This window comes from Loktanella agnita, from assembly GCF_046640325.1.
GTDB classification, from domain to species: Bacteria; Pseudomonadota; Alphaproteobacteria; order Rhodobacterales; family Rhodobacteraceae; genus Yoonia; species Yoonia agnita.
On record NZ_JBJMBF010000003.1, the window covers coordinates 220,707 to 278,377 of the forward strand.

Annotated in this window: 51 protein-coding genes, 1 tRNA gene and 1 pseudogene (1 of these 53 only partly in view); 30 read left to right on the plus strand and 23 right to left on the minus strand. The window is 57.4% G+C overall.

Annotation, left to right across the window (positions count from 1 at the left end):
• Positions 1 to 122: 122 nt before the first annotated feature.
• The 5 genes from ACJ5NV_RS04810 to ACJ5NV_RS04830 form a co-directional block, all read right to left on the minus strand.
• Complete coding sequence (locus ACJ5NV_RS04810) at positions 123 to 485, minus strand: HesB/IscA family protein (protein WP_411642488.1); 363 nt, start codon at positions 483 to 485, stop codon at positions 123 to 125.
• A gap of 24 nt (positions 486 to 509) precedes the next feature.
• Complete coding sequence (locus tag ACJ5NV_RS04815) at positions 510 to 1,232, minus strand: DUF3307 domain-containing protein (RefSeq protein ID WP_411642489.1); 723 nt, start codon at positions 1,230 to 1,232, stop codon at positions 510 to 512.
• The gene (locus tag ACJ5NV_RS04820) at positions 1,232 to 1,888 is read right to left on the minus strand and encodes a hypothetical protein (RefSeq protein ID WP_411642490.1); all 657 of its coding nucleotides are present in this window, start codon (positions 1,886 to 1,888) and stop codon (positions 1,232 to 1,234) included. The genes ACJ5NV_RS04815 and ACJ5NV_RS04820 overlap by 1 nt, the downstream gene beginning before the upstream one ends.
• Positions 1,889 to 2,019: 131 nt before the next feature.
• On the minus strand, positions 2,020 to 3,231 hold the full coding sequence (locus tag ACJ5NV_RS04825; protein WP_411642491.1) for a glycerophosphodiester phosphodiesterase family protein: 1,212 nt from the start codon (positions 3,229 to 3,231) through the stop codon (positions 2,020 to 2,022).
• Between the two features lie 443 nt (positions 3,232 to 3,674).
• A complete protein-coding gene (locus ACJ5NV_RS04830) occupies positions 3,675 to 4,037 on the minus strand; it encodes an SUF system Fe-S cluster assembly protein (RefSeq protein ID WP_411642492.1) in 363 nt (120 codons plus the stop codon).
• A gap of 332 nt (positions 4,038 to 4,369) precedes the next feature.
• Between ACJ5NV_RS04830 and ACJ5NV_RS04835 the strand changes: the two genes are divergently transcribed.
• Entirely contained in the window at positions 4,370 to 5,407 is a 1,038-nt protein-coding gene (locus ACJ5NV_RS04835; RefSeq protein ID WP_411642493.1) for a hypothetical protein, read from the plus strand.
• 36 nt (positions 5,408 to 5,443) lie between these two features.
• On the opposite strand, the gene rimK is transcribed toward ACJ5NV_RS04835, so the two are convergent.
• Together rimK and ACJ5NV_RS04845 are read right to left on the minus strand one after the other, a co-directional pair.
• The gene (gene rimK, locus ACJ5NV_RS04840) at positions 5,444 to 6,844 is read right to left on the minus strand and encodes a 30S ribosomal protein S6--L-glutamate ligase (protein ID WP_411642494.1); all 1,401 of its coding nucleotides are present in this window, start codon (positions 6,842 to 6,844) and stop codon (positions 5,444 to 5,446) included.
• A gap of 83 nt (positions 6,845 to 6,927) precedes the next feature.
• Positions 6,928 to 7,809 carry a hypothetical protein gene (locus tag ACJ5NV_RS04845; RefSeq protein WP_411642495.1) on the minus strand — a complete coding sequence of 294 codons (882 nt, stop codon included), beginning with the start codon at positions 7,807 to 7,809 and terminating at the stop codon, positions 6,928 to 6,930.
• A gap of 189 nt (positions 7,810 to 7,998) precedes the next feature.
• Here ACJ5NV_RS04845 and tgt point away from each other — a divergent pair, with 189 nt between their 5' ends.
• From tgt to ACJ5NV_RS04865, 4 genes are all read left to right on the plus strand, one after another.
• Entirely contained in the window at positions 7,999 to 9,129 is a 1,131-nt protein-coding gene (gene tgt, locus ACJ5NV_RS04850) for a tRNA guanosine(34) transglycosylase Tgt (protein WP_411642496.1), read from the plus strand.
• 747 nt (positions 9,130 to 9,876) lie between these two features.
• On the plus strand, positions 9,877 to 12,282 hold the full coding sequence (gene lon / locus ACJ5NV_RS04855; RefSeq protein ID WP_411642497.1) for an endopeptidase La: 2,406 nt from the start codon (positions 9,877 to 9,879) through the stop codon (positions 12,280 to 12,282).
• Between the two features lie 194 nt (positions 12,283 to 12,476).
• Positions 12,477 to 12,773: an HU family DNA-binding protein gene (locus ACJ5NV_RS04860; RefSeq protein ID WP_411642498.1), complete on the plus strand. Its 297-nt coding sequence runs from the start codon at positions 12,477 to 12,479 to the stop codon at positions 12,771 to 12,773.
• Positions 12,774 to 12,786: 13 nt separating this feature from the next.
• Positions 12,787 to 12,861, plus strand: a tRNA-Val gene (locus tag ACJ5NV_RS04865).
• A gap of 96 nt (positions 12,862 to 12,957) precedes the next feature.
• Here the strand turns inward: ACJ5NV_RS04865 and ACJ5NV_RS04870 are convergent.
• On the minus strand, positions 12,958 to 13,497 hold the full coding sequence (locus ACJ5NV_RS04870; protein ID WP_411642569.1) for a site-specific integrase: 540 nt from the start codon (positions 13,495 to 13,497) through the stop codon (positions 12,958 to 12,960).
• Between the two features lie 74 nt (positions 13,498 to 13,571).
• Positions 13,572 to 14,737, minus strand: a protein-coding gene (locus tag ACJ5NV_RS04875; protein ID WP_411642499.1) for an IS3 family transposase whose coding sequence is annotated in 2 segments (ribosomal slippage) — positions 13,572 to 14,500 and positions 14,500 to 14,737 — 1,167 coding nt in all. Because the reading frame shifts where the segments join, the coding sequence is not laid out codon by codon here.
• A 359-nt stretch (positions 14,738 to 15,096) separates the two neighbouring features.
• Between ACJ5NV_RS04875 and ACJ5NV_RS04880 the strand changes: the two are divergent.
• The 6 genes and pseudogenes from ACJ5NV_RS04880 to ACJ5NV_RS04905 form a co-directional block, all read left to right on the plus strand.
• Positions 15,097 to 15,249 (plus strand): annotated as a pseudogene (locus tag ACJ5NV_RS04880) (hypothetical protein); the annotation flags it as partial.
• An 18-nt stretch (positions 15,250 to 15,267) separates the two neighbouring features.
• Entirely contained in the window at positions 15,268 to 15,429 is a 162-nt protein-coding gene (locus ACJ5NV_RS04885) for a hypothetical protein (RefSeq protein WP_411642574.1), read from the plus strand.
• Positions 15,430 to 15,973: 544 nt separating this feature from the next.
• Complete coding sequence (locus tag ACJ5NV_RS04890) at positions 15,974 to 16,636, plus strand: response regulator transcription factor (protein WP_411642500.1); 663 nt, start codon at positions 15,974 to 15,976, stop codon at positions 16,634 to 16,636.
• Positions 16,633 to 18,057, plus strand: a complete 1,425-nt coding sequence (locus tag ACJ5NV_RS04895) for a sensor histidine kinase (RefSeq protein WP_411642570.1) — start codon at positions 16,633 to 16,635, stop codon at positions 18,055 to 18,057. Before ACJ5NV_RS04890 ends, ACJ5NV_RS04895 begins: the two co-directional genes overlap by 4 nt.
• A 178-nt stretch (positions 18,058 to 18,235) precedes the next feature.
• Positions 18,236 to 20,566: an MJ1477/TM1410 family putative glycoside hydrolase gene (locus ACJ5NV_RS04900; protein WP_411642501.1), complete on the plus strand. Its 2,331-nt coding sequence runs from the start codon at positions 18,236 to 18,238 to the stop codon at positions 20,564 to 20,566.
• Between the two features lie 376 nt (positions 20,567 to 20,942).
• Complete coding sequence (locus ACJ5NV_RS04905; RefSeq protein ID WP_411642571.1) at positions 20,943 to 22,448, plus strand: MJ1477/TM1410 family putative glycoside hydrolase; 1,506 nt, start codon at positions 20,943 to 20,945, stop codon at positions 22,446 to 22,448.
• Positions 22,449 to 22,494: 46 nt separating this feature from the next.
• On the opposite strand, the gene ACJ5NV_RS04910 is transcribed toward ACJ5NV_RS04905, so the two are convergent.
• The 3 genes from ACJ5NV_RS04910 to ACJ5NV_RS04920 all read right to left on the minus strand — a co-directional run bounded on the left by ACJ5NV_RS04910 (position 22,495) and on the right by ACJ5NV_RS04920 (position 25,569).
• Positions 22,495 to 23,046, minus strand: a complete 552-nt coding sequence (locus tag ACJ5NV_RS04910) for a pseudouridine synthase (RefSeq protein WP_411642502.1) — start codon at positions 23,044 to 23,046, stop codon at positions 22,495 to 22,497.
• Positions 23,047 to 23,202: 156 nt separating this feature from the next.
• Positions 23,203 to 24,444 carry a saccharopine dehydrogenase NADP-binding domain-containing protein gene (locus tag ACJ5NV_RS04915; RefSeq protein ID WP_411642503.1) on the minus strand — a complete coding sequence of 414 codons (1,242 nt, stop codon included), beginning with the start codon at positions 24,442 to 24,444 and terminating at the stop codon, positions 23,203 to 23,205.
• Positions 24,445 to 24,474: 30 nt separating this feature from the next.
• Positions 24,475 to 25,569 carry a carboxynorspermidine decarboxylase gene (locus tag ACJ5NV_RS04920; protein WP_411642504.1) on the minus strand — a complete coding sequence of 365 codons (1,095 nt, stop codon included), beginning with the start codon at positions 25,567 to 25,569 and terminating at the stop codon, positions 24,475 to 24,477.
• A 480-nt stretch (positions 25,570 to 26,049) separates the two neighbouring features.
• Here ACJ5NV_RS04920 and ACJ5NV_RS04925 point away from each other — a divergent pair, with 480 nt between their 5' ends.
• The 3 genes from ACJ5NV_RS04925 to ACJ5NV_RS04935 all read left to right on the plus strand — a co-directional run bounded on the left by ACJ5NV_RS04925 (position 26,050) and on the right by ACJ5NV_RS04935 (position 30,010).
• On the plus strand, positions 26,050 to 27,222 hold the full coding sequence (locus ACJ5NV_RS04925) for a type III PLP-dependent enzyme (RefSeq protein ID WP_411642505.1): 1,173 nt from the start codon (positions 26,050 to 26,052) through the stop codon (positions 27,220 to 27,222).
• Positions 27,223 to 27,347: 125 nt separating this feature from the next.
• A complete protein-coding gene (locus tag ACJ5NV_RS04930) occupies positions 27,348 to 28,628 on the plus strand; it encodes a DUF3422 family protein (RefSeq protein ID WP_411642506.1) in 1,281 nt (426 codons plus the stop codon).
• Positions 28,629 to 28,684: 56 nt separating this feature from the next.
• The gene (locus ACJ5NV_RS04935; protein ID WP_411642507.1) at positions 28,685 to 30,010 is read left to right on the plus strand and encodes a cytochrome-c peroxidase; all 1,326 of its coding nucleotides are present in this window, start codon (positions 28,685 to 28,687) and stop codon (positions 30,008 to 30,010) included.
• Here ACJ5NV_RS04935 and ACJ5NV_RS04940 read toward each other — a convergent pair.
• Both ACJ5NV_RS04940 and ACJ5NV_RS04945 read right to left on the minus strand, forming a co-directional pair.
• Positions 29,997 to 31,475: a CRTAC1 family protein gene (locus tag ACJ5NV_RS04940; protein ID WP_411642508.1), complete on the minus strand. Its 1,479-nt coding sequence runs from the start codon at positions 31,473 to 31,475 to the stop codon at positions 29,997 to 29,999. The genes ACJ5NV_RS04935 and ACJ5NV_RS04940 overlap by 14 nt on opposite strands.
• Positions 31,472 to 32,737, minus strand: a complete 1,266-nt coding sequence (locus tag ACJ5NV_RS04945; RefSeq protein WP_411642509.1) for an ROK family protein — start codon at positions 32,735 to 32,737, stop codon at positions 31,472 to 31,474. Before ACJ5NV_RS04945 ends, ACJ5NV_RS04940 begins: the two co-directional genes overlap by 4 nt.
• Positions 32,738 to 32,948: 211 nt before the next feature.
• On the opposite strand from ACJ5NV_RS04945, the gene xylF reads away from it, so the two are divergent.
• The 14 genes from xylF to ACJ5NV_RS05015 all read left to right on the plus strand — a co-directional run bounded on the left by xylF (position 32,949) and on the right by ACJ5NV_RS05015 (position 47,091).
• Entirely contained in the window at positions 32,949 to 33,977 is a 1,029-nt protein-coding gene (gene xylF, locus ACJ5NV_RS04950) for a D-xylose ABC transporter substrate-binding protein (protein WP_411642510.1), read from the plus strand.
• A gap of 131 nt (positions 33,978 to 34,108) precedes the next feature.
• Positions 34,109 to 35,404, plus strand: coding sequence for a sugar ABC transporter permease (locus tag ACJ5NV_RS04955; RefSeq protein ID WP_411642511.1), 1,296 nt, complete (start codon positions 34,109 to 34,111; stop codon positions 35,402 to 35,404).
• Positions 35,404 to 36,156, plus strand: a complete 753-nt coding sequence (locus ACJ5NV_RS04960; RefSeq protein ID WP_411642512.1) for an ATP-binding cassette domain-containing protein — start codon at positions 35,404 to 35,406, stop codon at positions 36,154 to 36,156. Before ACJ5NV_RS04955 ends, ACJ5NV_RS04960 begins: the two co-directional genes overlap by 1 nt.
• Before the next feature lies 1 nt (position 36,157).
• A complete protein-coding gene (xylB, locus tag ACJ5NV_RS04965) occupies positions 36,158 to 37,597 on the plus strand; it encodes a xylulokinase (RefSeq protein ID WP_411642513.1) in 1,440 nt (479 codons plus the stop codon).
• A complete protein-coding gene (xylA, locus tag ACJ5NV_RS04970; RefSeq protein WP_411642514.1) occupies positions 37,594 to 38,898 on the plus strand; it encodes a xylose isomerase in 1,305 nt (434 codons plus the stop codon). Before xylB ends, xylA begins: the two co-directional genes overlap by 4 nt.
• Positions 38,899 to 39,008: 110 nt before the next feature.
• Positions 39,009 to 39,923 (plus strand): hypothetical protein, encoded by a 915-nt coding sequence (locus tag ACJ5NV_RS04975; protein ID WP_411642572.1) that lies wholly within the window; start codon positions 39,009 to 39,011, stop codon positions 39,921 to 39,923.
• Positions 39,920 to 41,113: a hypothetical protein gene (locus tag ACJ5NV_RS04980; protein WP_411642515.1), complete on the plus strand. Its 1,194-nt coding sequence runs from the start codon at positions 39,920 to 39,922 to the stop codon at positions 41,111 to 41,113. The genes ACJ5NV_RS04975 and ACJ5NV_RS04980 overlap by 4 nt, the downstream gene beginning before the upstream one ends.
• Complete coding sequence (locus tag ACJ5NV_RS04985; RefSeq protein ID WP_411642516.1) at positions 41,110 to 42,321, plus strand: glycerate kinase type-2 family protein; 1,212 nt, start codon at positions 41,110 to 41,112, stop codon at positions 42,319 to 42,321. The genes ACJ5NV_RS04980 and ACJ5NV_RS04985 overlap by 4 nt, the downstream gene beginning before the upstream one ends.
• A 116-nt stretch (positions 42,322 to 42,437) precedes the next feature.
• On the plus strand, positions 42,438 to 43,358 hold the full coding sequence (locus tag ACJ5NV_RS04990; protein WP_411642517.1) for an endonuclease/exonuclease/phosphatase family protein: 921 nt from the start codon (positions 42,438 to 42,440) through the stop codon (positions 43,356 to 43,358).
• A 68-nt stretch (positions 43,359 to 43,426) separates the two neighbouring features.
• Entirely contained in the window at positions 43,427 to 43,864 is a 438-nt protein-coding gene (locus ACJ5NV_RS04995) for a DUF1499 domain-containing protein (protein ID WP_411642518.1), read from the plus strand.
• 18 nt (positions 43,865 to 43,882) lie between these two features.
• A complete protein-coding gene (prfA, locus tag ACJ5NV_RS05000; RefSeq protein WP_411642519.1) occupies positions 43,883 to 44,938 on the plus strand; it encodes a peptide chain release factor 1 in 1,056 nt (351 codons plus the stop codon).
• A complete protein-coding gene (gene prmC, locus ACJ5NV_RS05005; protein ID WP_411642520.1) occupies positions 44,935 to 45,789 on the plus strand; it encodes a peptide chain release factor N(5)-glutamine methyltransferase in 855 nt (284 codons plus the stop codon). The genes prfA and prmC overlap by 4 nt, the downstream gene beginning before the upstream one ends.
• A 214-nt stretch (positions 45,790 to 46,003) precedes the next feature.
• Positions 46,004 to 46,549: a DUF4167 domain-containing protein gene (locus ACJ5NV_RS05010; RefSeq protein ID WP_411642521.1), complete on the plus strand. Its 546-nt coding sequence runs from the start codon at positions 46,004 to 46,006 to the stop codon at positions 46,547 to 46,549.
• Entirely contained in the window at positions 46,546 to 47,091 is a 546-nt protein-coding gene (locus tag ACJ5NV_RS05015; protein ID WP_411642522.1) for a P-loop NTPase family protein, read from the plus strand. The genes ACJ5NV_RS05010 and ACJ5NV_RS05015 overlap by 4 nt, the downstream gene beginning before the upstream one ends.
• An 8-nt stretch (positions 47,092 to 47,099) precedes the next feature.
• On the opposite strand, the gene rsmA is transcribed toward ACJ5NV_RS05015, so the two are convergent.
• Genes rsmA through lptF form a run of 6 tightly spaced genes read right to left on the minus strand, consistent with a single transcriptional unit; the run spans position 47,100 to position 54,434 of the window.
• Positions 47,100 to 47,939, minus strand: coding sequence for a 16S rRNA (adenine(1518)-N(6)/adenine(1519)-N(6))-dimethyltransferase RsmA (gene rsmA, locus ACJ5NV_RS05020; protein WP_411642523.1), 840 nt, complete (start codon positions 47,937 to 47,939; stop codon positions 47,100 to 47,102).
• Positions 47,936 to 48,901, minus strand: a complete 966-nt coding sequence (gene pdxA, locus ACJ5NV_RS05025) for a 4-hydroxythreonine-4-phosphate dehydrogenase PdxA (RefSeq protein ID WP_411642524.1) — start codon at positions 48,899 to 48,901, stop codon at positions 47,936 to 47,938. The genes rsmA and pdxA overlap by 4 nt, the downstream gene beginning before the upstream one ends.
• Positions 48,898 to 50,121, minus strand: a complete 1,224-nt coding sequence (locus tag ACJ5NV_RS05030) for a peptidylprolyl isomerase (protein WP_411642525.1) — start codon at positions 50,119 to 50,121, stop codon at positions 48,898 to 48,900. The genes pdxA and ACJ5NV_RS05030 overlap by 4 nt, the downstream gene beginning before the upstream one ends.
• Before the next feature lie 19 nt (positions 50,122 to 50,140).
• Positions 50,141 to 52,234 (minus strand): LPS-assembly protein LptD, encoded by a 2,094-nt coding sequence (locus ACJ5NV_RS05035; protein ID WP_411642526.1) that lies wholly within the window; start codon positions 52,232 to 52,234, stop codon positions 50,141 to 50,143.
• Positions 52,234 to 53,328, minus strand: coding sequence for an LPS export ABC transporter permease LptG (gene lptG, locus ACJ5NV_RS05040; RefSeq protein ID WP_411642527.1), 1,095 nt, complete (start codon positions 53,326 to 53,328; stop codon positions 52,234 to 52,236). The genes ACJ5NV_RS05035 and lptG overlap by 1 nt, the downstream gene beginning before the upstream one ends.
• Positions 53,325 to 54,434, minus strand: coding sequence for an LPS export ABC transporter permease LptF (gene lptF / locus ACJ5NV_RS05045; protein ID WP_411642573.1), 1,110 nt, complete (start codon positions 54,432 to 54,434; stop codon positions 53,325 to 53,327). Before lptF ends, lptG begins: the two co-directional genes overlap by 4 nt.
• 163 nt (positions 54,435 to 54,597) lie before the next feature.
• On the opposite strand from lptF, the gene ACJ5NV_RS05050 reads away from it, so the two are divergent.
• The gene (locus ACJ5NV_RS05050; protein ID WP_411642528.1) at positions 54,598 to 56,067 is read left to right on the plus strand and encodes a leucyl aminopeptidase; all 1,470 of its coding nucleotides are present in this window, start codon (positions 54,598 to 54,600) and stop codon (positions 56,065 to 56,067) included.
• Between the two features lie 2 nt (positions 56,068 to 56,069).
• On the plus strand, positions 56,070 to 56,534 hold the full coding sequence (locus ACJ5NV_RS05055; RefSeq protein ID WP_411642529.1) for a DNA polymerase III subunit chi: 465 nt from the start codon (positions 56,070 to 56,072) through the stop codon (positions 56,532 to 56,534).
• A gap of 62 nt (positions 56,535 to 56,596) precedes the next feature.
• Here the strand turns inward: ACJ5NV_RS05055 and ACJ5NV_RS05060 are convergent, their stop codons facing one another.
• The 3 genes in view from ACJ5NV_RS05060 to ACJ5NV_RS05070 are tightly spaced (at most 16 nt apart) and all read right to left on the minus strand, a layout consistent with a single transcriptional unit that may run on beyond the window.
• Positions 56,597 to 56,707: a DNA polymerase III subunit chi gene (locus tag ACJ5NV_RS05060; RefSeq protein ID WP_411642530.1), complete on the minus strand. Its 111-nt coding sequence runs from the start codon at positions 56,705 to 56,707 to the stop codon at positions 56,597 to 56,599.
• Positions 56,704 to 57,282 carry a retropepsin-like aspartic protease family protein gene (locus ACJ5NV_RS05065; RefSeq protein WP_411642531.1) on the minus strand — a complete coding sequence of 193 codons (579 nt, stop codon included), beginning with the start codon at positions 57,280 to 57,282 and terminating at the stop codon, positions 56,704 to 56,706. Before ACJ5NV_RS05065 ends, ACJ5NV_RS05060 begins: the two co-directional genes overlap by 4 nt.
• A 16-nt stretch (positions 57,283 to 57,298) precedes the next feature.
• Positions 57,299 to 57,671: the 3' portion of a MarC family protein gene (locus ACJ5NV_RS05070; protein ID WP_411642532.1), read on the minus strand. It continues 257 nt past the right edge of the window; only the last 373 of its 630 coding nucleotides appear in the window; its start codon lies off the right edge, out of view; it ends in the stop codon at positions 57,299 to 57,301.

Sequence of the window (57,671 nt, forward strand, 5' to 3'; positions counted from 1 at the left end):
GTCGGGAATAAGGTGGTCGTGCTCTCTGGTGTTCCCTTTGGTCAGGTGGGCAGCACGAATAACATTCGGGTTGCTACATTCCGATAGCTGGTCGGGAAGGTCGGTCGCGCAGGTGATATGCGCTATTTGGCCTGAAGGCCTTCATCAAACTTGATGGATTCACCGCAGCCACAGGCGTCAACCACGTTGGGGTTACGGAATTTGAACCCGGATTCGAGTAGCGAGATTTCATAATCAATCTCTGTCCCGAAGAGAAACATCTGCGCCATGGGGGCGATCATTACACGTGCGCCGTCCTGTTCGACGACTTCGTCCATCGGGTCGACCTCTGTCACGTAGTCCATCGTGTATTCCATGCCTGCACAGCCGCCTTTCTTGACGCCGATGCGCAGCCCCTGGTGCCCTTCGCGGGTCATCAGCTTGGCGATTTGCGTGGCGGCCTTGTCTGTGATGGTGACCGCCTGTTTGCCTGGAATACCGAACATGATGTGCTCTCCTTTCGCTAACACTTAGGGTAGTTGTGATGCGCTCTCAAGGTGGGGCGGGGTGATGCCGGTGAATGTGATCAGTGAAAGCGTGCCGTAGCTGATCAAAAGCGCCCAACCGAAAGAGGCGAGCGTGCCGATGATGACATATTCGCTGGCCCGCTGGTCCTTGGACACTGTATCGAAGCGCAGGATGGATTTCGCCGCGATCAGAAAGCCGATCCCGGCTGGTTGCCCGGCCATGACCATCAGATAGATCAGCGCCCGTTCCAGCACCCCAATCATCCGCCCGGCGGCGGGCAGCCCCACATGCTGGATTTCTGAAAAGTCAGCCATCAGCAGCCCGACAGCGGGGCCCCCTGCAAAGACGCAGAGGATCAGCCCGGCGCTGATCGCGAGAAGATACTGCACCCATAGCGTCGCTTCGGGCCAGAGCAGCCCCAGTTCTGGCCAGACCCACAGCACAGCCCCGATGGTGGCGAAATGCGCCAGTTGGTCGCCCAGATAGGCCCAAAGCCGGTTGGGTGCGGCATGGGTTTTGATCACGTCAATGACCAGATGTGCCCCAGTGATGGCGAGCGCAGGCAGGATTTCCGCCCGGAGTGCGAGCAGCGTCAGCAGGAAGACCACGCCGATATGGGCGGCCATTGCCTCTGGCCTTTTTTTGTTGGCGATGATCCAGCTATTTTGCAGCGGGTAGTCGGCCAGCAGATGGGCGAGGATCAGGGCGAGGGCGGTGGTGAGCATCAGGCGGGCCGCTGGTTAGGGGGTGTGAAATCGTGATGCTGTATAGCGTAACGCGCGTTGTCGAAATAGGGGAGACCTGCGCCGGATAATCGGCTTTGAACCGCCTGTCGCGTGACGCCCAGCGTGGCGGCGATATCTTCGTGCCGCTGGGTGTCGCTGATCAGATAAAGCGCCATGGCTTCGGCTTGGGTGGCCGTCCAGCCTGCCGCGATGCATTCAGCAAGGTCGATGATCGCGCGCTCTGCCGGGCCGATGCTGGGTCCTGCCAGGGCAATCATGCGCCCCCGTCCCATATGATCAAGGTGATCCCCCGACACAAAAAAGGCGGGGCCGGTGGCGTCTGAAAGATCACGTGTGCCCAGCGCCTCTGCCGTGCCGGTGCCGATGGAGATGCGCGTGGCGATGCCGGTTTCGCCTGCTTTGAGGTTTGCGATGAAGAAAAGTGCGGCGTCGAGCAGCAGGCCGGGCGTGCGCAGGATGACCTGCCAGCCATCGCCCCGGAACCGGGTGAAGCGCAGATCCTGAGCATGGGCTTTCCCAAAATCGGTGGCGGCGTCATGCAAAAGGTCAAGCGTGTCGTCAACAGCCGCTGTGCTGGCTTTGCGCGATTTGATCAGGTCCCCGGTCAGGACGGCGATATGTTTAGGTTTGAACATAAGCAATTAATAATCATTGCTTTGGTTGTGAGCAAGTAAATTTTCTTGCTTTGAAAAGGGGCAAATAAATATGCTTGCTTTTGGTAGTGGTGCCCCGGACCGCAAGCGTGCGGCCCGGAGCAATTATTGGATCAGAGACCCATGCAGTTTGCGTAGTAGGTCGTCGTTGCGGGCCAGTCAGAGAAGACACCGATTACGCCAACATCCTGCGCAAGCGCGTCCAGAACCACGAAATAATCGCCGTCATTGCCAATGGCGTCGGTCACGGACTGGTAGTACCAGCCACCGCCAGAGGCGAGGGGCCCGGACCGTTCCAATGTCCATGTGATCAGCTCTAGCCCCGCTTCTTTCGCGGCCAAAGCGTAGGCGGAGGCCGTGATGTCGCCAGCGTCATCCACGGTTACCAGCATGTTCAGCGAGGGCGCGAGGTAGTTGACGCCATCCGCCTTGAGCTGGGCGAAATCCTCGACCCATGTATCAGCGGTTTGTTCGTCGAAACCATCGGTCCATTCAACTAGATACACGGCCTGCTGCCCATATTCCGGTTCGTTTTCAACCCAGTACATCACGTCTGCAAGGTTGAACGACTGCGGCCAGACGCGTGATGCGTCAATCCCGGCCTCTTTGTATTCGTCGACCAGTTTCTGCGCGTAATCTTCTTGCGAGAACCCTTCGTGTGGCATCGTGACCGAGGGCGATTTCAGTTCAGGTGTAAAATCTGCGCCAAGGCTGTCGAACAGCGCGATGGATTCCGCATGGGTCATCAGCGTGGCGTTGCCGGAATAGAGGTCCGTGCGCCAGTTGGCGGTGCCGCCCAGATACTCTTCGGCCGTGGTTGCAGCGCCATTGGCGGCGTCCATTTTCGGCGTCAGCGTTTGGAATTCAGCCAGCGTGATGTCCGATGTCCGACATTCTGCGCTGGCACTGGTGTCACCGGATGCAGGGCTGAAGGGTGTGGTGCAGTTATCGGCCAAATCGCTTGCCACAATGTTGGTGGTGGTGTGCAGATCGTTCTGGGCGTGACGGCAGACCAGTTCGTGATCAGCGGTGAAGGTCACGTCGCATTCAAGAATCCCGGCACCCATCTGTGCGGCGGCGACATTTGATTCGACCGTATGCTCAGGGAACATCAGCGGGGCGCCGCGGTGACCGATCGAAAAGGCCGAGCGGGCAGGGGCCTGTGCTGCGCAGGATTGCAGCTTGGACTTCAGTTCGTTGTCTTCCATCTGGCTGATCAAATAGGCCGGACGCGGGCCATAGGTCAGCCCTGCGCTGGAATGCGCGTCAGCCAAGGCCGTTGTCCCGGCAAGCATCAGGGACAGGGAAAGGGAAACAGGTTTCATCGGAATCTCCATTCATGTTGATGGTGTTGCAATGGCTGCAACGTGTAACGGTCTGCTGACAGGTTCATGACGGTTTGTGACAGGCAACTCTGCCGTGATAACAAACGGTTACGCTGTGCGTGTATCAGTCGCGAAATCGCAACCAATGCGTGGCGCACAATCGCGTCATAGCGCGCATCGTTGTGGCTGGCGAGCCATGTTATTGAAAAAACTCATTAATCGTTCTGACGGCGGGCCGCGCCTGCCTTCATCATTATCGGAAAAAAGGTCAGCAGGGCAGCTGTCTTATACCGATGGCCGCTAGAAATTTCGGCCCGCTGGCGCATAAGAGTATACTGCTTCAGTAGATTTTGAACGGTGTGGGCGTCTTGTTTGCAGGCCGTTTCGACCTGCCTGCAAGGCCGTGCGTGGTGGGTGTGTGATCGTCAGGCATTGTGCCGGGCTTACATGAAGCCCAATTCCAACCGCGCTTCGTCGGACATCATTTCCATGCCCCATTGCGGCTCGAACGTCATTTCGACATCGACCTGTTTGACGCCGGGAAGCGGTTCCACCGCATCGGCGACCCAGCCGGGCATTTCACCTGCCACGGGGCAGCCGGGCGCTGTGAGCGTCATGGTGATATTCACGACGTTATCTTCTTTGATGTCGATCGTGTAGATCAGGCCGAGATCATAGATGTTCACCGGGATTTCGGGGTCATAGACGGACCGGCAGGCTTGCACGACATCATCGTACAGCGGGTGATCGGTCGTGGAGGGTGCAATCAGTGGCGCACCTTCAAGCTGTGTCTGCGTTTCGGTCATGATCTTGATCCCGTTATTCCTGAGAAAACATATAGGGATTGTGCGGGGGGCCGTAAAGGGTTGGTGCTGCTTGGGAGGGCGCGATTTTGCTTCGCATACGGCCCCACCGGCAGGGCGATCTCATGCGGGGTGGCACCCGCTATCGGTGGTTTTTCGCCGATCATGCGATGTGTGCGACATATTTAATGCCGCGCGGTTTCGGGCGGTTGTCAGGTCAACCCCGCTGACGTAACGTACCGATAAATTTATAAAATGTAGGGCGCGTAATGTCGGATTTTCATCAATTCAAGAATGCAAAATTACAGGCTGTGAATATTCACGCAAACACCCAGATGAATCTGTGGATTACCGGCCCGATTGCGACCTACAACACTGCAATCACGAATGCGCATGATCGCTTTATAAGGACATTGGGCCGACAGGACAAAACGGACCAGTTGCAGCTTGAGGTTGTTTTTCTGATTGGGTTCGTCACGGCCGGGGTCGTGCTTTCGGCGGCGGCACCATTGCTGGCAACAACGGTTGCGACCACTGCGACCGGGCGTTTCGTGAAGAAAATCACCGATAAGCTACCGGGCGTGAACGGCGGTGCTACACTTGCTAACACCAGCCTTGCAAGGAACTTGGTGACAGGTTTTCGGGACGAAACACAATCTTTCCTTAAAATCCAAGGTAAGACTGAGTTGAAAGCGGGTGTCGTAAATGGCGGTGGTGACCTTGCCTCGGTTGCGGACATCAAGTGGCGCATCATCCATAATGCCAATGCTGCGTTTAAGATCATTATCGAATGGACCAAGCACATTGATAGATCGGATCTGACCGAAGAGCAGAAAAACAGTCTGGCGGATGATCTGTTAAGCCACGGGTTTTTGGGAAGTGTGCCCAATATTGCGTCCCGTAAGGCCGAGCTTGAGAATGTGATGGAATACACGTTCCTGTTGAACCACATCATGGATATGGACAAGCTGGTTACGACGACCACGCGCCCTAATATGCATGCGATGAGCTCTGGCATGACGCGCACCAGTGTTAGTACGTCTATTGACGTCGGCCCGAGCAACAGCAGCTACCCGCAGCAGGGCTCTGGCATGACGCGCGGCGGCGGTTTGGACTATACGATAACCGAGACTTCTGTTGATTATGACGACCCCGGAAATGCGGTCGCTGAAGAGGTTAATCGTCTTTATCACATTGTGAACAAGATGCCGGATAATGCTGGTGAAAGCTATAAGAGCGGGGTCGATTTCATGAATGATTCCCGTTGGTTCGGGACAGGTGTCGGTGCCCGGCAGATCAAGCTGGCAGAAACAGAGCTGACACGTATGGCGAATAAATACACTGCAAAGGCAATGCTGGCCGCAACACAATAGTCTGTTGTCGCTAAGGGTGGGCCCCCGCAGCCATCCTTAGCGTTTGGCCCGCTTTGGTGCCCGCAGTTGCACGCGCTTTTCGATTTCGTCGAAAAGCTTGCCGGCGATATTGGCGGCGGTGGCTTTTTCGATGCCTTCCAACCCTGGGGAGGAGTTGACCTCAAGCACTTTGGGGCCGTCTTCACCGCGCAACAGATCAACGCCCGCGAAGTTCAGCCGCAGTGCGTTGGCGGCGCGCACGGCCGTTTCGCGTTCTTCCTTGCTGATCTTGACCTTGGCCGCGCTGCCACCCTGATGCAGGTTGGAGCGGAATTCGCCTTCGGCTGCCTTGCGCTTGATCGCCCCCACGACCTTGCCACCGATGACCAGACAGCGGATGTCTTCGCCATTCGCCTCTTTCACGAAATGCTGCACCAGAAAATTGGCCCGCAGGTTTCGAAAGGCCGAAATGACGCTATCGGCGGCTTTCTGAGTTTCGGCCAGCACGACGCCTTTGCCTTGCGTGCTTTCCAAAAGTTTAATGATCAGCGGGGCCTTTCCCACCAGTCCGATCAGATTGCTGGTGTCTTTGGGTGAGGCGGCAAAGGCGGTGGCGGGCATGCCAATCCGGTTACGGGCGAGTACCTGATGCGCGGCCAGTTTGTCGCGCGAGATGCCGATGCCTTCACCGGAGTTCACGCAGTAGGTGCCGATGGTTTCGAACTGCCGCACAACTGCCGTCCCATAAGAAGTGATCGAAGCACCGATCCGTGGGATCACCGCATCATAGCGCGGCAGGCGTTTGCCGTCATAATGAACCTCGGGCGCGTTTTGGTTGATCGTCATGTAGCAGCGCGTGGTGTCGATCACCTCAACCACGTGACCGCGTGAGGTCCCTTCTTCCACAAGCCGCCGGGTGGAATAATTGTCTTCGCGTGAGAGCACGGCGATCCGCAGGTGCCGTTTGGGTGCGACCGCTCTGCGTCCCTTAAGGTAGACGTCATAGTTCAGTTCGGGCTGAAAGAACCTTTCGCTGGCTTGAATGCTGATTTCCGGCCCAAGCGCCTGCCGCCCGATCAGCATACGCGACGTCATGCTGCTGCGGTCGGTCAGCGTGACCTCTATCGGCCAGATGCGCCCGGCAACGCTGATCTCTGTTGCGATGACATAGCGGTTTTCACTTTCGCCGTTGGAACTGGTCACTTCGCGTTGGTCGAGCAGGGGGGCGGAACATGATACCTCTACATCGTCGCGGCCAGCGATGGGGTGCACGGAAAACCGCACAAGTGGTTTGTCCGCTGGGCCGAAAGGTTCGATGTCATAGGCGTGTAGCGCAGAGGTGCGCGCGCCAGTGTCGATCTTGGCTTTGAGCGCGGGCAATCCCAACGCGGGCAGGGAGACCCATTCTTCCCACCCAAATTTGAATTCGTCTTCGGCTTGCGGGGGGCGATTGGTCATGGGGCTATCCGGGTGATGCGTCTGCCCTGCGTAGAGCATGCCGTTGCATCATCGGCAACTGTTACCTGCGCCCTGCCGTTTAATCATAGAGGAGCGTCTAGGGGTTGTTCGATCTCGTTGGCGCTGTAGGCGACCCAGCGTGCCAGCTTAGGCAGCAGAGAGCCATGCTGTGCCGTTCCGCCGAAGCGGTAGCTTGCCCCGACAGACAGCGTGCCGAATGTATCGCCGAAGGTTGCGCCGCTCACGCTTTCAAAGCTGATCTGGGTCGCTTCGTAATCCAAGCGTACCACGTAATCGCCAAATGACCGTTCCACGCCGACCGTGAGGCTAAGCAGTTCGTTGTTGTCCGATAGATCGAGCGTGTCGCCCCGAGCATAGCTGAACGCGCCGGTCAGTGCATAATGTTCAGCGATATTGTAACTGCCGCCGATGTTGAGGAAAGGCGCATCGGCGGGCCCTTCTTTAAATTCGTCTTCGCTGTTCAGATAGCCGATCTGTGCGTAGACGGTGCCCGCAGCGATGTTCTTTACGACTTCGCCACCAACATAGCCGTAGGTCATCCTTATGTCGGAATCGCCATAGTCGTCCTGTGTGCCGCCGCCGGCGAAGCTCCCGAATGTCAGGTTGCCGCGCTCTGTCATCACGCGCAATGTCAGATCGGCGGTCGATTTCGTCGCGTCATCCTCCTCGACAGAGCCGTCCTCGGCGGGACTGATATAGCCGAAATGCGCTGTTGCGACAGTGGTCAGGCCGTTATCCATGGCTGCCGCAATGCTGAACGAGAGTTCGGCCGCGCCACGATCATACGTTCCTTCGATGCCGCGGCGGGCATCAAAGCCGTTGCCGCCATATTGATTGTGCCACGCCCCGAGCGCGCCGGAAATCTGAAATGAGGTGTCCTGTGCTGCGGCGGGTAGGGTGGAGAGAGCGGCGAGCGATGTCGTGATAATAAGGAAATGTTGCATGAATTCTACTTTCTATATTTATAACGTCAGAAAAATCTAGTGAATCGAAAAGCAAGACTTATTTGATCTCACCTGGCCAAAAAGATATGTTGTTGCGGCGCATGCATTGTTGCTGGCATCCATCTGCCCGGCAGTGAAACCATTAAATTTCGACTTGGCAAGGGGTGGCGCTTCGGCCAATAGCAGGGCATGACACAGCGTTTTTCATTCTCTTTACATGCCACTGATGGCAAGGCCCGGACGGGCACCATCCACACCCCGCGCGGCGAGATCCGCACGCCTGCCTTTATGCCTGTAGGCACGGCAGCTACGGTCAAGGCGATGATGCCGGAAAGTGTGGCGGCGACCGGTGCTGATATCCTGCTTGGCAATACCTATCACCTGATGCTGCGCCCAACGGCAGAGCGGATTGACAGGCTGGGCGGTCTGCACAAGTTCATGAATTGGGACAAGCCGATCCTGACCGATAGCGGCGGGTTTCAGGTGATGTCCCTGTCCGATCTGCGCAAACTGACCGAAGAGGGCGTGACCTTCAAATCCCATATCGACGGGTCGCGTCATCATCTGACACCAGAGCGGTCGATGGAAATCCAGAAGCTTCTGGGGTCCGATATTGTGATGTGTTTCGATGAATGCCCGGCGCTGCCCGCTGATCGCAAACGGATCGAAGAGAGTATGGCGCTGTCGATGCGCTGGGCGCAGCGGTCGCGTGATGCTTTTGGTGATCGCCCCGGTCATGCGCTGTTTGGTATTCAACAGGGTGGTCTGGAAGAGGATTTGCGCGGGCAAAGTGCCGAAGCGCTGCGCGCGATTGAATTTGACGGTTATGCCGTTGGCGGACTGGCCGTGGGCGAAGGGCAGGAGGCAATGTTCGATGTGCTCGATTTTGCGCCCGATCAGCTGCCCAAGGATAAGCCCCGTTACCTGATGGGCGTGGGCAAGCCCGATGACATCGTGGGGGCCGTCAAGCGCGGGATCGACATGATGGATTGCGTGCTGCCCTCACGCTCGGGCCGGACGGGTCAGGTTTTTACCCGGCATGGGGTGGTGAACATCAAGAACGCCCGCCACGCGGATGATCCGCGCCCGCTGGATGAGGACTGCACATGCCCGGCGTGTCGTAACTATTCCCGCGCCTATCTGCACCACGTGTTCCGGGCGCAGGAAATGATCAGTGGCATGCTGCTGACCTGGCATAATCTGCATTACTTTCAGGATATTATGCAGGGCATGCGCGATGCGATTGCCGCAGGTACCTTTGCCGATTGGGAGGCCGCGTTTCACGCAGGCCGCGCACAGGGCGATATTGCGCCGCTGTGACGGCGATCACGCTGCAGTTTGACAGCGATGGCGTTACGCTTTCTGGCGCGCATCATTGTCCGGATCACGGACGGCCCGTCGCAACAGGAGCAGCGGCTTTTTCAACGGCTCAAGCAAAACCCGCGACACTGGCTTCAGACTGTCGGGCCGAAAGTGAATGCGAATTGGTTTCGGGAATTCGTGCAACGCGACCCGAAAGACGCTCACCAGCGGTGTAGTTTACCGACATTGATCAACGGGTGCCGGCACGCATTGTGGACTGGTTGAACGGGCGCGGCCGAGCGGCGCAGCATGTGTCTTTTGCGCTAAAACTCCGGAATTCCTCCATAAGAGCTGCGCGGTCGGCGTGTTAACTATGGTGTGTTTGCACAGTAGAGATTGCCATGCCACTTCTGATGATTGCCCTGTCCTGGTCTGCCGCCACCGGAATTGCGTTGTTGATGCTCACCTGACGGAGGTGACACCATTGCTGCGCATAAAGGCAGGGCCTGTCAAAAGCCGTGCATGGTGTGTGCTGCCTTGGCCAACCGCGTCAATTCACAACTAAAACGCTTTTTCGCCAACAAGTGTTAAAGTTTTTATGGTTGATTGCTTGCGGTACAGCGTGATGACAGGCACTTTGCACGAAAGACCGACGCATGGCTGGTTGAATGCACATCAGTCAGCCCCATATGTTGATGCCAAGAGGGGACGCGCCAAGTTGCCGTAAATCGGGACCAAAGCGTCTTGCCAAAAAAGGAAACGAGCATGCAAGAACCATTGAGTTCATCTTATCCCGTCCTGCCGCTGCGCGACATTGTGGTTTTTCCTCATATGATCGTGCCGCTTTTCGTCGGTCGGGAAAAATCTGTCCGCGCGCTGGAAGAGGTGATGCAGGACGATAAGCAGATCCTGTTGTCCAGCCAGATTGACCCCGGTCAGGACGACCCTGATGAGGATGGCATCTACAACGCCGGTGTGCTGGCCAATGTATTGCAGCTGCTGAAACTGCCCGATGGTACCGTGAAGGTGCTGGTCGAAGGCCGCAGCCGCGTGCGGATTACTGATTTTGTTGAAAATGACCAGTTTTTCGAAGCCTCCGCCGAATATCTGGAAGAAACGCCCGGTGACTCTGCCGAGGTAGAGGCATTGGTGCGCAACGTTTCGGCCGAGTTTGAGCGTTACGCAAAGGTCAAAAAGAACATCCCCGAAGAGGCGATGGCCGCCGTTGGCGAAGCAACAGAGCCTGCCAAGCTGGCCGATCTAGTTGCGGGTCATTTGGGGATCGAAGTGGACCAGAAACAAGGTCTGCTAGAAACCCTGTCTGTGTCAGAACGTCTGGAAAAGGTCTTTGGCCTGATGCAGGGCGAAATGTCCGTGTTGCAGGTCGAGAAAAAGATCAAGACACGCGTCAAATCTCAGATGGAGCGGACCCAGCGTGAATACTATCTGAATGAGCAGATGAAGGCCATTCAGAAAGAGTTGGGAGATGGTGAGGATGGCCAGAATGAGGTCGCTGAACTGGAAGCCAAGATCGCTGAAACGAAGCTGTCCAAGGAAGCCCGCGAAAAGGTCGACGCAGAGCTGAAAAAGCTCAAGAACATGTCGCCCATGTCTGCCGAGGCGACCGTGGTGCGCAATTATCTGGATTGGATTCTGGGTGTGCCGTGGGATGTAAAGTCGCGCACTAAGAAGGATTTGAACCGTGCGCAGGATATTCTGGATAACGATCACTATGGCCTTGAAAAGGTTAAAGAACGCATCGTTGAATATCTGGCTGTGCAGCAGCGGTCGCGTAAGCTGAAGGGCCCGATCATGTGCCTTGTTGGCCCTCCCGGTGTTGGGAAAACCTCGCTTGGGAAATCCGTGGCCAAGGCGACGGGGCGCGAGTTTATCCGCATTTCGCTGGGCGGCGTGCGCGATGAAAGCGAAATTCGCGGTCACCGCCGGACCTATATCGGGTCGATGCCCGGTAAGATCATTCAGGCGCTGAAAAAGGCAAAGACGACGAACCCGCTGATCCTGCTCGATGAGATCGACAAGATGGGGCAGGACTTCCGGGGCGACCCGGCGTCGGCGATGCTGGAAGTGCTGGATCCGGAGCAGAATTCCACCTTTGTGGATCACTATCTGGAGGTCGAATACGACCTGTCGAATGTGATGTTCCTGACCACGGCGAACTCTTACAACATGCCGGGGCCTTTGCTGGACCGGATGGAGATCATTTCGTTGGCGGGCTATACCGAGGATGAAAAGCGTGAGATCGCAAGGCAGCACTTGCTTCCCAAGGTGATGAAAAACCACGGTCTGAAACCAAAAGAATTTTCGGTTTCCGACGAGGCACTGACCGCGATGGTGCGGGTTTATACCCGTGAAGCTGGCGTCCGTAATCTGGAGCGTGAGCTGGCCAAGGTTGCCCGCAAGGCTGTGACCAAGATCGTCAAGAAAGAAGCCGAGGTGATCGAGGTCAATTCCGAAAATCTGGCAGAGTTCCTGGGCGTCGAAAAGCATCGCTTTGGTCTGGCAGAGGAAGAGGATCAGGTTGGGGTTGTGACCGGCTTGGCCTGGACCTCGGTTGGGGGTGAACTGCTGAACATCGAAGCGCTGCGTTTGCCGGGCAAGGGCCGCATGAAGACCACCGGGAAACTGGGCGATGTGATGAAAGAGTCGATTGATGCGGCATCATCTTACGTTCGGTCGATTGCGCCGGAAATCGGGGTGAAGCCGCCAAAATTCGACACGCTGGATATTCACGTCCACGTGCCGGACGGCGCGACGCCCAAGGATGGTCCATCTGCTGGTTTGGCAATGGTGACCTCTATCGTGTCGGTGCTGACGCAGATCCCGGTCCGCAAGGATATCGCTATGACCGGCGAAGTGTCACTGCGCGGGAATGCGATGCCAATCGGTGGCTTGAAGGAAAAGCTGCTGGCAGCGCTGCGTGGCGGGATCACAACGGTGCTGATCCCGCAGGATAACGCCAAGGATCTGCCCGAGATCCCGGATAACGTGAAGGAGGGGCTGACGATCATCCCCGTTAAACACGTGTCCGAAGTGCTGGAACATGCGCTGGTGCGTAAGCCAGAGGCTATCGAATGGGACGAGGCGGCAGAAGAGGCCGCAGCGGCCGCACTCAAGGTAAGCAAAGACGGTGAAGGTGCGCGCGCGCATTGATCGCGGTCCCCGCAGCAAGAATGAAAGACGCATCCTGTGGGGTGCGTCTTTTTCATTTATGGGGTGCTGCAAATGCACAATCCCGCAGGAAGGCGGTTCGCGACATTGCCCCGCGCGGTTTGGTTTGCACGCAGTGCAGAATGGCGGCATTACTGGGTATTGTAGGTAACGGGTTGTGAGAGAGGAACATCAGGATGAATGAAGAAACGCCAGATATGATCAGGAAGGCCGAATTTCTTGAGCGCGTCACGATCCGTTCCGGGCTGAAGAAACGCGATGTTAAGCCCGCGCTAGAGGCCGCAATGGCAGAATTAGCTGACGCCTTGATCAAGGGGGAAGAGTTGGTAGTGCCGCCGCTGGGCAAGCTGCGCGTGGTCAAATCCAAAGAAATCAACAACGGCGCGCAGGTGCTGACACTGAAGCTGCGCACGCCAAATGATGCGTCGCGGCAGGTCAAAACGGGCCTTGCAGAACCGGACGATGACGGCTAGATCACCCCCCAATGGGTGATTAGCTCAGTGGTAGAGCGCTTCGTTCACATCGAAGATGTCAGGAGTTCAAATCTCTTATCACCCACCATAAAATCAATAACTAGCGGTCATTTGCGAAGTGTTCCTCAGTTCATTGAACCTGAGAGCCTCACTTTACCTCATAAAATCCAAGAAATCGACGGCATCAGACATATGTTGAGGCTGGAAACGCTCGTACGCTCGTACACTCGTACACTCGTACACTCGTACACTCGTACACTCGTTGAGTCGTTGCCGTGTTGCTGTGGCCTAGAACTTGGGGAACTTTTTCCATCGAGATGCCGCCAGCCAGCATCGTCACTGCGGCCGTGTGTCGGCAGTCATGGATACGGACGTGTCCAATTTTGGCGCGTTTGACAGCGGCAATAAAACCCTTCCGGATATTTCTCACGGGTTCGCCGTTAAACTCGATGACAAAGTCGGTCAGCGCAGCGTCTTGAGCAGCCATAAGGGCCGCCTTGGTGATACCGTTCATAGGAAGGATCGCGCGCCCTTTACGTGTCGCACTGTCGTCCAGCCGGAGATTGATGATGCTGCGCTGAAAGTCGACCCGATCCCAAGTGAGATCCGAGATGGCACCAACGCGTGCCACTGTCCCGAGGAGGGGGATCACGGCGAGACGGATATGCGGAGAACTGCACCCATCGATGAGACGCTGCATTTCGCTCTTCGTTAGAATGCGCATATCCGACTGTGGTTTTTCGGGCCGCCAGATCACTGGTGGTCTTGTCACGCTTGCGTTCCGGCCTCTCCACTCATTTAGGCAGCCTTTCGTTCAAAGGCCAAGGGACTTTTGCCACCCGGCGATGAATGCCGCCGCCGTGGATTATAGAATCCGTTAATGTACTGGAATATCGCGCCTTCGGCCTGACGGCGTGTTTCCCACCGGTTGCGCCAGATCAGCTCTGCTTTGATGGATTTGAAGAACGTTTTCACCATGGAATTGTCGCAACAATTGCCCTTGCCGCTCATCGAGACCTTGAAGCCATGCTTGGAAAGGCTTCGTTGATACTCGTTGGAACAATATTGCGACCCGCGATCCGTATGATGAACGCAGCCCTTAGACGGTTGCCGCAGCGCCACGGCCATGTCCAACGCTCGGATCGCTAAGTTCCGTTTCATACGATTGCTGACAGCCCAGCCGATGACGCGCCGCGAATACAGATCAATGATAACGGCCAGATACAACCACCCTTCGCTGGTCCAGGTCGCCAAGGATGCGCCATCGGTTCGAGCGACGATGGCGACGGATATGGCGCCAGCCCATTTTTGGTTCGGGCCAGTTGCCGTGAAATCTTGATCTAGCAGGTTGGGCGCAATGTTGAACGTATGGTTGCTATCGATCGTGGCTTTGTATTTCTGCGTTCTGATGACTTTGATGCCGTTCTCGCGCATCAGACGGCCCACACGACCGTGACCGATGCTCAACCCGAGTTCTTGCAACTCTTCAGTCATACGAGGCCTGCCATAACTTTGCAGGCTCAGGCGGTGTTGTTCGCGGATATTTGCCAAGATCACCATGTCGTCGCGTTGTCTGCGGCTCATTGGGCGGCTTCGCCATGCACGAAATCCGCGCGAAGTGACCTGCATGATGCGGCAGAGAAACACCACAGACCAATCTTCTTTCCAGGCATCGATGAAGGCAAATCTCATCAGCTTTGGCCCGCAAAGAAGATTGCTGCCTTTTTAAACACTTCCCTCTCCTCGCGCAGCAATCGGACTTCTTTGCGCAGGCGTCCCTTCTCTTGCTCAACGTCCTCGTGCGGACCCAACATCATATTGTCATGCTGATGCTTCTGAACCCACTTGTTCAGCGTAGAAAGTCCAACCCCCAAATCGGACACAACTTGTGGCCGGCTCAGTCCACTGGTCGTCGCGATGCGCACCGCATCACAGCGAAACTCGTCTGTATATCTTGTTGCCATCTTTGATCTCCTTCATAGTAAACATTGCTCGAAAGAGACCGGAACTAAAACGCGACAAGACCAACTTCCAAGATTACGTTGATCGTGCCGGTCTTTCCGAGGAGGAGCAGCGCGTATTGCAGTCGCTGCTAGCTGACGATGGATCGGATTGAAGCGATACACGCACGCGCGACGGATATTCATAATCACCTTGTGAACAATGGCGGCGATCCCACAAAGCCTTATGAATTTGTTTTGGTTGAAGCCGGAGTTCGCGATCTTGAGGTGAGAAGACTTCCAGCGGGTCACCCGCAGCTCAAAAGCGGCAAAGCTCTTCTGCAACGGGCATCTGCCACGATCCTGCATGAGACACGGGTAATATGTTTCGCGACGCATTCCTGGTCGCGCACGAAATCGGGCACCACGAATTTGGTAATGAAGTAGATATACCGCCAACCATGGAGGTCAATCCGGCGCGGTCTGCAGACCCCTCATCCTTCGGCGCTGATCGAGTAGTCGATTACAGCAATCGCGCACGCGAGGAGGTCCAAATGGACCTCTTTGCACGCGAGCTCCTGTTTCCACGCGCCATGGCTTGGTCGTGGTATATCGACGAAGGTTTTAGCGCAAGTGACACCACCAAGAAGCTGGGTGCCCCCTTGGCCCCCACATCACCTACGGCCTTCCAATGGACAGCGCACATCCCGTCATAAGAGCGCCATCGCACCGGTGTGGTGCTTTGGATGTCCTCTTCCGGCAGATCATCGCATGCATGAACCCCAAGGCTGCTCCTCTCGTGACAGTGAAACGCATCACACTTACATCTGAGGCTGGGTCTGCCAAATAAACACGGCACCTGGCTATGTCAGCAAAAATGCTGACAGGACGCTATTTAATGCAGTTTCACCCGAAGCTCCAATGCGGCAATGATTTTCACGTCGATGCCTAAAATATGGCATCGTAATCGTGCGGCCTCTTTTCTTAAAAGTTTTGGTTGGTGATCTGCTCCCCTGAAATGTTGGGGGTTAGGGTTAACCTGTTCTCCAGCAGAGGAAGCAGACGATGAAGAGAAGCCGATTGCAGGTGTACGCCCAAAGCCTATAAAGCGGGTATGTAATCCGCACCTGCAATCTGTCGTTGTGAAGGCGGGCGCTTGGCGCAACAGTCCGGCGGCAACATGCTGATCCCAGTGCATAATCATAGATTTTACTTGTCAAGCGCGGACGAATGCGACCTTTAGTGGCGTCCATGCGAGTGATGATAATTGAAGATTCTGATATCCTTCGGGAAAACATGGCGATGGGCCTGCGTAAGGCGGGCTATGTCGTCGAGACTGCGGCCGACGGCGAGGATGGCCTGTGGCGGGCTGAAGCGCGTAACCATGATGTTTTGATCCTTGATCTGGGTTTGCCAAAGCTGGACGGAATGGACGTCTTGCAGCGTCTGCGCGCTGCCGGTGATACAGCGCCGGTGCTGATACTGACGGCGCGTGACGGGGTTGATGATAGGGTGGCCGGCCTGCAAGCGGGCGCTGATGATTACCTTGTGAAACCGTTTGACTTTGCCGAACTCATGGCGCGGATCGAGGCGTTGTTGCGTCGCTCTTACGGGGCAAGCGTCAATGTGGTGAAAGTGGGCGATCTTGAAGTCGACACCTCCGCCCGTCAGGCGCGCTTGGGCGGTGTAATGCTGACCCTTGCCCGCCGTGAATATGCGTTGCTGGAGGTGCTGGTGCTGAATGCCGGAGCGGTCGTGTCGCGCGCTGATATTGAAGCCCGAATTTATGACGAGCATGTAGAGCCGAATAGCAATGTGGTGGATGCGGCGATGTCCATTCTGCGCAAAAAGCTGGACCAACCGGGCGTGCCATCGCGGATCGAAACACGACGGGGCGAGGGGTATCGACTTTGCAAACCGTGACCTCAATCCGGCGGACCCTCGCGCGGACCAATAGTATTGTGGTGTTCATTGTGGTGGCTGCTCTTTGCACGGGTGGTTTCGCTTATTTGCGTCATTGGCAGCTGGCCAATTTTCACAAAGCGATCGAGATGGATTTGCGGGTGGTGGCCAATTCGGTGAAGGTCTGGACCAACGGCGATATTTATATGGAGCTAAACGCGTCGCTGTTGCGGGAGTTTGACGCCGGTGGGCCAAGTGCTTTCGTTATTCGCGACATGGAAAATGGTGACGTGATCGCGAAATCAGAAAGCCTTTATGCTGACGGCCGGGGTTTGAAGGTGCTTCCCGGGGCCAGCCCTGATCGGATCATCTGGGGCGAAGATATGGGCAGCGATGGTGGGGCCGCTACGGTTGCCACCCAAATCCTGCCAGCGCAATGGGGCTGGGATATGGACGATCCGACGATTGAGCCCGATCCCGGTGTGCGCGATACGATGGTCGAGATTACCGTGGCCCATGACCGCAGCATGCTGGAAAGGGTGCTTTTCAATCTTGCGCTTGCAGCTTTTGCGATCAGCACGGCGGCGGCGTTGGCGGCAGGGCTGGCGACTTGGGCGATGACCGGACGTGCACTGCGCCCGCTGGATCGGTTGGCCCAGAAGGCGGCGGAAATTGATGAACCCACCGATCTGGCGCCTTTCGAGGTCACCGGCCCGGCCGAGATTGTGCCGATTGCGGATCGGCTCAACGATCTGCTGACGCGGCTGTTCATGGCCGCCCGACGTGAACGACGTTTTACTGCTGATGCCGCGCATGAGCTGCGCACACCAATTGCGGAATTGCGGACGCTGACAGATGTGGCGCTGGCCTTTCCTGATGATCCGGATCGATTGCAAAGCGTGGTGCGCACCTCAAATGAGCTTTCAGTTCGGTTGACATCACTTGTCGATGCGCTGCTTGGTCTGACCCGCCGTGAGACCATTATGAATGATTTGCGCATGGCACCGGTGGATATACCTGCGCTGCTTCAACGCCTGATCGATGCGCGGCACCAAGCGATTACAGAGCGTGGGCTGACACTGCATTATCGTGGTCCGGACGAACATCTGATTGATTCGGATGTCGCACTGCTGACCTCTGTCCTGACGAACTTGATCGGGAACGCTGTTGACTACGCGCCGCAAGGGGCTGAAATCACGCTGACATATAGTGGTGGCAGTGATGGGTTCCGGCTGGATGTCACCAATCCCGCCCCAGATTTGGGGCAGGCTGATCTGGCTCAGTTGTTTCAGCCCTTTTGGCGCAAGCGCGGCACGCAAAGTGATCGCGCGCATTCCGGGTTGGGCCTGACCCTGTCGCAGAATTTTGCCGACATCTTGGGAATGGATTTGAGCGCAAACCTGCTTACTTCCGGCAATCTGCAGCTTACGCTGTCAAAATAATCCATCACGTAATGTTGGCGTAATATTAAGGTCGGTACCCGTCCGTTAAGGCGCAGATAGGCTGCGCCAGATTATGGATCGGTGTGTCGCGCGTGGGGCTAAACCTCCCATTTTGCACACATTAGTTTCTGCGCGTGGTGCGCCGATCTGTAATCGAAATGGAACTAAGGAAACCTCTATGACTATGCCCCTTCTTTACCAGCTGCAAAACGCGACTTTCGAAAGCCTTCAGGCTGGCGATTTTCGCGTTGCAGTGGTTGATCCTGATGATAGCGGAATGACAGCTGAAAATGTCGCAACGCTGCAGGATGATCAGGGAAAACTGATTTATGCCTATCGCAGCATCGGTGAGGCCGAAGACTATCGCGACTATTGGCAAGAGGGCGGGTGGAGCGATAACCCGCCTGATTTCCTGTTGAATGAAAACGAAGACTGGGAAGGCAACTTCCTTGTGAAATTCTGGGACCCCGAGTGGCAGCAGGTCGTGTTCGACATGATCGACGGTGTCGTGGCCGATGGCTATAACGGGGTCTATCTGGATATCGTCGACGGTTACGCTGTCGATCAGGTCAAAAATGCGTATCCCGGCACCGATGAAGAACTGCGCCAAGAGATGAGCGATTTCATCATTGCCATTTCCGAATACGCGAAAGAGCAGAACCCCGATTTTGCGATCATACCGCAAAACGCTGTTGGACTGCTGAGCAATGAAGAAGGAGAGGCCAGCACTGGCCCGAATTCCGCCTATATCGACGCGATTGATGGTCTGGGTGTTGAAGACCTTTGGTTTGATGATGATACTGTTGCCGACTGGACCCCATATGATCTGGAACTGATTGGCCTTGCCCAAGAGGCCGGCAAATTCGTTCTTGCGACCTCTTATCCGACTCAGGATGCTGACCAAGAAACCTTTATCCAAAATGCAATCGACGCCGGGCTGATCCCCTATCTGGGTGAGCGCGCGTTGGACAGCGGCAATGCGGATGCGATCAACAACACCATCGAAGCGCGGATGGAAGACGGCGATTTCAACGCGCCTTGGCTGGATGCGGATACCCCAACAGATCCCGAAACACCGACTGAACCTGAAACACCGACTGAACGTACCGATCTGGAGGTTTCTGAATTCGCGGTGCAATACAGCAACCTCAACGCAGACGAAATCGCAGGCTCTGCCTATGATCTGCTGATCGTTGAAGGCAAGCCGGGCGATGCTGCCACGGCTGAACTGACCGATGCCGAAGTGGCCGAACTCTCTGCTATGGGCAAGACGATGGTCGGCTATGTCTCGGTCGGTCAGACCGACGATGCTCGCTCCTATTGGGACAGCAGCTGGACCGATAACGGCACCGACACCGGCAACCCGACCGGCAACGCCCCGTCCTGGTTGGGTGATCAAGCCGAAAGCTGGCCTGCGACCCTTGTCGAATTCTGGGACCCTGAATGGCAGGAAATCGTCATTGATCAGGTCATCGACCTTGCCGCGCGCGGCTATGACGGCATCTTCCTCGACAACATGCTGTCCTATTACGAAGTCGCCGCCGTCAAAGAAGAGCTGGGCACCGCCCAATCGCAATTCTACGCGCAGGAGATGATGAAATTCGTCGAACTGATCGCGGATGTGGCGCGCGAGATCAATCCTGACTTCGTGGTCATCCCGAACGGCGCGCCCTTTATCGTGGGTGATGCGGGCTATGCGCTGGATAGTGCAGAGGCACAGGGTTATTTCGATGCCATCGACGCGGTCATGGCCGAAAGCTTCTTTGGTCTGCTGAACGGCAACTACGATGCGGGCACGCTGGACGTGTTCCAGCAGATCTTTGCCGCCAACGGAATCGATGTGCTGGCGCTGGAATATGCGACCGACCCGGAAGCCATTGCTGCATTCGCAGAAGAGGCAGCAGAGCGCGGGTTCGCTGTTTCGGTGTCGCCGGATCAAAATCTGGACGTGCTTCCGGTTCCTGTTTCAGAAACCCCGGAACCAGAGCCCGAGCCGGAGCCTGAAACACCAGCCGAGACAAACCTCATCGACGGCACAGACGGCGATGATGAGTTGTGGGGCGGTGAACAGAACGACATCATCAACGGCTATGATGGCGCTGATATCATGGCAGGTGATGTTGGTGATGATCAGCTTAACGGTGGCAATGGTGGCGACGAGCTGTTCGGCGAGGCCGGAGACGATATCCTCGACGGCGGACGCGGCCATGACTACATGGAAGGCGGCGACGGGGATGATATCCTGATCGGCGGACGTGGCCATGACGAGTCAGTTGGTGGTGCCGGCAACGATACCTTCGTCTTTGCTGCAAGCTCTGGCTATGATGTGATCGAAGACTTCAACGTCGCCGAGGACACGCTGAATTTCATCGGTAATAGTGACTACTATGCCTATGAAAGCGATGGCACATTGGTGATCGACTTTGGTCAGAATTCCGAAGTGGAGCTTTCCGGCTTGTCACTGGACGATCTGGCGAATGTGAACATCACCTTCGGTGATCTCGCTTAAATCGACATGATCCGCCGCGCCCTTGGTGGCGCGGCGGATCGCCTGACCTGCGGCGTCATGCAGGCCACATCCCCCCCCAAAAAATCACAGAAGAACTGGCGCGCGCGTTGGTCGAACCGACCAGTCCCATGCGTGGGCTTGTCTTGCCTTGGTCGTGCAACTTACGGACATATTGGGGCGGGCTTCGGCGTAAATCCGCTTGCCGCCGGCAAGTTCAGGCGAAACCCGGTGAAGTTAACGGACCACATCATTTTCGCGTAAGGTACGCCCCCTTATCACCTTAGGTAAGGCGCAGGTGGCTTGCGCTGGAAGACGGACCGATGTCGGGTGTGGCTAAAAGATCCCTCACTGCGCTCTGCATCGGTCCGAAACGAAGATAGTATATGAGGACCTAGTAATGACATTCCCATTTCTGTACCAACTGCAAAACGCCAGCTTCAACAGCCTGAAGGCCGGTGATTTCAAAGTTGCAGTCGTTGACCCTGACGACAGCGATATGTCCGCAAACGAAGTGAATACCCTGCAGGAAGATCAGGGGAAAATGCTTTATGCCTATCGTAGCATCGGCGAAGCCGAGGACTACCGTGATTATTGGAAAGAAGGTAATTGGAGTAAAAACGAACCCGATTTCCTGCTGGAGGAAAATCCCAAGTGGCCGGGCAATTACTTGGTGAAGTTCTGGGACGAAGACTGGCAAGACGTCGTGTTTGACATGATCGATGACGTCGTGGCCAAAGGTTATAACGGCGTCTATCTGGACATTGTTGATGGTTACAACGTCGCTCAGGTCAAAAATGCGTATCCCGGTTCGAACAAAGAGCTGCGTCAGGAAATGATCGATTTTGTCATAAAAATTTCCGAATACGCCAAAGCGCAGAACCCAGATTTTCAAATCATTCCGCAAAACGCTGTTGGTCTTTTGTCTAAGGTAGACGAGAATCCTGGCAGTGGTGCTAACAAGGCATATATTGATGCGATCGATGGCCTGGGGATCGAAGACCTGTGGTATGATGACAATAAAGTCGCAAGTTGGTCCGATGGCGATCTTAAGCTGATCAAGCTTGCTCAGGATGCCGGAAAATTCGTATTGGCCACATCGTACCCGACGCAAAACAGCAAAAAGGACACGTTCATCGATAACGCAATCGAGGAGGGTCTTATCCCCTACGTTGGTGATCGTGAACTGGATAGCGGTAATGGCGATCCGATCAACAATACGATCGAAGACCGCATGGAAGGCGTCGAATTTATCGCACCGTGGGATATACCCCCAATCAACGACCCGGACCCCATTGACCTTCCCGGCGAAACGAACACCATCACTGGCACGAATGGCAAGGATGAGCTTTGGGGCGGTGCCGGTGACGATGTCATGAACGGTAAAGGTAAAGCCGATGTCATGGCTGGCGGTAATGGTAACGATGAGATGTATGGCGGCAATGGTGCGGACGAGCTGTTTGGCAACGCTGGAGATGACACGCTGGACGGTGGCAGGGGCAACGACTACATGGAAGGCGGTTCCGGTGCGGACAACCTGCTCGGCGGACGTGGCCGCGATACGTTGCTCGGCGGGAACGGCGACGACTACCTTGAAGGCGGTTCAGGCCACGATATCCTGAGCGGCGGACGTGGCGACGACGAATTGTCGGGCGGTAAAGGAGACGACACCTTCGTCTTTGAAGCCAACTCCGGCTATGACGTGATCGAAGATTTCAATCTTGCAGATGACGTCCTGAACTTCACTGGCGGCAATAACTATGACGCCTATGAAGACAATGGCACCTTGGTGATTGATTTTGCCGGTGCCGGCGCAGTCGAACTGACCGGCCTGACGCTGGATGATCTTTCCAATGTGACGATCACATTCGACGACGTCCTTTAAACCCAAGCGATCTGCCGTGCCATTTGTTTGGCGCGGCAGATGGCCCTTAGGCGGGTGCAGCATGACACCACGCGCCAGTTTCCAAACCCTTTACAGACCAGTCCCCGATCTGCCAGCGGACCAGCCGCAGCGTAGGGAAGCCAATATGCGCTGTCATGCGCCGGACCTGCCGGTTGCGACCTTCGCGCAGTGTGATCTCTACCCAGCTGTCAGGCACGGATTTGCGGAACCGCACGGGTGGGTCCCGGTCCCAGAGCGTGGGCGGGTCAATCAACCGCACCTTTGCAGGCCGGGTCCGCCCGTCTTTGAGCATGACCCCGTCTCGCAGCGGTTGCAGATCACTTTCGGTCGGGGTGCCTTCGACCTGTACTAGATAGATTTTCGCCAACTTATGCTGAGGGTCCGCAATCCGCGCTTGTAGCTTGCCATCATCGGTCAGGACCAGAAGCCCCTCACTGTCCCGGTCCAACCGCCCGGCGGGGTAGACCCCGGGCACATCGATGTAGGCCGAAAGGGTCGGACGCGGCGACGGGCTGCGCGCATCGGTGAATTGCGACAAGACCCCAAAAGGTTTGTTGAAGAGAATGATATTTGCCATGTCAGCTATCCATATGCGATCAAAGCCCGTTTCCGATGGATTTCAGTGACAACCACCTTGTCGCGCTGCTGGAGCCGCACCCGCCGGTCAAGTCTGACGGATACGGTTCGCTGGACGACGTCAACGGTTTTAGTGACCGACCGTCCGACGCATTGGTTAAGCGGCGTTCCACGCGCGGTCGCCTTGCGCATCTTTCACGCGGGTAGGCAGCCCGATAGTGTCGAGCAGCGAGAATAGCGGCTTCGGGTCCAGCTCTTCTACATTCAGCATGACACCTTTGTCGTAGGTTCCATCGGCGATCAGCATGGCCATCGCAACTGGGGGAACACCTGCCGTGTATGAAATGCCCTGGCTGCCCACTTCGTTATAAGCATCTTTGTGGTCGGAGACATTATAGACGAAAACTTCGACCTCTTCGCCGTCTTTGATGCCCTTCACCAGATCGCCGATACAGGTTTTACCGGTGTAATCGGGTGCAAGCCCGGACGGATCGGGCAGGACTGCCTTAACGACTTTGAGCGGCACAACTTCGAGCCCCTCAGCCGTGGTCACAGGCTGTTCTGACAAGAGGCCGAGGTTCTGCAGAACAGTGAATACATTGATGTAGTGATCGCCAAACCCCATCCAGAACCGGATGTCGGCCTGTGGGTAGTTTGCTGCAAGCGAGTGCACCTCGTCATGGCCCGACATATAAGCCTTTTGCTTGCCCACAACGGGTAGATCCCATTCGTGGCCGACCTCGAACATCTTGTTTTGCTGCCATGCGCCCTGTTGCCAGCTATAGACCGTGCCTGTGAATTCACGGAAATTGATTTCCGGGTCGAAGTTCGTGGAAAAGTATTTGCCATGGTTTCCGGCATTGATGTCCACAATATCGATTGATTTGACCTCATCCATGTATGCGTCGATCGCAAAGCGCGCGAACGCGTTTACCATGCCGGGATCAAAGCCCGCGCCCAGGATCGCAGTGACACCAGCGGCCGCGCAGGCGCTTTTGCGTTTCCATTCGTAATTTCCATACCAGGGCGGTGTTTCGCAGATTTTGGTTGGATCCTCGTGGATGGCCGTGTCGATATAGGCCGCGCCCGTTTGTATGCAGGCCTCTAGGACTGTCATATTCACAAAAGGTGAACCGACGTTGATGACAATCTGCGTACCTGTGGCTTTGATCAAATCGGCGACCGCCGTCGTGTCCATCCCGTCGACAGTATGTGACTTGAAGGCGCCGTCCTGCTTCATCGCGCCTTTGTCATGCACGGTTTTGATGATTGCGTCGCATTTTGCGACCGTTCTGCTCGCTATATGTAAATCACCCAAAACATCATTATTTTGGGCGCACTTATGAGCGACGACCTGTGCAACGCCACCGGCGCCGATGATGAGAACATTGCGTTTCATATATCCAAAAGACCTGTCTTGATTGTCGTTTTATGATAATGCCGCAGCAAAATCGTGATAACCGAAATCACGCACCATATGCGTGCTTCCATCTAGTTCCCGAATTGCGATGCCCGGCATCTGCACCCCGTTGAACCAGTTCTTCTTTACCATTGTGTACCCTGCGGCATCCTGAAACGAAAGCCGATCCCCGGGCTTCAGCGGCGCGCCAAATTGGAATTCGCCAAAGATATCGCCAGCAAGGCAGGATTTGCCGCAGATCATCCACTCTTCGTCGCCGGCGTTTGGTAAGATTTTTGCGGGTTCTCGATAGATGAGAAGATCAAGCATATGCGCCTCGATCGAACTGTCGACGATGGCAAGGTTTTTCCCGTTGTACATCGTATCTAAAACAGTGACCTCTAACGTGGCGGCCCCTGTTATGGCGGCTTCTCCCGGTTCAAGGTAGACCTGAATGTTGAACTTTTCCGCAAAGGCTTTTAGCCGCGTGGCGAAGCGTTCAATGGGGTAGTCCGGTGCTGTAAAGGCGATGCCGCCCCCCAAGCTGACCCAGTCCATCTTGTGGATCACGGCGCCAAAACGATCTTCGATCAATGTCAGCATCTCATCAAAGCGTTCAAAGCTGTCGTTTTCGCAATTGTTGTGGAACATCAAGCCGCTGATCTGATCTGCAACCGCATCAATGGCGGCGGGGTCGTGCTCTCCCAATCGGCTAAACGGACGCGCAGGATCGGCAAGATCAAAATCCGATGTCGATACGCCCGGATTTACCCGCAGACCGCGTATGTGATCGCGCGACCGTTCGGAAAACATGTTTAGCTGGCCGATAGAGTTAAAGATAATCTTGTCAGAGCATGCTAAGACCTGATCAATCTCATGATCTGCGTAGGCCACAGAGTATGCATGGGTTTCGCCGGGAAACTTCTCATGGCCCAGCCGGACTTCGTATAATGATGAAGACGTCGACCCGTCCATGTAGTCAGCCATGAAGTCGAAGACTGACCAAGTGGCAAAGCACTTGAGCGCGAGCAAGGATTTTGCACCTGAGGCTGCACGCAGCCATGCAATCTTTTCCAAATTGGGCAGCAAGCGGGATTTGTCGATGAGGTAATAAGGTGTTTGCACAGCATTAGCTTTCCGTATGGGCGCACCATTGGTTCGGGCCATGAACCGGTGAGAGATGTCGCGCGATCATGAGACTTGATTTGTGCCTTTTGCCTTGCCTTCAAGTTTTCCGCTGGTCCCGTCGCATATTTTGCATCTTTCATGCAATCATAAACCTGTGACCAATGGTCGGCTATTCGGGGTGCGCACGACTATTATCGCCACAAGGGTGCAGCGCAGCCTTTTTTCGCGATAGGTGCGTGATGGTCCGATTGCTTATTTTGGGTCAGTTGATGACGTAAATTTCAAATCGGTGCATTTTACCTATTGCAACGAATCTTCGTTTATACCAAATGGCGATTTATAGACGCCAACGCACGCGCCTCTGGCCTGTGACAGTCAATGCACACGTGTTTACGTAGCGACGGTAACGTCTCTTTTGGAACTGAGCGGTCTGAGTCGGTGAAAAGCCGTCATGGCCGGGTCTACAGGAGATGACCCATGACTGTACACTTCGCGCCCGATGCGGCGTCTTTCGTTGTCGATTCCACATCCCATCTGGACGCCTATGTTGCTTCGCGCAGCTTTGACAAACCGACATTGGTGATGGATCTGGACCGTGTTGAGGCCCAGTATCACGCCCTGCGTGCCGGTCTGGGTCGCGCTGATATTCACTACGCGGTCAAAGCGAACCCGGCCCGTCAGGTGATTGCCCGTCTGGTCGATCTGGGATCGCATTTCGATGCGGCCTCGCGTGCGGAGATCGCGCTGTGCCTTGCTGAAGGTGCAGAGGCGTCCGAAATCTCTTATGGAAACACGATCAAACGCGCCAGCGACATTGCCTGGGCGTGGGAGCAGGGGATCACCCTTTTTGCTGCCGATGCCGAAGAAGAGCTGGAAAAGATCGCCACACACGCCCCCGGCGCATCGGTCTATATCCGTTTGGTTGTCGAAACATCGCCCGGTGATTGGCCGCTGTCGCGCAAGTTCGGCTGTGACCGGGATATGGCGCTGCAATTGCTCGATCTGGCGCAGTCGCTTGGTTTGAACGCTGTTGGTTTCTCGTTCCATGTCGGTTCGCAAACCCGTCAGGCGGCCATGTGGGCCCCAACGCTGGATGTGATGGCCGGGATCTGGCAAGCGGCGATTGATGCAGGTCATGAACTGACGCTGCTGAACATCGGCGGTGGCTTTCCCGCATTTTATGGCGAGGCAATCGATGCCCCCACCACCTATGCCGCCAAGGTGATCGAGATGATCGAGGCCCGCTTTCCAAACGTGTCCCGCATCATGGCAGAACCCGGTCGCGGGATGGTCGCAGAGGCGGGCGTTATCGTGGCAGAGGTCATGTTGGTCAGCCGTAAATCCGACCGTGATATGCATCGCTGGGTCTATCTGGATATCGGTCGTTTCTCGGGGCTTGCCGAAACCGAAGGGGAGGCGATCCGCTATCAGTTCGAAACGGCGCGTGACGCGGATACGATGGGTCCTTGCATTCTGGCGGGTCCAAGCTGTGACAGCGCCGATGTGCTTTATGAAAAGCGCCCGGTGCTGCTGCCCCAGTCATTGCGTGCCGGTGATCGGGTGTTGATCCGCAATACAGGCGCTTATACATCGACCTATTCTTCGGTGTGCTTCAACGGCTTCCCCCCGCTGGATGTGGTGGTGATCTGATCACAGGGCGGCGTATGGTATACGATCGTACGCCGCTAAGCATTTCTGCAGAAACAGGTTTTTGTTTACAGGGGCCGAAACGCGGCTAGGCTGATGTCAAAGTTATTTGACCATAGGCGTGTCCCATGCCCCCGATTTCTGATCATCCGTTGCGCTACGCCATGGCGAACGAGCTGCATGCGCGCCCGTTCCCATCCGTCGCTGCGCCAAGCCGCGCGGCCTATCTTGCGATCAAGCCTGCCAGCAATGCAGCCGGGCGCGATAGGGGCGCGGATCGCGCCCATCTGATTGATTTGCTTGACCGTTTTGGGGCGCAGCACCCGCAGCCAGATGCAACGCACTATTTCGGTACAATTGGCAAGCATGTGCTGAAATGGGAAAGCCACACGGAATTCGTGACCTACACGATCTTTGGCGAGGGCGTGGCGGATCGCCCCTTTGACGCGGCGACCTTTGCGGTGTTTCCGGTCGATTGGCTGGAGGCCGCCCCCGGAACGCGCGTCACCTCTGCCTTGATCTGGGTCGAGGTCGCGGATGGGGATGACGGGATCAACGAAAAGGTGCGCGATTGGTTTGTGCCCGAAAGTCTGGCAATCAGTCGCGTGTTGGCTGACGATCTTGTCGTCGCGGGGGATTTCCGGATCGATAGCACAGGTCACATGCGTTTTGCGGTCTTTGCCCGCCCACAGACCGGCAATCGCCGAATTGGTCGCGTCGTGCAGCGCCTGTGCGAGATTGAGACCTATAAGGCCATGTCGATGATTGGCCTGTCACGCGCCCGCGATCTTGGTCCACAGATGGCTGGGATCGACAAGACGCTGTCGCGTTTGCTGGGCGATATGTGCGGCCCGATTGCAGAGCCTGATGTGGTGCTGCAAGCGCTGCTGGAAGTCTCGGCTGAGCTTGAAAACGTGCTCGCCCAGACGTCATTTCGTTTCGGTGCGACAGGGGCTTATGAGACAATCGTGAACCAGCGTGTCGCGGTTCTGCGCGAAGAACGCTTTGCTGGTCGACAGATTTTCGGTGAATTCATGATGCGCCGGTTTGATCCTGCGATGCGCACAGTCAAATCGATGGAACGACGCCTGCAATCCATGTCAGACCGGGCCATGCGTGCGGGCAATCTGCTGCGAACTCGCGTTGATGTGGAACGCTCTGCCCAGAATCAAATGCTGCTGACCAGCATGGACCGGCGCGCTGACCTTCAGTTGCGTTTGCAGCGTACAGTGGAGGGGTTATCGGTTGTCGCGATCAGTTATTATGCGGTAAATCTGGTGCTCTATATGACCGGGCCACTAGAAAAGACGCTGGATATGTCCAAGACCGTGATGGCTGCTGTCGTCACGCCGGTTGTGCTGGTCTGTGTTTGGCTGATGGTGCAGCGCCTTCATAAAAAGATGCATTAACGCAGGGTCTTGTGCGGGGGGCTTCAACTGGTATCTCTGCCGGGGGAGGACGATCATTGAAGCAACTGATATTATGCGTGCCAGCGGCATTGCTGGCTGGTGCTGCCGTGGCGCAGGATTTACCGGCACCGCTGACTGATGACGATTTCGCCCCTGTTCGGGTGGAAGAGGCGCGGCTGGGGCAGCTTTTGTTTTATGATCCGGTCCTTTCGGGCAATCGCAATGTGGCCTGCGCCACCTGTCATCATCCGGCCTTTGGCACCAGTGATGGCTTGTCGCTTGGCATGGGTGACGGGGGCAGGGGTCTTGGCCCCGCGCGGGTGGCGGATGTGGACAACCTGCCCGAACAGCGCATTCCCCGCAACGCGCCCGCATTGTTCAACCTTGGTGCATATGAATTCACGGTGCTGTTCCATGATGGCCGGATTGAAGTCGATCCAGACCGCCCCGGCGGGCTGCGCACGCCGTTGGACGCGGATATGGTGGAAGGCTTTGCCTCGCTATTGTCGGCGCAGACTATGTTCCCGGTGTTGAGCGCCGATGAAATGGCCGGGCAATATAGTGAAAATGATGTGTCGCAGGCGGTGCGTCGGGGCATCATAACTGGTCCGGGCGGGGCGTGGGATATCATTGCCCGGAGGGTGGCGGATATTCCGGCCTATGCTGATGAATTTGTTACGGTCTATGATCATATCGATAGCCCCGGTGATATCGCCTTTACTGATATCTCTAATGCGGTGGCTACCTTTATGGCGTTTGAGTGGCGCTCCGACGGGGCGCCATTCGATGCGGTGCTGCGCGGTGACGCCACATTACCAGAGCCTGCTGCGACCGGGATGGCGCTGTTCTATGGCGAGGCCGGGTGTGCTGCATGTCATAGCGGCCCGTTCCTGACCGATCACGATTTCCACGCGATGGGTGCCCCGCAAATCGGGCCGGGCAAGGCAGCGCGTTTTGAAAACCATGTGCGGGACGAGGGGCGTTACCGGGTGACGGGCGATCTGGCGGACCTTTATGCCTTTCGCACGCCGTCACTGCGCAATGTTGCCCTGACAGCGCCCTACGGTCATGCTGGTGCGCAAAGCGATCTGCGCGATTTTCTGGTGGCGCATCTGGATCCGGTCGCGGCTTTGCAGCGCTATGATCTGGCGGCGGCGACGCTGCCTGCGCTTGATGTCGATGATGCCGGGGGGATGGGGGATGCGACGGCGATTGCGGCGGCGGTCAAGATTGCACCGGTGGCAATGTCAGATACACAGGTGACCGCATTGCTGGCGTTCCTTGACGCGCTGACAGACCCTGCCGCGCGTGCGGGCCGTCTGGGCGTGCCGGAAACCGTGCCAAGCGGTCTGCCGGTGGATCGTCCTGCTATTCTCGACTGAGGCTAAGCGCCGTGTTGGCGTCGCCTTTGAATGTTTGTTGTGTTCCGTCAGGCCATTCCACTGTGACGGTGATGTGATCCGCGTCACCAATGCCGAAATGCAGGGGCAGAGCCTTGCCCCCTGCATGCCCACCGCCGACGGTGATTTGCTGAAGCTGCGATCCGTTTGCTGTTTGCACTGTCACCTGTGCACCGACCGCAAATCTGTTGCCGCCCGGTTGCTGCAAACTGACTTTCACCCAATTGCCGGTATTGGGGCTGATGTTGCGGTAGAGTTCCAGCGGCGCGCGGCGGTTCACTACGATCAGATCAAGCCGCCCGTCAGCGTCGAAATCAGCAAAAGCCGCCCCGCGTGAACGATCAGTCGTGGCAATGCCTGCGGCGCTGGCCGTTTCGGTGAATGTGCCGTCTTCATTCTGCATTAGCAGGTTATTGGGGTCGCGTGTGGCCAGCCCCGGCATCTGGTCTACATTGCCTTTGGCGATGAACAGATCAGGGCGCCCGTCATTGTTTACATCGCCGAATTCCGCGTGCCAGCCTGTCGATGGCCGCCCGTCGTCGCCCGTATGTGGCCGCTGCGCGTATGTGCCGATCTCATAGGGGGCCGCGTCATAGGTGCCATCGGGGTTAGCGATTTGCATCAGTTGATCGCCCATAGAGGTCAGCATCACCTCGTCCCGTCCGTCGCCAGTCAGATCCCGGCTGGCGATGCCCATGCCCCAGAGCGACACATTCTGCCAGCCATCCTCTGGCCCCAGAAACCGACCTTCGCCGATGTCCCACATCTGCTCATACCCGCCACGCACGTAGTAGTGTCTATCGTTGGAGATGCGCAGCGTCGAACGGCCCCGCGCATCGCGGGCAGCTAGCATTGATAGCGGGCAGAAGGCAGGGGTGAGCGTGCTGCTTTCATAAGTGTCTGCGGCAGGCCGCAAGATTTGGTTACTATCGCAGGCTTCGAACGGGCCATCCGGGTTAGACCGGTCCACGTAGTTGCCTACGGCCATGACCGGCCGGCTGTCATCCTCCCACCATGCTGTGAAGGCGGTGGTCCACTGGTCATTTCCGGGGGGCAGCCAAGCCTCTGTTACATCGATGAACAGGCAGGCTCCGTTGCCGCGCAGCACCCGGTTTGCACCGACGCGCATGACAAAAAGATCAATCAACCCATCGGCGTTGATGTCTAGCGGGTAGGCTCCGGTCACACCCGCCATTTGCGGAATTGCCTGAGACGTGAATTTAAAACTACCGTCATTTCGAAACAGCGCGGCAGGGCTGTCGCCGCCCGCAGCAAAGATGTCCGGCAGTGCATCGCCATTGCAATCCAACACAGCCACGCCGCCACCGACAAAATGTTCCCACCCGCCGGTATATTCATGCGGGGGCAATGCGTCAGAGTGATTTTCAAAGATCGGTTGGGCGTTGGCGCTGCTGGCCAGCAGCATCGCGGACAGGGCGCGGATCATGCGCGTGCCTCACCCAATGCAGTTTCGGTCACGGCGGCAAGCGCAAGCGCCGTTGCACCCCGCGCCCAAACCAAATCCCCCCAAGCGTGGGTTTCGATCCGGCAGGGTGCCCGCCCGTCATTCAGGGTTAGCTTGTGCATTTCGGCCAGTACCTCGTCCGCGTAAAGGTAATCATACTGCATCCGTTCACCTGAAAGGATAATCAGTTCCGGATCGAAAAGCTGTATTACATTGGACAGGCCCAACGACAGGTAACGTCCGGCGCGTCGAAAGATCGTGCGCGCGGCGGCGTTGCCGGATTTGGCTTGGCTGAACAGCGCCTCGAGCATTGCGTTGGGACTTTGCAGGTTGCGCGGGTTGCGGTGCAGCGCGGTGGCGGCTTCGCGGGCGAGGGCGTAATCGGCAAGGTAAGCCTCTAGGCAGCCGCGCTGACCGCAGCGGCAGAGCGCGCCATCAAGCTGGACCTTAGTATGGCCCAATTCCAGCCCCATGCCGCGCGCCCCGCGAAATAGTCTGTTTTCAAGCACCAACCCCATGCCAACACCGTTTTCGATGGTGACCACCGCGAAATCTGACATCGCGCGACCTGCACCGAACCAAAGCTCGGCCAAGGTCAGCACATTAGCGTCATTGTCCACAAGAAGCGGCACGCCGAATCGGGCCTGAAAGGCTTGGGACAAATCAATATCGCGGCTGGTCATCAGAGGTGACCAAGGGACTGCGCCTGTCTGGTGATCGACGATGCCAGACAGGCCGACGCCCACGGCGTTAATCTCATCCAGCGATTTGCCTGCGGCCGCCAGCACCAATGCCATCAGTTCATCCATCTCGCCCAGTAGATCGTCAAGCGATTTGCGGGTTGGTGCGGTGGGCAGCGACGCATCAGCAAGCATATTGCCTGCAAAATCAGTCAGCACGGCGGAATGGGTATCGTCAGATAGTTTGATCCCAATGACATGGCGACCTTCGGGAACAACTTCCAGTGCGACTGGGGGGCGACCGCGCCCGGTCTCACGGGGTAGCCCCTCCACTTCGCGCAGGAGCCCGGCCGCGATCAGATCAGCGGTGAGCGTCGTGGCCGAACCTGCGCTGATTTCAAGTGCGCGGGTCAGGTCGGCGCGAGCCGTGCGCCCGGCAGCGCGGACATGTTCAAAGATTTGCTGGCGCAAGGGCTTGGCGTTATCGCCGGTGGCCGACAGAATCGGCCCACAGCCCTGCAGGGCATGTGATTCGATATCGGTGGATGCCTTCACGTCATACATAGTTCAGTGGTTGAATTATTAATATCATCTTCCCCCCGGTTTTCCGAAGGTCTGCGAACTCTGCCCAATAAACCGGCGTTCGCAAAGCGATATTTTCAAATTTCGGGCAAAAATTATTTTGACAACTGAATTAAATTGCGCATCCTATGTGATGCAGGGTCAAAAGACCCACGTCCCCGGGTGTCCGGGGGTGATCTTCTGGGAGGAATACATGCATAAATCAATAATTGCTGCCGCGATTGCTGTGGCTGGCTTCAATTCTGCCGCTCTGGCCGATTCGCATAGCGTCACCGTCGGTGTGAGCTGGTCGAACTTTCAGGAAGAGCGCTGGAAAACCGATGAGGCCGCGATCAAGGCTGCTCTGGAAGCTGCTGGCGCGACCTATGTTTCTGCCGACGCACAGTCATCTTCTGCCAAGCAACTGTCCGATGTGGAAAGCCTGATCGCGCAGGGTGCTGACGCTCTGATCATTCTGGCACAAGATGCTGCGGCCATCGGCCCGGCTGTCGAAGCTGCCGCGAATGAAGGTATTCCTGTCGTGGCCTATGACCGTCTGATCGAAGACAGCCGCGCGTTTTACCTGACATTCGACAACGTCGAAGTGGGCCGGATGCAAGCGCGCGCCGTTCTGGCTGAGCAGCCCAGCGGCAACTACGTCATGATCAAGGGCTCGCCCACCGATCCTAACGCGGATTTCCTGCGTGCGGGCCAGCAGGAAGTGCTGCAAGCCGCACTGGATAGCGGTGCGATCACGATCGTTGACGAAGCCTATACCGATGGTTGGCTGCCTGCGAACGCGCAGCGCAACATGGAGCAGATCCTGACGGCCAATGACAACAACGTTGATGCGGTTGTCGCATCCAACGACGGTACTGCCGGTGGTGTTGTGGCTGCGCTGACCGCACAGGGAATGGAAGGCATTCCTGTTTCTGGTCAGGATGGTGACCATGCTGCGCTGAACCGCGTCGCATTGGGTACGCAGACCGTGTCCGTCTGGAAAGACGCCCGCGAGCTGGGCAAATCAGCAGGCGAGATTGCCGTGGCACTGGCCGCAGATGAAAACGCCGAAGTTGAGGGTTCCATCGCATGGACCTCTGGCACGGGCACCGACATGACAGCGCTGTTCTTGCCTCCTGTGCCGGTCACTGCTGACAACCTGTCCGTCGTGACCGACGCTGGCTGGATCAGCGTCGAAGCTCTGTGCCAAGGTGTGACCAACGGTCCGGCACCTTGTAACTAAGACGATTGCGGCGGGGTTTCGGCCCCGCCCAACCGGGCCGCGCGCATGACAGCGGGGCCCGCAACCGTGAAATTTCTACATTTTCTATCCAAAGCGCGTGTCCTGACGGGACCGTGATGGAGCATCGCACCATGTCCGATCAAAACGTTTCCCCGGCGAAATCCCCACGCCGGTCGCTTCTGTCAATGCTTGAGGTCGATACACGGCTTCTGGGGATGATCGGGGCGTTCGTTCTGGTCTGTCTGGTCTTTAACGTCCTGACCGATGGCCGTTTCCTGACACCGCGCAATATCTTCAACCTGACGATCCAGACCGTTTCGGTCGCGATTATGGCGACTGGCATGGTCTTTGTGATTGTCACCCGCCATATTGATTTGTCTGTTGGGTCTTTGCTGGCCACCTGTTCCGCCGTGATGGCCATGCTGCAGACCAATTGGCTGATCTCAACCCTTGGGTTGGACCTTGGCCATCCGGCGCTGCCATGGCTGGCGATTGTCGGTGGCTTGGTTGTTGGCACGCTGATCGGGGCCTTTAATGGCTGGCTGATCGGATATCTGACCATTCCGGCCTTTATCGTCACTTTGGGTGGATTGCTGGTCTGGCGCAATGTGGGCTGGTATCTGACGGACGGTCAAACGATTGGTCCACTGAATGATACGTTTCAAATGTTTGGCGGAATTTCCGGCACGTTGGGCGAAACTTGGTCGTGGATCTTTGGTGCCATAGCTTCGGTGATCGCGGTTATTGGTCTTTATAATGCGCGTCGCACGAAGATCAGCCATGAATTCCCGGTCAAACCTGCTTGGGCCGAGGCTGCTGTCGCGGCGATTATCGTGGCCGGTATCATGGGCTTTATCTGGACGCTGAACAGCTATCAGATCCCCGATCGCGTGCTGGCCCGCCAATTCGCGGCAGAGGGGCTGGAGGTGCCGGAAGGTTACACCGCTGCCTACGGCCTGCCGATTTCGGTGCTGTTGCTGATCGCGGTCGCTGTGGCGATGACGATCATCGCCTCCAAAACTCGGTTCGGCCGCTATATCTTTGCGACTGGGGGCAACCCGGACGCAGCAGAGCTGTCCGGTATCAACACCCGTATGCTGACGGTGAAGATTTTTGCACTGATGGGCTTCTTATGTGCGTTGTCTGCTGTCGTCGCCTCGGCGCGTTTGTCATTCCACTCGAACGATATCGGTGTGCTGGATGAATTGCGGGTGATTGCCGCCGCCGTCATCGGTGGCACAGCCCTGTCGGGTGGCATCGGCACGATCTACGGCGCAATCTTGGGCGCGCTGATCATGCAGTCATTGCAATCGGGCATGGCAATGGTTGGCGTGGATGCCCCGTTTCAGAACATCGTTGTTGGCTGTGTTCTGGTCGTCGCCGTCCTGATCGACATCATCTACCGTAAAAAACTGGGAGCGCACTGATGACCACACCTCTTGTTGAATTGCGCGATATCTCGATTGCCTTTGGTGGCGTGAAGGCTGTCGATCATGTGAGTGTCGATCTGTATCCGGGTGAGGTTGTCGGCCTATTGGGGCACAACGGCGCCGGGAAATCCACCCTGATTAAATGCCTGTCAGGCGCGTATCGCAAAGACGCGGGCGAGGTTCTGATCAATGGTGAACATGCCGAGATCAACAACCCGCGCGACGCCCGCAGCTATAATATCGAAACGATCTATCAGACGCTGGCGCTGGCGGACAATCTGGATGCGTCGGCCAACCTGTTTCTGGGGCGTGAACTGACCACAGCCCTAGGCACCGTCAATGATGCCGCGATGGAGGCCGAGACCCGCAAGATTATGGGCCGTTTAAACCCGAATTTTCAGAAATTCCACGCGCCTGTGTCTGCGCTTTCCGGCGGTCAGCGCCAATCGGTCGCAATCGCACGTGCGGTCTATTTCAACGCGAAAATCCTGATCATGGATGAGCCAACTGCCGCCTTGGGTCCACAAGAAACCCAGATGGTGGCCGAGCTGATCCAGGAATTGAAGCGTTCGGGCCTGGGGATTTTCCTGATTGACCACGATGTGCATCAGGTCAAGGCGCTATGTGACCGCGCTGCTGTCATGAAAAACGGCAAGCTGGTCGGTGTTGTGAAGGTTGATGAGGTCTCCACAGATGATTTGCTGGCGATGATTATCGCGGGCAAGAAACCTGAACATCTGGCGGCCTGATATGTATATTGGGCTTGATCTGGGGACATCCGGTCTAAAAGCGGTATTGATTGATGCCGCGCAGACAATTCTGGCCGAGGCGACCGCCCCGTTAGAGGCGGTGCGCCCTGAACCGGGCTGGTCTGAACAGGCACCTGCCACATGGCTTGATGCGGCTGATGCCGCGATGCGCGGCCTGCGCGGGCAGGTGGCGTTGGACGGGGTGAAAGGTATTGGCCTGTCCGGTCAGATGCATGGCGCGACCCTGCTCGACAAGAATGACGAGGTGCTGCGCCCCTGTATTCTGTGGAATGACACGCGGTCTTCCACTGAGGCTGCCACACTTGACGCCGATCCGCAGTTTCGCGCACTCACCGGGAATATCGTTTTTCCGGGCTTCACTGCCCCCAAGCTCGTCTGGGTCGCCCGGCATGAGCCAGAGGTTTTCGCCAAGGTCGCCCATGTGCTGCTGCCCAAGGACTACCTGCGCCTGTGGCTGACGGGCGAACATGTGGCAGAGATGTCAGATGCCGCTGGGACAAGCTGGCTTGATGTGGCCAAGCGTGACTGGTCGGATGATCTGCTGGCCGCGACCGGTATGACCCGCGCGCAGATGCCCCGGCTTGTTGAAGGCTCCGAAGTTTCGGGGCAATTACGCGCTGAACTGGCCAGCCGCTGGGGGCTGCCCAAGGGGGTGGTCGTTGCAGGCGGCGGCGGTGACAATGCGGCCAGCGCCGCGGGTGTTGGTGTGGTCAAGGCGGGTGACGCTTTTGTTTCCCTTGGCACATCTGGCGTGCTTTTTGCTGCAAGCGATGCCTATCAGCCGGATGCGGCTACAGCGGTTCATACATTCTGCCACGCGCTGCCGGACACCTGGCATCAGATGGGCGTCATTTTGGCGGCTGCGGATGCGCTGAACTGGTTTGCGAAAACTGTTGGACAGCCAGCGGCGACACTGACCAAAGGTTTGGGCGCGGTGCAGGCACCGAGGCGGGCGTTGTTCTTGCCCTATCTGGGGGGTGAACGGACCCCGCATAATGATGCCAACATTCGCGGGGCGTTCCTGCATTTGGATCATGCTGCGGATCAGGCAGCAATGACGCGCGCTGTGTTAGAAGGGGTCACCCACGCCTTGCGCGATAACTATGACGCACTGACATCGACCGGAACGCAGATCAAACGCTTGATCGCCGTCGGCGGCGGGTCGAAATCTGATTATTGGGTACAAGCCATTGCCACCAGCCTTGGCATACCCGTTGAACTGCCTGTTGCAGGTGATTTTGGCGGCGCATTTGGCGCTGCCCGGCTGGGCCTGATGGCTGCAAGCGGTGCAGGGGTGGAAATCGCGACAGCCCCGGCCATTGAACGGGTGATTGAACCCGATGCCAGCTTGACTGCGGCATTTTCCGACGCTCACGCACGCTACCGCGCCAGCTATGGCGCATTGAAAGGACTGACATGACCGATTTCTTCAAAGGTATCCCCGCCATCACCTATGAAGGGCCGGACAGCGACAATGATTTTGCCTTTCGCCATTACAACCCCGAAGAGGTTGTAACGGGCAAGCCGATGAAGGATCATCTGCGCTTTGCGGCAGCCTATTGGCATTCCTTCGCATGGTCCGGTGGCGATCCTTTTGGCGGTCAGACCTTTGACCGGCCTTGGTTCAGCGAAACGATGGATGCGGCAAAGCTGAAGGCGGATGTGGCGTTTGAGATGTTCCAGATCCTTGGCGTGCCGTATTTCTGCTTTCACGACGCAGATGTCCGCCCTGAAGGTGCGACATTCGCTGAAAGCACCAAGAACCTTGAACAGATCGTTGATATCTTTGCTGAAAAGATTGACGCGACCGGGGTCAAACTGCTTTGGGGCACAGCGAACCTGTTTTCACACCGCCGCTTCATGTCGGGTGCTGCGACAAACCCTGATCCGGATGTGTTCGCCTATTCGGCAGCCACGATCAAAACCTGCATGGATGCGACGATCAAGCTGGGCGGCGAGAATTACGTCCTGTGGGGCGGCCGCGAAGGGTACGAAACCTTGCTGAATACCGACATGGGTCGTGAGCGTCAGCAGGCCGGCCGCATGTTGCAGATGGTTGTCGACTACAAGCACAAGACAGGTTTCAAAGGCGCGATCCTGATCGAACCGAAACCGCAGGAACCGACCAAACATCAGTATGATTACGATGTGGCAACGGTCTACGGCTTCCTGAAAGATTTCGGGCTGGAAGATGAAGTTCAGGTGAACATTGAACAAGGTCATGCGATCCTTGCCGGGCACACATTTGAACACGAACTGGCACTGGCGCGCGAACTGGGGATCTTTGGCTCTATCGACATGAACCGCAACGATTACCAGTCTGGCTGGGATACTGATCAGTTCCCCAACAATGTGCCCGAAATGACATTGGCCTATTACGAGGTACTGCGCGCTGGTGGCTTCACCACAGGCGGAACCAATTTTGACGCCAAACTGCGCCGCCAATCGCTGGATGCAGAGGATCTGATCCTTGCGCATGTGGGCGGGATGGATGCTTGTGCTGCTGGTCTGAAGGCGGCTGCCGCCATGCTGGAAGACGGTAAATTGGAAGCCGCCCGCGATGCCCGTTATGCAGGCTGGGATGCGGCACAAGGGCAGGATTTGCTGACAAAGGCGACCCTTGAAACATGCTTTGATAATGTCCTGCGCGACAATATCAGCCCCGAGCCATGCTCTGGCCGGCAGGAGCGGTTGGAAAACCTTGTGAACCGCTACCTCTAAGCCACAGGCATAGCTGACCTTGTACCTTCTTTGCAGGCTGCTAACGTAGCCTGCAAAGGGGTCGGTGTGACGTGATTACAGCAATTCTCAGGGCGCTTGCGCGCAGGTATATGGACGTGACCATTCGGTCAGGTGCTGATTATATCGTGCGCATCGTCGAGCGTCCGGGGATGTGGATGACCCAAGGTCAGCTTGTCGCGTTATCCACGGACCTGCGCAGCGTTGCCGCGCGGACGTTGAACAACGGCGATCTGTCCTATGGTATCTTTTCAGGTGACCCAGCCCGTATGGGCGCGGTGATCATCACGCTGGTCAGCCGCCCTGATGGGACGCCGATTGCGTTTAATGCGCTGGCCGTCATGACATTGGACACCGCACCGCATCCGACCGATGTGCTGCATCTGGGGCTGGTCATGGTTGACCCGGCAGAGCGACAGCGCAATCTGTCTTGGGTGCTTTACGGGCTGACCTGTTTCTTGATCTTTTTCCGCCGCCAGTTCCGCCCCGTCTGGATATCAAACGTCACGCAGGTGCCCGCCGTGGTGGGCATGGTGGCAGAGATGTTTTCATATGTCTGGCCGCGTCCGGGCAAGGGGCGGCGGACGTTGAACCATCTATTGCTCGCCCGACAGATATTGGCAAAGCATCGCAGTGTTTTTGGCGTCGGACCGGAAGCGGAATTCGATGAAGAGCGTTTCGTGATCACCAATGCCTATACCGGCGGATCGGATGATCTGAAAAAGAAATGGGAAGACGCGCCGAAACATCGAGATGAGCGCTACAACGATTTTTGCGCAGAGCAGCTGGATTATGAACGCGGGGATGATGTGATCCAGCTCGGTCAGATGGACCTATCCGCGATGCGCACCTACCTGTCTCGTGCTGTGCCGAAATCTGCCGTGCTTGGTTTGCTGGTTCTTGGGTCGCTTGTGGCCCTGCGCCGGGTTGTTCTGCCGATCATATACTGGTCGGACAGCCGGACGCATTTCGCCACCCTGCGCCCGTGGAAGGCCCCCACGAAATGATCACAGCTGCAACGGAGCTGACAGAGCTGTTTTTGTCATGTGGCGCGCTGCTGGGCCTGCTCACCTTACAAAATGTTCTGCTGCGGCGCGATGGCTGGGACCCGATCAATCGGCGATTTCTGTTTTGCATCCGGGTGATGATGCTTTTGTTCGCGGGCCGCGTCCTGACGATTGTACCGGGCTTGCCGATTTTCCGGGTTATGGTTCTTCTAGGGGCTGCTCTTCTTCCGCTGGCGGCGTTGCTTATGACCGAAGGGTTGTTGCGTCGTCACGCGCCGCCTTGGCTCAAGATATTTGTCGGGGCAGGGACAGTTATTTTTACGGTAAGCGCGTTCTGGTATTCCGACAGTATCGACCCGCTGCGCACCATGGCGCTTTTATGTTTTCAGATGGCAGGTTTTGTGCTGGCTGGCTGTCTGATCATCATGCGCGACCGCAAGTCCCTGTCCGTCAGTGAAAATGTCACGGTGACCCGTCTGGGGTGGTCATTGGCGCTGTTCATTCCCATGGCTTTTGGCGACTTCATGTTGATCTATATCGGTCTGCCGATCCAGTTTTCTGCGCTCAGCGTGCTGATCCTGTGCTGGTTGGCTATCGGGTTGGGGCGTACCCATCTTGGTCACCGGGCGACCCTGATGAACCTTTTCGTGATGGTCGCAGCCGCAACCGTGGTAGGAACGATGATCGGGTTTTTCGGCACGCTCGGCCGGGATGGAACCCTGCTGAGCATCGCATCAATCATGACCGTGATGTTTCTGGTGGCGATCTTCAACGACGCTCGCACCTTGCGACTGGAGGAGCAAAGCTGGGGGCTTTTGCGTCATATGGCGACAGCCCGCACCGATGATCCACTGATCTTCCTTCGCGGCTTACGGTCGCATCCGCTGGTCGAAGGTGCGGTGGTGGTTAGCGAAAAAAGCCTGCACGGATTGCAAACAGATGTGCTCCATCAGATCTTTGCTGCGAGCCCGGTCCTACGTAAATCCGAACCTCCCGCACTGGGTCCTGTGGCCGAAGATCATATCACCTATCTGTTTGAACGTTATAGTGCGACGCATATCATGCTCGCATCGGGGCAGCCGCTGGTGTTGATCGCGCTGTCGATGCCCTCGCTAAGCGCGTCACCCAATGCAGAGTTGGAATTGCAGGTGGTGCAAAGAATGGCAGGACTGATCGCGAGGCAGAGATGACGGATTTGGCGGATATGCGGGCAGAGGCGCTGCGAATTTTTCGCGCAGGCGTGGCGGCGGCGAACCCTAATGCCGCCGTGACCGGCGCGTTGGACAAGGTCGATGAAAGACCGGCCTTGATTATTGCGGTGGGCAAGGCTGCGCGAGGCATGGCGCAGGCCGCCATGCAGCGTTTTCCCGGCGCGAAAACGATTGTCGTCACAAATTACGAGAATGCAAAGCCGCTTGATGGGGCAGAGGTATTTGCCGCTGGGCACCCGGTCCCTGATGACAACGGCGCTGCGGCGGGGCGCGCTGTCATCGCGGCCTTGGGGGCGGTGGATGGTCCGGTGCTGGCGCTGATTTCGGGCGGCGGCTCTGCCTTGCTACCTGCGCCAGCGGGGGACCTGACCCTTGCCGATAAGGCGGCAGTCAATAGGATCCTGTTGGGCGCGGGGCTCGCCATTGGGCAGATGAACCTGATCCGACAACAGCTATCTGACATTAAGGGGGGCGGCTTTCTACGCCACGCGGCCCATTATCCGGTCACCGCGCTGCTGTTGTCGGATGTCATTGGCGACGACCTTGCGGCAATCGCCAGCGGCCCAACTGTCGCGCCGCTTGGAACCGCAGAGGACGCCGTGGCGCTGCTGCGCAGTGCCGGTATCTGGGATCAAATGCCCGATGCAGTGCGTTTGCATCTGAAGACCCCGCGCGCGCAGCCGGTGGTGCCGCAGGCGGTAAACATCCTCGTCGGGTCAAACGGCCAGAGCGTGAACGCAATGGCGGCTGCCGCACCGGGTGCGCATCTGCTTGCAGCGCCGGTCGAAGGTGACGTGGCCGACGCTGCACGGCTGATCTGCGATCAGGCCAGGCCGGGCGTAACACTTTGGGGGGGTGAGACGACTGTGCAATTGCGAGGGGCTGGCAGGGGTGGACGCAATCAGGAACTCGCCTTGCGGATCGCGATGGAGGCCTCTACCCGTGGCTGGCCTGACTGGGTCTGCCTTCAAGGTGGCAGCGACGGGCGGGACGGTCCCACGGATGCAGCGGGTGGATTGGTGGATGCGGAAACGCTGCATAAGATCAATGCGAAAGGCGGCGATCTTCAGGCGCTTCTTACCGAGAATGACAGCTACGCTGCGCTGACGCTCGCGGGTGATTTGCTGATGACGGGGGCGACGGGAACGAATGTGGCGGATCTTGGGATCATGATCCGAAAGGGTTGAGGGCAGATAACCTGTTTGCTGCAAGTTCGCCACAAGTAAGTCTAAGCTGGCTGAGCCGCAAAGCCCTGTGCTAAGCCGTTCTTAGGGAATGTTATCTGGTCGGGCATGGTATTCATATGAAACGGAGCAAATGGCGATCTGTCTTGCGTCTATCGCTTGGGGTGCTGGGTGTGTTGACGCTGGCAGCCTGTGTGCAGCTGATCCGCAATTCCGGCGATGAACCGGTGCCTGCTCGGTCGCCTGATACGCTGCGTTTGGCGACCTATAATGTCCACTACATCATTTTGAGCAAAGCAACCGGTCCTTGGTCCCTTGGTGATTGGGAACGCCGCAAGGCGCCGCTGGATCTTGCGTTTAAAGCGCTGGATGCAGATGTTGTTGGCTTTCAAGAGATGGAAAGCTTTCAGCGGGGCAGCGACGGGTCTGCAAATCTCACGCTGGACTGGCTTTTGGCGCAGAACCCCGGCTATGCGGCGGCGGCTGTTGGTGACTGGCGGGAATTTCCATCGACCCAGCCAATCCTCTATCAAACAGAAGGGCTGACACTGCGTGATCAGGGCTGGTTCTTCTTTTCAGAGACGCCTGACGTGATTTATTCGCGGACTTTCAACGGGTCCTATCCTGCCTTTGCCTCTTGGGCATCGTTCATCCGTAGCGATGGCAGCGATTTTCGCGTGGTCAATGTGCATTTCGAATATTCCAGCGGGTCAAATCGGCGGCTATCGGCAGAGCTTGTGGTCGAACGCATAGCGCCTTGGATCGCGGCGGGAGAGACCGTGTTCCTGATCGGTGACTTGAACGCAAGGCTAGGGTCGCGCACCCACCGGATATTGGAAGCGGCAGGGCTGCGTTTTTCCCCCGTTGACGGCGCGACCTACCACCTGAACCGTGGGTTGAACCTGTTCGGGGCCATTGACCATATCGGGGCGACAGGCGGCGCAACAGGCGTTGGCGCGCCGGTGGTGATCCGTGACCGGTTTGCGGGTGAATGGCCGACGGACCATTATCCAGTTCTAGCCGATTTCAAGTTGCCCTAACGTTACGGGGCTTGCCGTCGGGCGGTCCGGGGTCCATGTCTTGAGACGTGCAAAAAAAGGACCGCGTGATGTTCACCCGTACTGTGGCTGTTATTATCTTGCTGTTGATCGGCACCATCGCCTATGTGCGTTTAGCGCCATCACCGGCAGAGCGTTGGCATGTCTCACCCACGCCCGCGGGGCCCGGGGACTACCCCGAAGCGGGCGGTTTTCGCGCTGTGCGTCGGATCACGGCCCCACGGGATGAAGTCATGGCGGCGGTTGAACAGATCGCCAAAGCGACTCCGCGCACCCATCTTTTGGCGGGTCGCGCTGCGGCGGGTATGATGACATTCCTCACCCGGTCCCGGATCATGGGCTTTCCAGACTATACGACCATTGCCATCGTAGATGACACACTGATTATCTACGGTCGGCTGCGGTTTGGCTGGTCCGATGTGGGCGTGAACCGCGCCCGTGTCGAAAGCTGGCTGGATGCGCTTGGCCCCTTGACCGAGCCGCTGTGATCAGACACTTCCTGCGCTATGATTGCACAAGAAAAGATTGCGCAGCTCATCGACCGCTTTCAGTTTCTGGAAGCGAAGATGGCAGAGGGGGCCAGTGGCTCTGAGATTGCGACCCTCGGCCGCGAATATGCTGAATTGCGCCCGGTTGTTGAAACGGTCACCGCCTATCAGGACCTGCTAAGCCAGATCGCCCAAGCGAAAGAGATGTTGGCCGATCCCGAAATGCGCGAACTGGCAGAGATGGAATTGCCGGAATTGCAGGAAAAGCTGGAAGTGTCCGAGCATGAGGTGCAACTGGCGCTGCTTCCCAAGGATGCCGCCGATGCGCGCCCTGCGCTGGTCGAAATCCGCCCTGGGACAGGGGGGGAAGAGGCCTCTCTTTTCGCGGCAGACCTGTTGCGGATGTATCAGCGCTATTCTGAAAAGCAGGGCTGGCGGTTCGAAATCCTCGAAGAAAGCCAGACAGAGCTAGGCGGGATCAAAGAGGTCGTCGCGCGTGTGGCCGGCGATGGCGTGTTTGCCAAGCTGAAATATGAAAGCGGTGTCCACCGGGTGCAGCGCGTACCAGAAACCGAAAGCGGCGGGCGCATCCATACATCTGCCGCGACGGTGGCTGTCCTGCCAGAGGCACAGGATGTTGATATCCAGATCGCCCCCGGTGATCTGCGCATTGATACGATGCGCGCCTCCGGCTCTGGCGGCCAGCACGTAAACACAACGGATTCGGCGGTGCGTATTCTGCACGTGCCGACGGGGATCATGGTCGTCAGCGCCGAAAAATCGCAACACCGTAACCGTGAAATCGCGATGCAGGTGCTTAAGACCCGGCTGTTCGACATGGAACGGCAGCGGGTTGATAGTGAACGCTCTGCTGACCGTAAGGCACAGGTAGGATCGGGTGACCGGTCTGAACGTATCCGCACCTATAATTTCCCGCAGGGCCGCATGACGGACCACCGGATCAACCTGACACTTTATTCGCTTGGCCAAATCATGCAGGGTGATCTGGGGGAAGTCATTGATGCGTTGCAGTCTGATGCCCAGGCCACCTTACTGGCCGAGATGGGGGCGTGAGCGGGGAGGAAACAGGCACCGCACTTTTGCAGGCCGCCATCAAGACCTTGGCTAAGGCAGGCGTGCCCGATCCGGCGCGGGATGCGCGCAAGCTTTTCGCTTATGCGTCTGAGGTAGAGGCGTGGAGGCTAACGCTGACTTTACCAGAGCCTGTTCTACCCGAAACGAAGACCCGTTTTTCCACCCTGATTGCACGACGCGCCGCGCGCGAGCCGGTGTCGCATCTGATCGGTACACGCGATTTTTACGGGCGCAGTTTCGCGGTCACCCCGGACGTGCTCGACCCTCGACCAGAAACCGAAACCCTGATTGAACTTGCTTTGCGTCGCCCGTTTCGCCGTGTGTTGGATCTGGGCACAGGGTCAGGCTGTATTCTGGTCACACTCCTGACCGAGAGGGTGGGCGCGCTGGGTGTTGGTGGTGATGCCTCGGCTAAGGCTTTGGCCGTTGCGCGTCGTAACGCGACACGGCACGGTGTCGATCAACGCGCCACATTTGTACAAAGCGACTGGATGGGCGCGATCCAGCAACGCTTTGACTTGATCGTATCGAATCCTCCTTACATCGCGGCTGCGGAAATGGCGGGCTTGTCGCCTGAGGTCAGACAATGGGAACCGCGCATGGCTCTGACGGATGAAGATGACGGGCTCAGCGCCTATCGGGTGATCATTCAGCAATCTGTGCCTGCGCTGATGCCCGGCGGGGCGTTGCTGCTGGAAATTGGCCCAACACAGGGGACGGATGTGACCGCTATGGCGCGCGCGGCGGGTCTGCAAGATGTTGTTGTCATGCCGGATTTGGATGGCCGCGATCGGGTGGTGATGGGACAAATCGCTGTTGCAATGGCATAAAGTTGCCGATCAGGCGCAAAAATGTAGCATTCTATTCACTTAGGACTTGTCTTAGCGGCAAGCAGATGTTTAATCATAACCATCATGCGGTCAAAGAGCCCTTTGGCTCTTCCCCTGATCAGTCGCCAAAACATCGCAAGGCCAAATATTTAAGACACGCATTAAGCGTGATGTACGGCCAGCGCAACGATAGCCAAAGGCTTGAGAGCAATTTATGAGATCATCGAAGTCACGATCGCGGAATAAGAACCGCAATAATCGCCCTTCGGGTGGCAACATCATTAACCGGGTGTTCGACAGCTCTGGTCCAGATGGCAAGGTGCGCGGAACTCCGCAGCAGATTATTGAAAAATACAATCAGTTGCACCGGGATGCCGTTCTTGCTGGTGACCGCGTTGATGCAGAAAACTTTGCCCAGCACGCCGAACACTATACTCGCCTGCTGGCCGAGGCGCAGCGTGAAGTCGAAACGCGCCGCGAAGAGCAGGAAGAGCAAAACCGCCAGCGACAGGTGGAGCGCGACCGCGAGCGTCAGGAACGTCTGAAAGCGCAAGAGGCGGCGTCGAACGATCCGGGATCGTCTGATCAACCCGCTGTGGGTGAGGACGTGATGGATATGAACGACGGCGATGATACCGGTCTGGTCGATACACCAGAGGAAAAACCAAAGCCGCGTGCGCGTAAACCCCGCAGCCCGCGCAAACCCAAACCGAGCCCGGATGGGGATGGCAGCGCCGCCTCTCCAGAGGCCGCCGAGTGAATGAAAAGCCCTCCGATTTCGGGGGGCTTTGTTTTTCGCGGGTGGTGATTGTTGGTGCAAACGGCGCGGGCAAGACATGGCTGGCGCAGCGGATTGCGCAGTGGCGAGGTTTGCCCGGTATCAGTAAGGATGCACTGGCGCTGACGACAGGATGGGCGCAGCGCGACAGGGCCGAGGTGCAGGCCAAAGTTCTTGATGCAGTCGCGGCAGAGGCATGGGTGCTTGAAGGCGGCCCTTCTATTCTGCTGCCAGAGGTTCTGACGCGCGCTAATCTGGTAGTCTGGTTGGACTTTCCGGCGGGATTGCGGTTCCGTCGCATTCTATGGCGCAGTCTGCGGTATCTGGGGCGGGTACGGCCAGAGCATCCGCCGGGCAACCGCGACTGGCCGGGGTTCCGTCAGTGGCGATTTGCTTGGGATGCAATCCACAAAGATGATGCGTTTCGATCAGCGATTGCAGCGGGGCTGGCGAACACAAATGTAGCCATAATCCGTTTAACGACGCCCGCAGAGGTCACGCATTTTCTGGACCAGATCGCGTAACCGACCTGTCAGCTATCAAGGCTGCGCGCCAATGCGCAGAAAGCTTCCAGATGGACCTGTTCAGCCCGTTCCGTGGGCTTGATCCCGGCCGCATGCAAATGATCCTCAATCGCCGGATCCAGCGATTTAAGCGCAGAGCGCAGCATCTTGCGGCGTTGATTGAACGCAGCCGCCACAACCCGGTTTAATGTTGCAGGGTTGGCCGGATAGCGCGGGGCGGGCAGGGCGGACAGGTGCACAACGGCAGAGCTGACCTTGGGTGGTGGGCTGAATGCCTCGGGCGGCAATTCCATGACGATCCGCGGGTCGGTGCGCCACTGGGCCAATAACGCGAGCCGCCCATACGCCTTGCCGCCGGGCTGTGCCACGATCCGCTGTGCGACCTCACGCTGGAACATGAGTGTCAGGCTTTCCCAAAAAGGCGGCCAAGCCGGAGGGGTCAGCCAACGGACCAGCAGCTCTGTCCCGACATTATAGGGCAGATTGGCCGCAATCTTGATCGGGCTTGTCAGATGTTCCAGCGGGTTCACATCCAGCGCATCGCCATTGATGATCTGCAACTGCCCCGGATAGGCGTCTGCAATCTCGGCCAATGCAGGGACACAGCGCGGATCCTTTTCAATGGCAAGCACCCGCCGCGCGCCTTCGGCCAGCAACCCACGTGTCAGGCCGCCGGGGCCGGGGCCGATCTCAAGCACATCGGATTGGGAAAGATCGCCAGCCAGCCGGGCGATCTTGGCCGTCAGGTTCAGGTCGAGCAGAAAGTTCTGACCAAGCGATTTTTTGGCCGCCAGATCATGGGTCGCGATAACTTCTCGCAGGGGGGGCAGGTTGTCGATCCCGCTCATCCCCGTGTCGCGGCCATCTCTGCTGCCATCCGGATCGCGGCAACCATCGACGTTGCATCCGCTTCGCCTTTGCCTGCAATGTCAAAGGCCGTCCCGTGATCGGGCGACGTGCGGATAAAGGGCAGGCCAAGCGTGACATTAACCCCGCCAGAGAAATCCAGCGTCTTGATCGGAATCAGCGCCTGATCGTGATACATGCACAAGGCTACATCATAATTTGCACGTGCAGCCGCGTGGAACATTGTGTCAGCAGAAAGCGGGCCGACTATGTCCATACCCTGAAGGCGCAGCGTGCTGAGCACCGGTGAGATAATGTCGATCTCTTGCGTGCCCATCTTGCCGCCTTCGCCCGCATGCGGGTTAAGCCCGGCCACAGCGATGCGTGGATTGGCGATCCCGAAATCGCGTTGCAGCGCCGCATGGGTGATCTGCAATGTTTCGGTCAGCAGCGCAGGGGTAAGCTGCGATGGAACCTCTGCCAGTGGGATGTGGATCGTTGCGGGCACGACGCGCAGCGCGTCACAGGCCAGCATCATGACAACACGGTCCAGATCGGCAAGTGCGGCAAGGTATTCCGTATGGCCGGGGTATTCAAAACCCGCCCCGTCGATCAGTGCGGCCTTGTGGATGGGGGCGGTGCAGAGCGCGCTGGCCTGACCATTCACAACAAGCTCAACCCCGGTGGAAATCGCGTCAATCACGCCTTTGGCATGGGCCGGATTGGCAATGCCCGGTGTTGCCGGGCCAACGAAATTACGCACCATGACCGGAAAGGCATGGGCGCAGACTGATTTGGCGTTCTCTGCCTTGCCGACCGGCTGAAACGGGGTGCCTGCGGGCAGATGTGCGGGATCACCGATCCAGATCAAAGGCAGTTCGCCCTTCAGTTCCCGCCATGCGGCCACTGCGATTTCCGGACCGATCCCTGCCGGTTCGCCACAGCTGATCGCAACCGGTTTCATCGGGCGATAATCACGGCAGAGGCGCGCAGGTCTTCCAACAGCGCGTCCGCCAAACCTGCAAGCCGCTGGCTGCGGATCTGATTACGGACCGCGTCGTCACTTTGACCAGCCTGTGCTGTGCTGCTGCGATTGCAAAGCATCAGAAATACCAACGTTTGCCCGTCATTGCGGGTCAGGTTGTAAGACACTTCACCCGCGTCAAGCCGTGCAAGTTCCAGCGCGACATCATCGGGAATAGCAGCGGGGGCCAGTGTGTTTCGGTCCAACACCTCGGCCGGTTGGTTCTGTGCAACGCCGTAAAGGTCATTACAGGTATCAACCTGATCGCGTACTTCGGCTGCTGTGCGTAGTGCGTCCTCGGAACGACCGCCGGGGATGTAATAGGCGGCATATTCGATCTGTGCGGCAGGCGGGGCGCGGCGGGTCGCTTCGCGCACAGCACGCATCTGAAACAGGGCGATCCCGTTGGGAATATTGATCGGTTCGGTCACTTGCCCCGGACGAAGCCCAAGCAGGATCTGGCCAATCTGCGGCGGATAGTTGGACAGCGGCAGCCAGCCAAGACGGCCGCCATTATCGCGCGATGGCAGTGCAGAGACTTGGCGCGCAGCCGCCTCAAACTCTGACAAAGAGCGTATCCGTGAAATCTGATCGGCGACGGCTGCCGCGCGTGCGGCTTGTTGTGGCGGGGCGGCGATGATGATCTCGCTCAACAGCACCTCTACTTCGCTGGTGCTGGTACCTTGTGCATTCTTTGCACGTTCCACATCCGCGTCGGTGATGGTCACCTGCCGGTTAAACCGGGCCCGGATATATTCGCGCCACCCGGTGCCCACCTTTACGAAATCCCGCAGTGCCGTTTGGTCTACACCGCTTTGCCCCAGAACGCGGGTGAACTGTGTCAGGCTCATATCTGCGCGGCTTGCGAATTCCGACATCGCGGTTTGCACATCGTCTTCGCTGAGTTGCAGGCCGACCCGGTCAAGTTCCTGCTGCTTCAGCCGATCTTCGATCAGCCCGTCGCGTGCCTGTTCATCTAGATCGCCCGGCGTGCGGAACACCTGTAACAGCCGCTTGCGCTGATCCAGCTCGTAGCGGGTGATGACCCGGTCATTCACTGTGATCGCGGGGGTCAGCTGTCCCTGGCCGAACGCCGCGCTGCCCAGACTGAGGGTCAGTGCCCAAGCCGTGAAAACGGCCAGTCTTGAAATTGCGCGCATGCCTGTCCTCGTCATTCGTTCAGTTTGTACATCCGGCGGCAGGGCCGCCTGACCGGTTGCTGGAAAATCCGCTCAGAGAGGCGCTTAGCCCAAAAGTCGTGGTTGGATCAACCGTAGTGGAAGACGTGTAGCGGCGCGAGGCCGAAACGTCGACGGTCACACATTCGTTTCGCCATTGCAGACCGATCTCTCCACGGACCGGACGATCAGCGGCCACGTCGTAGCGGGCATCGAGACCCAGCGACCACGCATCAGTGAGGGTGAACTCACTTTCCAATGTCCATTCCGAAATCGTATCGGGCCGGTCCTCCGCGGCGTCCTTGCCCTGCCAAATATAGTCGGCCCTTAACGCCACCTCATCATTTTGCCAAGCGATCCGGCCTGTGGCACGGTTCAGGCCCCGGTCTTCATCAACAAGCGCTTGCGCATCAATGATAAAACCATCCGGCGTGGTGATTTGCCCGGCAATCAGCCAATCCGACCTTAGCCCATCCAACCCCGATGACCGGCTGTATTCCGTAATCTCACGGCCGCGCACCACGCGCCCAAAGCTCAGCAGCGATGTCAGGCCTTCCGCCCCTGTACGGGTCCATGTGACGCCAAGCGCTGCCTGACTGTCTGTTTCCACGGCATCCTCACCCGGAAAACGTGACAGGGCGGTCAGGTTGGCCGGACCGAATTCTGTTCGGGTGCTGTCTTCATTCGGGGGCGTGCTGCCAAAAGTCTCGGCCCCGCTAACGGCCATGACCGGTTCAATCAGATGGGCTGTCCCGCTGGGCATCTGCCGGCCAAGCGGCCAGCGCAGTTCGGCCCCAATGGCGGGCGCGACCCTGACATCGTTTTCCGTATAGGCGCTGTCATCTTCAACATTGTAGTAATCTGCGCGCAGCGCGGTCTGAAACTTGGCGACAACGCCCCCGTCAAAAAGCCAGCTATCTTGCCATCGGGCCTGACCGCCGGCACGGCTGACGTCTCGCCCTGCATCACCGTCGGTGTCACTATAGCGGTAGGCGGTGTCGAAATCCGCACCAAGCGTCAGCGTACCGCCGAAAGCCGGGCGCAGCCTTGTTTCATAAGTCACGTCGGCAACAATAGGCGGGAGCGAGGCGTTGGATTCATCATCACGCAAGGTCTGATGATAGGTGAAGCGTGTTTCGAACAGCGTGGTGTCGGTGACCCGCAGTAGGCTGATGGCACTATCAAGCCGGTCCTTGTCAGAATACCCGTAATCCAGCAGATAGGCAGGATCGCTGACCGCCTCGATATCGAAGGTCAGTTGATAAGCACGGGGCAGGGCGAAACGACCATTTGCAAAAAGATAGGAACGGTTTTCGGGGAGCAGCGTGTCATCGCTGACTGCGCCCTCAACCCGCAGATCACCATTCACGAAAGCTTGGCGATAGATCAGTTCCAACGTCCGGGTCTCGGCCGAGATATAGGGCGTCAGCGTGACATCGCGATGATCGCCTAACGTGATGAAATAGGGGATTTTCAGCCCGCTGCCCAGTTGCGATGTGTTGCGTTGCTCTGGGATCAGAAGCCCGTTTGCGCGATTCAATTGCGGATCGGGCAAACGCATTCGCGGCAGCCAAAGAAGGGGCAGACCTTTGATGTGAAATGTCGCATTCTCAAAGTACAGCTGGCGCTCCACATCATCGTGCACCACCCGTTCAGCCCGGATTTCCCACAATGGCGCGCTGTCCCCGCAAATTTGGCAGGAGGTGGCGACGGTCTTGTAAAGCTGTGAATATCGCCCTTCGCGCCTGTCGATCTGATTGGCGGCCATTTGTAATTTCTGGTCAAGCACCAGTCGTGCGCCCAGCAAAATGCCGTTTTCCAGTGTGGGGTCCAGTTCCGCGCGGTTGGCCGTCAGTAGCGTACCGTCTGCCGCCCGAATAACAATCGGCCCCTCAATTGTCAGCCGATCACCTTCGCTATCATAGATGATCCGTGCGGCGCGCAGCGTTGTACCGTCATACAGTACTTCAACATTGCCCGATGCGATCAACTGTTCATCCGCAGTTAGGATCACGTCATCCGCGACGAGGGTCGCCGCACCCTGCGCCCGACCAAGCTGCGGCAGCAGCATCAGGATCAGCAAAAGTAACCGCATCAGCCGTCCTCATTATGCAACAAAAACCCCAGTGACAGCCCGATAGCGGCCAGTGGCGGTGCCCAAGCGGCCAGGATCGCGGGCAACTGTCCGTTTTCGCCCAAGACCTGGGCAAAGTTCCGGATGAAATAGATGGCAAACGCCAGCATGATGGCAAACATCACCATCAGCCCGGTTCGTCCGCCGCGCTGGTGGCGCAGGGTAAAGCTCGCACCGATCATGACCATGGACACCAGAAATACCGGCAGGGCCAATTCGGTGTGCAGCCAAACCAGATGCCGCTGCGCGGAAAACCCCGCAGCCCGCAGCCGTTCGATAAAGGCGGGCAGTTCCCAGATCGGAATAGAAGACGGCGTGCCGAAACTATCCCTGATTTGATCAGGCGTCAGCGTGGACTGGATGCGCAGGCTGTCGAACTGCTCTGCCTCTGCTTCGGGCGTGGTGTCTCCCTGCAACTGCCAGGATTTCGCTTCGGTCAGAACCCATGCACCAGCGATCAGCCGCGCGCTTGTTGCATTGACCCGTTGTGCGGGCACGCCACCGGGCCCGAAGGTGATGAAGGTCACCTGGTTCAGCTCTGTCCCGTCCAGATTGGCACTTTGAGCGCGGATCACGGTCTGGCCTTCCTCGCCCCCTTGCCGCAACCACAGCCCGGTAGAGCCGATGGACAAAACCGAACTGTCCCCGCGCAGCGCATCGCCACGGGCTTCGTATTCTTTCGATGTGCCTGCAACAATCGGGTTAAGGACCCCCACAGACAACACCCCGATCATTAGCGCGACGGCCAGTGGTGCCAGCAAAGCCTTTAGCGCCGACCGGCCCGAAGCGCGCGTGACAACCATTTCTGATGATCGCGCAAGCCCCAGAAACAGCGCAATCGTCGCAAGGATCATGATCAGTGGCAGGATGATATAAATGCCCTGCGGGATGTTGAGCAGGGTCAGCGTCAGGATTTCAATGAAATTTGCGTCGGCCCCGGAGTAGCGCCGTAACTGCTCCACAAGGTCCAGAAACATCATGATCATAAAGAAGACACCAAAGACGCCTAGAAACGTCTTTAGAAAACGGCGGGCAAAATAGCTGTGCAGGATCATGGTGTTGCGACCTCCTTGATCCGCCGTTTGAATAAATATGGGCGGCTTGCGGCAAAGAGCAGGGCCCAGATGATGACGAAACCAACCACGCTGGGCAGGTAGGTGGCAAACCAAAGCTGTTCGTTCCGCCGGGCGAGGTTCAAACCGACGGTTTCCATCGCCTTGACCAATATGATCAAAAGGATTGCAGCGACGATCTGACGCCAAACCCCGAACCGGCTGTAGCCACCCACCAGCAGCGCCGCGAAGCCGAGCAGCGCCGCAACAGTGCCCAGCAGCGACTGGCTGAACCGATCATGCCCGCGCGATATCATCCGCGCCGCGCTGCGCCCGGTCTCCTCTTCCAGTGCCGGGGTCGGGTTAAGCAGTTCCCAAGTGGACAGCTCTGAATCCCGCCGCCCTTTGCTGCTGCCAGTCGCGATAAGCCCGTCGATATTATAAGCGAAATCATCAAACGACGTCACAAAGAGCCGCTGATCAGCGGTCCGCAGCGATTGTGCCAGCCCGTCGATCATCACCAATTGGGTCTTTTCATCATCCCGCACCAGAAAGGCCTGCGATGCCGTGTATGTGACCTGTTCATCCGCGTCGCGGGTATCAGACAGGAAGATATCCAATAGCTCCCCGGCAGGTGTAATCTCGCGGATATAAAAGGTCACACCGCGAATGGGTTCAAGAAACTGCCCTTCTGTCAGTAATCGGGAAGAGACGTTTTGCGCGATATCAGCCTGCCGGTCTGCCAGCCGCGAGGCGCTGAGCGGCACCAGAAAATGCATCAGCACCGACATCAACAGCGCTACGACGATCCCGAAATAAAGAACAGGCCGGGCCATCCGAAATGATGAATACCCTGTGGCCTGCACCACGATCAGTTCGGACTCGGTCGTCATCCGGTTGGTCACGTAAACTGAGGCCGCAAAGGCGGCGAGCGGAAGGGCAAGCCGGATCACCGCAGGCAGTGTTAGCGCTGTGAACTCCAGAAACACGACGGCCGATTGCCCGTCAGCGATCAGTTGATCAAACAGCACCACCGCTCGGTTGATCCAATAGACCATGACCAGCACAAGGCTGAAAAACCCAAAGATCACCATCAGTTGGGACAGCATGTATCTGTCAAATCTTGCCACCCAGATGTCCTTTGTCATGATGCATACGCGATTTGCGGCAAGCTATCCTATCGCTGCGGCGGATTGAACAGCTATCTGGCAATCCGGGGGCGGGCAGGCTACCTATGGCTGAAACACGTTTCACCGACATGAAGGAGCCGTCATGACAACGCCTGCAGAGATTCAATTCAAAGAGGTCGATCTTGATACCGTGGCACAGGCGTCGGGCAAGGTTGTCGTTTTCGTCGATGCAGATGGAAAGCTGGATGCGGGCGCGCGCAAGGTCAACACGCTGACCCGCAAGGCCGTTGCCCGGCTAGTCGAAGGCGATGTCTTTGAAAAAAGCGCGCCCGGCGATGTGGTGGCATTGAATTACCCGGTGGGCATGGACGCCTCTGCTGTGCTGGTGGTCAAGCTGGGCCGCCGCCCCGACAGTCAGGCCGCCCGCAAGGCCGGCGCACAAATTGCCAAAGCGCAAGGGAATGCAGAGCTGCTGGTCCTTGCCGGCACCATCAACCGCGCTGATGAGATCGCCTTGGGGCTGGCGCTGCGCAACTACAAATTCGACGCTCACAAGACTGGGGAAAAGAAGCCAATCGGCAAGATCGCCTTTATGGTGTCAAAACCCGAAGAGGTCGCAAAATCCGCCGAGCCGATGGCTGCCATTGCCGAAGGTGTGTTCTTTACCCGCGACCTGACTAATGAACCGGCCAATATCCTGACAACTGACGATTTCGCCGCCCGTCTGGCTGCGATGCAGGAGCTGGGGCTGGACGTTGAAATCCTTGAAGAGGATGAACTGGAAAAGCTGGGCATGCGCACCTTGCTCAGCGTCGGCCAAGGGTCGGCCAGCCCATCCAAAGTGGTAGTGATGTCTTGGAATGGCGGTACCAAAGGTGACGCGCCTTTTGCGCTGGTGGGCAAGGGCGTGGTCTTTGATACAGGCGGGATCAGCCTGAAACCCGCCGGGGGCATGGAAGACATGACCATGGATATGGGCGGTGCCGGTGTCGTCGCGGGCGTGATGCGCACGCTGGCATTGCGCAAGGCAAAGGCGAATGTAGTCGGTCTTGTCGGGCTGGTGGAAAACATGCCGTCTGGCACTGCAACCCGTCCCGGCGATGTGGTCCGCTCGATGAAAGGTGACACGGTTGAGATCATCAACACAGACGCCGAGGGGCGGCTCGTGCTGGCCGACGTGCTTTGGTATGCGCAAGAGCGTTTCAAACCCACCGGAATGATCAATCTGGCCACACTGACCGGGGCCATTCTGGTGGCTTTGGGCAATGAAAACGCCGGTGTGTTTTCAAACTCTGACGATCTCAGCGATGCGCTGCTCAAGGCCGCAGGGTCCGAGGGCGAAGGCGCGTGGCGGATGCCGATGAGCAAGGCATATGATGCGCTGATAAAATCCAATATCGCCGACATGAAGAACGTGGGTGGGCGCAATGCGGGGTCGATTACCGCTGCACAGTTCCTGCAACGCTTCGTCAAAGATGATGTGCCGTGGTGCCATCTGGACATTGCGGGCACAGCAAGCGTGAAAAAGGAAACAGCTTTGGCCCCTGCGGGCGCGACAGGCTGGGGTGTGATGACCCTGAACCGGCTGATCGCGGATAAATACGAAAGCTGAGCATGGGCGCGGCCTATTTCTATCACCTGACGGACAGCCCGCTAGAGACGACCTTGCCGATGCTGATCGGCAAGGCGCGCGACGTCGGCTGGCGGGTGTTGGTGCGCGGCTCGCACCCTGATCTGCTGAAACGGCTGGATGATCTGCTGTGGACGGGCCGAGATGACGGGTTTTTGCCGCATGGTCTGGCCGGTGGACCACATGATGCTGATCAGCCTGTTCTGCTGGGCGATGTGCCCAGCGACGGGTTTAGTTGTGTGATGAGCATCGGCGGCGCGGATGTGGACGCCGGCGAAGTCACGAACCTGGAACGGGTTTGCATCCTTTTTGACGGCCATGACGGGGCCGCATTGCAGCACGCGCGCGGGCAGTGGAAGATGCTGACGGATGCAGGCTGTGCTGCGCAATATTGGGCGCAAGAGGATGGGCGTTGGGCCAAAAAGGCAGAGAAAACAGGCGTGTCTTAACTGCGCTTATGAATCTGCGAACTCGTACATGTCGCCCCGTCACGCCACCGATGAACCCCAAATCAATCCGGTGCGATGAAAAAGGCAAAGCTCGGGTCGAAATCTTCGGGCAGTTCGGTTGGGGCCGGGGTGCAGGCGGCAAACAACAGCACAAAGGGCAGGGCGCGTATCATCGGCTTAGGATCAACTGATCATTGGCGATTTCGATGCGGTCATAAAGCTGCAGATAGGTCATTCCAAGCAGTGACTCATCCATTGGGCCACCGTTGATGACAGCGGGCACCTGCGTATCGCGTATCGCTCCAAGCGCCACTGCGTCTAACACGACCGGGGCCGTTTGGACCACACCATTGGCGGTATTGGCAGAACTGAAGAAATCCAGCTTTTCGGTTTTGATGCCAATGCGATCTGCGTCCTGCTGGCTCAGCACCATTTGCGTTGCCCCGGTATCAATAACAAACCGCACAGGCGTCTGGTTGATGTCAAGCGTCAGGTAATAATGGCCGTCAAAGCTGCGGGGCACTTCGATCCGGGTATCACTGACAACGGCCTGACGCGGGTTCACATCGCGACTGATATCTTCCCACAGACCATAGGCGCCGACGACCCCGACAAAGATCAAAAACCACAGGGCCGCCTGCTGGGCCAGCTTGCCCAGATTGGCACTATGCGACACGACATAGGACCCGCCAATCGCGGCAGCCAGTAACACCAGATAGGTGAGTTGCATATATTGGTCTGTACTCATGACCCATATATAGGCGCTAGCCGCCGATCCCGAAACCCCGCAATCCGTCGAGCACGAATTGCACGGCCAACGCGGCCAGAAGCATCCCCAATACGCGGGTTACGATGTTCAACCCGGTCTTGCCCAAGGCACGCTCAATCGCGGGTGCCGCAAGAAAAGATAAAAAGGTGATCGACAGCACGGCCAGAAGTACAGCGCTAATGGCCGCGAAATCGGCCATACCTTCAGCCTGACCCGCGAGCAGGATAATCGTAGTGATTGCACCGGGGCCAACAATCAGTGGCAGGGCCAAAGGAAAGACTGAAGGGTCATCATGATGTTCTGCCTGACCTTCGGCTGCATTTTCCTCGCGTCGGGCCTGACGTTTTTGGAACAGCATATCAAGGGCT

Coding starts and splice junctions, on each gene's coding strand:
- ACJ5NV_RS05010 (WP_411642521.1), top strand. CDS start 46,004: ATGAGATCATCGAAGTCACGATCGCGGAATAAGAACCGCAATAATCGC.
- xylF (WP_411642510.1), top strand. CDS start 32,949: ATGCATAAATCAATAATTGCTGCCGCGATTGCTGTGGCTGGCTTCAAT.
- ACJ5NV_RS05035 (WP_411642526.1), bottom strand. CDS start 52,234: ATGCGGTTACTTTTGCTGATCCTGATGCTGCTGCCGCAGCTTGGTCGG.
- lptF (WP_411642573.1), bottom strand. CDS start 54,434: ATGCTGTCCCAACTGATGGTGATCTTTGGGTTTTTCAGCCTTGTGCTG.
- pdxA (WP_411642524.1), bottom strand. CDS start 48,901: ATGAAACCGGTTGCGATCAGCTGTGGCGAACCGGCAGGGATCGGTCCG.
- prfA (WP_411642519.1), top strand. CDS start 43,883: ATGATTGCACAAGAAAAGATTGCGCAGCTCATCGACCGCTTTCAGTTT.
- ACJ5NV_RS04990 (WP_411642517.1), top strand. CDS start 42,438: ATGAAACGGAGCAAATGGCGATCTGTCTTGCGTCTATCGCTTGGGGTG.
- ACJ5NV_RS04835 (WP_411642493.1), top strand. CDS start 4,370: ATGAATCTGTGGATTACCGGCCCGATTGCGACCTACAACACTGCAATC.
- rsmA (WP_411642523.1), bottom strand. CDS start 47,939: ATGAGCGGGATCGACAACCTGCCCCCCCTGCGAGAAGTTATCGCGACC.
- ACJ5NV_RS04810 (WP_411642488.1), bottom strand. CDS start 485: ATGTTCGGTATTCCAGGCAAACAGGCGGTCACCATCACAGACAAGGCC.
- ACJ5NV_RS04925 (WP_411642505.1), top strand. CDS start 26,050: ATGACTGTACACTTCGCGCCCGATGCGGCGTCTTTCGTTGTCGATTCC.
- ACJ5NV_RS05060 (WP_411642530.1), bottom strand. CDS start 56,707: ATGATACGCGCCCTGCCCTTTGTGCTGTTGTTTGCCGCCTGCACCCCG.
- ACJ5NV_RS04930 (WP_411642506.1), top strand. CDS start 27,348: ATGCCCCCGATTTCTGATCATCCGTTGCGCTACGCCATGGCGAACGAG.
- ACJ5NV_RS04985 (WP_411642516.1), top strand. CDS start 41,110: ATGACGGATTTGGCGGATATGCGGGCAGAGGCGCTGCGAATTTTTCGC.
- ACJ5NV_RS04845 (WP_411642495.1), bottom strand. CDS start 7,809: ATGCAACATTTCCTTATTATCACGACATCGCTCGCCGCTCTCTCCACC.
- ACJ5NV_RS04945 (WP_411642509.1), bottom strand. CDS start 32,737: ATGTATGACGTGAAGGCATCCACCGATATCGAATCACATGCCCTGCAG.
- xylB (WP_411642513.1), top strand. CDS start 36,158: ATGTATATTGGGCTTGATCTGGGGACATCCGGTCTAAAAGCGGTATTG.
- ACJ5NV_RS04900 (WP_411642501.1), top strand. CDS start 18,236: ATGACTATGCCCCTTCTTTACCAGCTGCAAAACGCGACTTTCGAAAGC.
- rimK (WP_411642494.1), bottom strand. CDS start 6,844: ATGACCAATCGCCCCCCGCAAGCCGAAGACGAATTCAAATTTGGGTGG.
- lptG (WP_411642527.1), bottom strand. CDS start 53,328: ATGATCCTGCACAGCTATTTTGCCCGCCGTTTTCTAAAGACGTTTCTA.
- ACJ5NV_RS05030 (WP_411642525.1), bottom strand. CDS start 50,121: ATGCGCGCAATTTCAAGACTGGCCGTTTTCACGGCTTGGGCACTGACC.
- ACJ5NV_RS04860 (WP_411642498.1), top strand. CDS start 12,477: ATGAATGAAGAAACGCCAGATATGATCAGGAAGGCCGAATTTCTTGAG.
- ACJ5NV_RS04830 (WP_411642492.1), bottom strand. CDS start 4,037: ATGACCGAAACGCAGACACAGCTTGAAGGTGCGCCACTGATTGCACCC.
- ACJ5NV_RS04995 (WP_411642518.1), top strand. CDS start 43,427: ATGTTCACCCGTACTGTGGCTGTTATTATCTTGCTGTTGATCGGCACC.
- ACJ5NV_RS04885 (WP_411642574.1), top strand. CDS start 15,268: ATGGACCTCTTTGCACGCGAGCTCCTGTTTCCACGCGCCATGGCTTGG.
- lon (WP_411642497.1), top strand. CDS start 9,877: ATGCAAGAACCATTGAGTTCATCTTATCCCGTCCTGCCGCTGCGCGAC.
- ACJ5NV_RS04870 (WP_411642569.1), bottom strand. CDS start 13,497: ATGCGCATTCTAACGAAGAGCGAAATGCAGCGTCTCATCGATGGGTGC.
- ACJ5NV_RS04940 (WP_411642508.1), bottom strand. CDS start 31,475: ATGATCCGCGCCCTGTCCGCGATGCTGCTGGCCAGCAGCGCCAACGCC.
- ACJ5NV_RS05055 (WP_411642529.1), top strand. CDS start 56,070: ATGGGCGCGGCCTATTTCTATCACCTGACGGACAGCCCGCTAGAGACG.
- ACJ5NV_RS04890 (WP_411642500.1), top strand. CDS start 15,974: ATGATAATTGAAGATTCTGATATCCTTCGGGAAAACATGGCGATGGGC.
- xylA (WP_411642514.1), top strand. CDS start 37,594: ATGACCGATTTCTTCAAAGGTATCCCCGCCATCACCTATGAAGGGCCG.
- ACJ5NV_RS04915 (WP_411642503.1), bottom strand. CDS start 24,444: ATGAAACGCAATGTTCTCATCATCGGCGCCGGTGGCGTTGCACAGGTC.
- ACJ5NV_RS04815 (WP_411642489.1), bottom strand. CDS start 1,232: ATGCTCACCACCGCCCTCGCCCTGATCCTCGCCCATCTGCTGGCCGAC.
- ACJ5NV_RS04910 (WP_411642502.1), bottom strand. CDS start 23,046: ATGGCAAATATCATTCTCTTCAACAAACCTTTTGGGGTCTTGTCGCAA.
- ACJ5NV_RS05065 (WP_411642531.1), bottom strand. CDS start 57,282: ATGAGTACAGACCAATATATGCAACTCACCTATCTGGTGTTACTGGCT.
- ACJ5NV_RS04960 (WP_411642512.1), top strand. CDS start 35,404: ATGACCACACCTCTTGTTGAATTGCGCGATATCTCGATTGCCTTTGGT.
- tgt (WP_411642496.1), top strand. CDS start 7,999: ATGACACAGCGTTTTTCATTCTCTTTACATGCCACTGATGGCAAGGCC.
- ACJ5NV_RS04825 (WP_411642491.1), bottom strand. CDS start 3,231: ATGAAACCTGTTTCCCTTTCCCTGTCCCTGATGCTTGCCGGGACAACG.
- ACJ5NV_RS04820 (WP_411642490.1), bottom strand. CDS start 1,888: ATGTTCAAACCTAAACATATCGCCGTCCTGACCGGGGACCTGATCAAA.
- ACJ5NV_RS04975 (WP_411642572.1), top strand. CDS start 39,009: ATGGACGTGACCATTCGGTCAGGTGCTGATTATATCGTGCGCATCGTC.
- ACJ5NV_RS04980 (WP_411642515.1), top strand. CDS start 39,920: ATGATCACAGCTGCAACGGAGCTGACAGAGCTGTTTTTGTCATGTGGC.
- ACJ5NV_RS05050 (WP_411642528.1), top strand. CDS start 54,598: ATGACAACGCCTGCAGAGATTCAATTCAAAGAGGTCGATCTTGATACC.
- ACJ5NV_RS04955 (WP_411642511.1), top strand. CDS start 34,109: ATGTCCGATCAAAACGTTTCCCCGGCGAAATCCCCACGCCGGTCGCTT.